The 57,671-nt window shown below is 38.4% G+C and carries 53 protein-coding genes (1 of these 53 running past the window's edge); 27 read left to right on the top strand and 26 right to left on the bottom strand.

Annotated features, from left to right (window positions below):
• Positions 1-1,275 carry the 5' portion of a signal recognition particle-docking protein FtsY gene (gene ftsY, locus ESZ36_RS15475; RefSeq protein ID WP_146789779.1) on the bottom strand. Its footprint begins 177 nt before the window's first position, so the window shows 1,275 of its 1,452 coding nt (coding positions 1-1,275); the start codon lies at positions 1,273-1,275; its stop codon lies beyond the left edge, outside the window.
• A 123-nt stretch (positions 1,276-1,398) separates the two neighbouring features.
• Between ftsY and rsmD the strand changes: the two genes are divergently transcribed.
• Both rsmD and ESZ36_RS15465 read left to right on the top strand, forming a co-directional pair.
• Positions 1,399-2,037, top strand: coding sequence for a 16S rRNA (guanine(966)-N(2))-methyltransferase RsmD (gene rsmD, locus ESZ36_RS15470; protein ID WP_146789545.1), 639 nt, complete (start codon positions 1,399-1,401; stop codon positions 2,035-2,037).
• Between the two features lie 32 nt (positions 2,038-2,069).
• Positions 2,070-2,618, top strand: a complete 549-nt coding sequence (locus ESZ36_RS15465; RefSeq protein ID WP_146789543.1) for a methylated-DNA--[protein]-cysteine S-methyltransferase — start codon at positions 2,070-2,072, stop codon at positions 2,616-2,618.
• Positions 2,619-2,706: 88 nt separating this feature from the next.
• Here ESZ36_RS15465 and ESZ36_RS15460 read toward each other — a convergent pair whose 3' ends face one another.
• The 4 genes from ESZ36_RS15460 to ESZ36_RS15445 form a co-directional block, all read right to left on the bottom strand.
• Positions 2,707-4,287, bottom strand: coding sequence for a serine hydrolase (locus ESZ36_RS15460; protein WP_146789541.1), 1,581 nt, complete (start codon positions 4,285-4,287; stop codon positions 2,707-2,709).
• 75 nt (positions 4,288-4,362) lie between these two features.
• Positions 4,363-4,998 carry a YjaG family protein gene (locus ESZ36_RS15455; RefSeq protein ID WP_146789539.1) on the bottom strand — a complete coding sequence of 212 codons (636 nt, stop codon included), beginning with the start codon at positions 4,996-4,998 and terminating at the stop codon, positions 4,363-4,365.
• A 107-nt stretch (positions 4,999-5,105) separates the two neighbouring features.
• Entirely contained in the window at positions 5,106-7,034 is a 1,929-nt protein-coding gene (locus tag ESZ36_RS15450) for a coiled-coil domain-containing protein (RefSeq protein WP_146789537.1), read from the bottom strand.
• Positions 7,035-7,196: 162 nt separating this feature from the next.
• Positions 7,197-7,976 carry a SapC family protein gene (locus tag ESZ36_RS15445; protein ID WP_146789535.1) on the bottom strand — a complete coding sequence of 260 codons (780 nt, stop codon included), beginning with the start codon at positions 7,974-7,976 and terminating at the stop codon, positions 7,197-7,199.
• Between the two features lie 166 nt (positions 7,977-8,142).
• Between ESZ36_RS15445 and ESZ36_RS15440 the strand changes: the two genes are divergently transcribed.
• The 3 genes from ESZ36_RS15440 (at position 8,143) to ESZ36_RS15430 (ending at position 10,472) form a co-directional block, all read left to right on the top strand.
• Entirely contained in the window at positions 8,143-8,445 is a 303-nt protein-coding gene (locus tag ESZ36_RS15440) for a hypothetical protein (protein ID WP_246129123.1), read from the top strand.
• 136 nt (positions 8,446-8,581) lie between these two features.
• Positions 8,582-9,832, top strand: coding sequence for a leucine-rich repeat-containing protein kinase family protein (locus ESZ36_RS15435; RefSeq protein WP_146789775.1), 1,251 nt, complete (start codon positions 8,582-8,584; stop codon positions 9,830-9,832).
• A gap of 34 nt (positions 9,833-9,866) precedes the next feature.
• Positions 9,867-10,472, top strand: coding sequence for a DUF1294 domain-containing protein (locus ESZ36_RS15430; RefSeq protein WP_146789533.1), 606 nt, complete (start codon positions 9,867-9,869; stop codon positions 10,470-10,472).
• A 43-nt stretch (positions 10,473-10,515) separates the two neighbouring features.
• Here ESZ36_RS15430 and ESZ36_RS15425 read toward each other — a convergent pair whose 3' ends face one another.
• Entirely contained in the window at positions 10,516-11,364 is an 849-nt protein-coding gene (locus ESZ36_RS15425; protein WP_146789531.1) for a hypothetical protein, read from the bottom strand.
• 116 nt (positions 11,365-11,480) lie between these two features.
• The gene (locus ESZ36_RS15420; protein WP_146789529.1) at positions 11,481-12,665 is read right to left on the bottom strand and encodes a BaiN/RdsA family NAD(P)/FAD-dependent oxidoreductase; all 1,185 of its coding nucleotides are present in this window, start codon (positions 12,663-12,665) and stop codon (positions 11,481-11,483) included.
• 290 nt (positions 12,666-12,955) lie between these two features.
• Between ESZ36_RS15420 and ESZ36_RS15415 the strand changes: the two genes are divergently transcribed.
• On the top strand, positions 12,956-14,476 hold the full coding sequence (locus ESZ36_RS15415) for a DUF4397 domain-containing protein (protein ID WP_146789527.1): 1,521 nt from the start codon (positions 12,956-12,958) through the stop codon (positions 14,474-14,476).
• 5 nt (positions 14,477-14,481) lie between these two features.
• Positions 14,482-14,835: a winged helix-turn-helix domain-containing protein gene (locus tag ESZ36_RS15410; RefSeq protein ID WP_146789525.1), complete on the top strand. Its 354-nt coding sequence runs from the start codon at positions 14,482-14,484 to the stop codon at positions 14,833-14,835.
• Positions 14,836-14,930: 95 nt separating this feature from the next.
• On the opposite strand, the gene ftnA is transcribed toward ESZ36_RS15410, so the two are convergent.
• The 4 genes from ftnA to ESZ36_RS15390 all read right to left on the bottom strand — a co-directional run bounded on the left by ftnA (position 14,931) and on the right by ESZ36_RS15390 (position 19,119).
• Positions 14,931-15,458 carry a non-heme ferritin gene (gene ftnA, locus ESZ36_RS15405; protein ID WP_011041017.1) on the bottom strand — a complete coding sequence of 176 codons (528 nt, stop codon included), beginning with the start codon at positions 15,456-15,458 and terminating at the stop codon, positions 14,931-14,933.
• Positions 15,459-15,672: 214 nt separating this feature from the next.
• Positions 15,673-16,146, bottom strand: a complete 474-nt coding sequence (locus ESZ36_RS15400; RefSeq protein ID WP_146789523.1) for a peroxiredoxin — start codon at positions 16,144-16,146, stop codon at positions 15,673-15,675.
• A 98-nt stretch (positions 16,147-16,244) separates the two neighbouring features.
• Entirely contained in the window at positions 16,245-18,197 is a 1,953-nt protein-coding gene (locus ESZ36_RS15395) for a methyl-accepting chemotaxis protein (RefSeq protein ID WP_146789521.1), read from the bottom strand.
• A gap of 103 nt (positions 18,198-18,300) precedes the next feature.
• The gene (locus ESZ36_RS15390) at positions 18,301-19,119 is read right to left on the bottom strand and encodes a class I SAM-dependent methyltransferase (RefSeq protein WP_146789519.1); all 819 of its coding nucleotides are present in this window, start codon (positions 19,117-19,119) and stop codon (positions 18,301-18,303) included.
• A gap of 264 nt (positions 19,120-19,383) precedes the next feature.
• Here ESZ36_RS15390 and ESZ36_RS15385 point away from each other — a divergent pair, with 264 nt between their 5' ends.
• From ESZ36_RS15385 to ESZ36_RS15375, 3 genes are all read left to right on the top strand, one after another.
• Positions 19,384-20,082 carry a single-stranded DNA-binding protein gene (locus ESZ36_RS15385; protein ID WP_146789517.1) on the top strand — a complete coding sequence of 233 codons (699 nt, stop codon included), beginning with the start codon at positions 19,384-19,386 and terminating at the stop codon, positions 20,080-20,082.
• A 54-nt stretch (positions 20,083-20,136) separates the two neighbouring features.
• The gene (locus tag ESZ36_RS15380) at positions 20,137-22,296 is read left to right on the top strand and encodes an SHOCT domain-containing protein (RefSeq protein ID WP_146789515.1); all 2,160 of its coding nucleotides are present in this window, start codon (positions 20,137-20,139) and stop codon (positions 22,294-22,296) included.
• A 385-nt stretch (positions 22,297-22,681) separates the two neighbouring features.
• Entirely contained in the window at positions 22,682-23,446 is a 765-nt protein-coding gene (locus ESZ36_RS15375) for a TVP38/TMEM64 family protein (protein WP_146789513.1), read from the top strand.
• Between the two features lie 22 nt (positions 23,447-23,468).
• On the opposite strand, the gene ESZ36_RS15370 is transcribed toward ESZ36_RS15375, so the two are convergent.
• Entirely contained in the window at positions 23,469-23,942 is a 474-nt protein-coding gene (locus tag ESZ36_RS15370) for an NYN domain-containing protein (protein WP_146789511.1), read from the bottom strand.
• Between the two features lie 240 nt (positions 23,943-24,182).
• On the opposite strand from ESZ36_RS15370, the gene plsB reads away from it, so the two are divergent.
• Together plsB and ESZ36_RS15360 are read left to right on the top strand one after the other, a co-directional pair.
• Entirely contained in the window at positions 24,183-26,618 is a 2,436-nt protein-coding gene (gene plsB, locus ESZ36_RS15365) for a glycerol-3-phosphate 1-O-acyltransferase PlsB (protein ID WP_146789509.1), read from the top strand.
• Between the two features lie 149 nt (positions 26,619-26,767).
• A complete protein-coding gene (locus ESZ36_RS15360; protein ID WP_146789507.1) occupies positions 26,768-27,532 on the top strand; it encodes a hypothetical protein in 765 nt (254 codons plus the stop codon).
• 66 nt (positions 27,533-27,598) lie between these two features.
• Here the strand turns inward: ESZ36_RS15360 and ESZ36_RS15355 are convergent, their stop codons facing one another.
• The 3 genes from ESZ36_RS15355 to ESZ36_RS15345 form a co-directional block, all read right to left on the bottom strand.
• Complete coding sequence (locus tag ESZ36_RS15355) at positions 27,599-28,879, bottom strand: TRAP transporter large permease (RefSeq protein ID WP_146789505.1); 1,281 nt, start codon at positions 28,877-28,879, stop codon at positions 27,599-27,601.
• A complete protein-coding gene (locus tag ESZ36_RS15350; protein WP_146789502.1) occupies positions 28,879-29,400 on the bottom strand; it encodes a TRAP transporter small permease subunit in 522 nt (173 codons plus the stop codon). Before ESZ36_RS15350 ends, ESZ36_RS15355 begins: the two co-directional genes overlap by 1 nt.
• Positions 29,401-29,531: 131 nt before the next feature.
• Positions 29,532-30,620, bottom strand: a complete 1,089-nt coding sequence (locus tag ESZ36_RS15345; protein WP_146789501.1) for a TRAP transporter substrate-binding protein — start codon at positions 30,618-30,620, stop codon at positions 29,532-29,534.
• A 272-nt stretch (positions 30,621-30,892) separates the two neighbouring features.
• On the opposite strand from ESZ36_RS15345, the gene ESZ36_RS15340 reads away from it, so the two are divergent.
• Both ESZ36_RS15340 and ESZ36_RS15335 read left to right on the top strand, forming a co-directional pair.
• The gene (locus tag ESZ36_RS15340; RefSeq protein WP_146789499.1) at positions 30,893-32,032 is read left to right on the top strand and encodes an FIST signal transduction protein; all 1,140 of its coding nucleotides are present in this window, start codon (positions 30,893-30,895) and stop codon (positions 32,030-32,032) included.
• A gap of 13 nt (positions 32,033-32,045) precedes the next feature.
• Positions 32,046-33,863, top strand: coding sequence for a putative bifunctional diguanylate cyclase/phosphodiesterase (locus ESZ36_RS15335; RefSeq protein ID WP_146789497.1), 1,818 nt, complete (start codon positions 32,046-32,048; stop codon positions 33,861-33,863).
• A 9-nt stretch (positions 33,864-33,872) separates the two neighbouring features.
• On the opposite strand, the gene ubiA is transcribed toward ESZ36_RS15335, so the two are convergent.
• Positions 33,873-34,736 (bottom strand): 4-hydroxybenzoate octaprenyltransferase, encoded by an 864-nt coding sequence (gene ubiA, locus ESZ36_RS15330; protein WP_146789495.1) that lies wholly within the window; start codon positions 34,734-34,736, stop codon positions 33,873-33,875.
• A 40-nt stretch (positions 34,737-34,776) separates the two neighbouring features.
• On the bottom strand, positions 34,777-35,397 hold the full coding sequence (locus tag ESZ36_RS15325) for a chorismate--pyruvate lyase family protein (protein ID WP_146789492.1): 621 nt from the start codon (positions 35,395-35,397) through the stop codon (positions 34,777-34,779).
• A gap of 185 nt (positions 35,398-35,582) precedes the next feature.
• Between ESZ36_RS15325 and ESZ36_RS15320 the strand changes: the two genes are divergently transcribed.
• Positions 35,583-35,972: a flagellar basal body-associated protein FliL gene (locus ESZ36_RS15320; RefSeq protein ID WP_146789491.1), complete on the top strand. Its 390-nt coding sequence runs from the start codon at positions 35,583-35,585 to the stop codon at positions 35,970-35,972.
• Positions 35,973-36,212: 240 nt separating this feature from the next.
• On the opposite strand, the gene glpG is transcribed toward ESZ36_RS15320, so the two are convergent.
• The 4 genes from glpG to ESZ36_RS15300 form a co-directional block, all read right to left on the bottom strand.
• Positions 36,213-37,103 carry a rhomboid family intramembrane serine protease GlpG gene (gene glpG / locus ESZ36_RS15315; protein WP_246129122.1) on the bottom strand — a complete coding sequence of 297 codons (891 nt, stop codon included), beginning with the start codon at positions 37,101-37,103 and terminating at the stop codon, positions 36,213-36,215.
• A gap of 6 nt (positions 37,104-37,109) precedes the next feature.
• Complete coding sequence (gene glpE, locus ESZ36_RS15310; protein WP_011040997.1) at positions 37,110-37,436, bottom strand: thiosulfate sulfurtransferase GlpE; 327 nt, start codon at positions 37,434-37,436, stop codon at positions 37,110-37,112.
• A gap of 124 nt (positions 37,437-37,560) precedes the next feature.
• A complete protein-coding gene (gene tdh, locus ESZ36_RS15305) occupies positions 37,561-38,586 on the bottom strand; it encodes an L-threonine 3-dehydrogenase (protein ID WP_146789489.1) in 1,026 nt (341 codons plus the stop codon).
• Between the two features lie 31 nt (positions 38,587-38,617).
• On the bottom strand, positions 38,618-39,826 hold the full coding sequence (locus tag ESZ36_RS15300; protein ID WP_146789487.1) for a glycine C-acetyltransferase: 1,209 nt from the start codon (positions 39,824-39,826) through the stop codon (positions 38,618-38,620).
• Positions 39,827-40,004: 178 nt separating this feature from the next.
• Here ESZ36_RS15300 and ESZ36_RS15295 point away from each other — a divergent pair, with 178 nt between their 5' ends.
• The 4 genes from ESZ36_RS15295 (at position 40,005) to ESZ36_RS15275 (ending at position 43,260) form a co-directional block, all read left to right on the top strand.
• Complete coding sequence (locus ESZ36_RS15295; protein WP_146789485.1) at positions 40,005-40,433, top strand: Lrp/AsnC family transcriptional regulator; 429 nt, start codon at positions 40,005-40,007, stop codon at positions 40,431-40,433.
• Positions 40,434-40,799: 366 nt separating this feature from the next.
• Complete coding sequence (gene waaA / locus ESZ36_RS15285; RefSeq protein ID WP_146789481.1) at positions 40,800-42,155, top strand: lipid IV(A) 3-deoxy-D-manno-octulosonic acid transferase; 1,356 nt, start codon at positions 40,800-40,802, stop codon at positions 42,153-42,155.
• Entirely contained in the window at positions 42,152-42,937 is a 786-nt protein-coding gene (locus ESZ36_RS15280) for a 3-deoxy-D-manno-octulosonic acid kinase (RefSeq protein WP_146789479.1), read from the top strand. The genes waaA and ESZ36_RS15280 overlap by 4 nt, the downstream gene beginning before the upstream one ends.
• A 2-nt stretch (positions 42,938-42,939) precedes the next feature.
• Positions 42,940-43,260 carry a hypothetical protein gene (locus ESZ36_RS15275; RefSeq protein WP_146789477.1) on the top strand — a complete coding sequence of 107 codons (321 nt, stop codon included), beginning with the start codon at positions 42,940-42,942 and terminating at the stop codon, positions 43,258-43,260.
• Here ESZ36_RS15275 and ESZ36_RS15270 read toward each other — a convergent pair.
• The 3 genes from ESZ36_RS15270 to rph all read right to left on the bottom strand — a co-directional run bounded on the left by ESZ36_RS15270 (position 43,257) and on the right by rph (position 46,370).
• On the bottom strand, positions 43,257-44,636 hold the full coding sequence (locus ESZ36_RS15270) for an alpha/beta hydrolase (RefSeq protein WP_246129121.1): 1,380 nt from the start codon (positions 44,634-44,636) through the stop codon (positions 43,257-43,259). The two genes, ESZ36_RS15275 and ESZ36_RS15270, sit on opposite strands and share 4 nt — an antisense overlap.
• Positions 44,637-44,957: 321 nt before the next feature.
• Positions 44,958-45,623 (bottom strand): orotate phosphoribosyltransferase, encoded by a 666-nt coding sequence (gene pyrE / locus ESZ36_RS15265; RefSeq protein WP_146789475.1) that lies wholly within the window; start codon positions 45,621-45,623, stop codon positions 44,958-44,960.
• A gap of 33 nt (positions 45,624-45,656) precedes the next feature.
• Positions 45,657-46,370: a ribonuclease PH gene (gene rph, locus ESZ36_RS15260; RefSeq protein WP_146789473.1), complete on the bottom strand. Its 714-nt coding sequence runs from the start codon at positions 46,368-46,370 to the stop codon at positions 45,657-45,659.
• 273 nt (positions 46,371-46,643) lie between these two features.
• On the opposite strand from rph, the gene ESZ36_RS15255 reads away from it, so the two are divergent.
• From ESZ36_RS15255 to ESZ36_RS15220, 8 genes are all read left to right on the top strand, one after another.
• Entirely contained in the window at positions 46,644-47,183 is a 540-nt protein-coding gene (locus ESZ36_RS15255) for a thioredoxin family protein (protein ID WP_146789471.1), read from the top strand.
• Positions 47,184-47,228: 45 nt separating this feature from the next.
• Positions 47,229-47,963 carry a gluconate 2-dehydrogenase subunit 3 family protein gene (locus tag ESZ36_RS15250; protein WP_146789469.1) on the top strand — a complete coding sequence of 245 codons (735 nt, stop codon included), beginning with the start codon at positions 47,229-47,231 and terminating at the stop codon, positions 47,961-47,963.
• Between the two features lie 96 nt (positions 47,964-48,059).
• Positions 48,060-49,781: a GMC family oxidoreductase gene (locus ESZ36_RS15245; RefSeq protein WP_146789467.1), complete on the top strand. Its 1,722-nt coding sequence runs from the start codon at positions 48,060-48,062 to the stop codon at positions 49,779-49,781.
• 86 nt (positions 49,782-49,867) lie between these two features.
• Positions 49,868-50,797: a DM13 domain-containing protein gene (locus tag ESZ36_RS15240; protein ID WP_146789465.1), complete on the top strand. Its 930-nt coding sequence runs from the start codon at positions 49,868-49,870 to the stop codon at positions 50,795-50,797.
• Positions 50,798-50,909: 112 nt separating this feature from the next.
• On the top strand, positions 50,910-51,773 hold the full coding sequence (locus tag ESZ36_RS15235; protein WP_011040982.1) for a YicC/YloC family endoribonuclease: 864 nt from the start codon (positions 50,910-50,912) through the stop codon (positions 51,771-51,773).
• Positions 51,774-51,921: 148 nt separating this feature from the next.
• Positions 51,922-52,587, top strand: a complete 666-nt coding sequence (locus ESZ36_RS15230; RefSeq protein ID WP_211357797.1) for a YceH family protein — start codon at positions 51,922-51,924, stop codon at positions 52,585-52,587.
• A 117-nt stretch (positions 52,588-52,704) separates the two neighbouring features.
• On the top strand, positions 52,705-53,874 hold the full coding sequence (locus ESZ36_RS15225) for a hypothetical protein (protein WP_146789461.1): 1,170 nt from the start codon (positions 52,705-52,707) through the stop codon (positions 53,872-53,874).
• Positions 53,875-53,922: 48 nt separating this feature from the next.
• Positions 53,923-54,852 (top strand): mechanosensitive ion channel family protein, encoded by a 930-nt coding sequence (locus ESZ36_RS15220; protein ID WP_146789459.1) that lies wholly within the window; start codon positions 53,923-53,925, stop codon positions 54,850-54,852.
• A gap of 181 nt (positions 54,853-55,033) precedes the next feature.
• On the opposite strand, the gene ESZ36_RS15215 is transcribed toward ESZ36_RS15220, so the two are convergent.
• Together ESZ36_RS15215 and ESZ36_RS15210 are read right to left on the bottom strand one after the other, a co-directional pair.
• Entirely contained in the window at positions 55,034-56,143 is a 1,110-nt protein-coding gene (locus ESZ36_RS15215; protein ID WP_146789457.1) for a polyamine ABC transporter substrate-binding protein, read from the bottom strand.
• A gap of 323 nt (positions 56,144-56,466) precedes the next feature.
• Positions 56,467-57,387 (bottom strand): LysR family transcriptional regulator, encoded by a 921-nt coding sequence (locus ESZ36_RS15210; protein WP_146789455.1) that lies wholly within the window; start codon positions 57,385-57,387, stop codon positions 56,467-56,469.
• Positions 57,388-57,671 lie beyond the last annotated feature (284 nt).

Below are 57,671 nucleotides of genomic sequence, written 5' to 3'. Positions count from 1 at the left end.
AGCTTCGTCGAACAGCTTAGTTTGACTTAAGGCATTTTGACCTGTGCCAGCATCAAGCGTTAACATCACCTCATGAGGTGCATTAACGTCTAGCTTTTTCATTACCCGCACAACTTTTTTCAATTCTTCCATCAAGTGGGCTTTATTCTGTAAACGTCCTGCTGTATCAGCAATGATGATATCAACTTTACGTGCTTTTGCAGCACTGATAGCATCAAAAATAACAGAAGCACTATCCGCACCCGTATGTTGAGCAATAACAGGGATATTATTACGGTCACCCCATACTTGTAATTGCTCGACCGCAGCCGCTCTAAAAGTATCGCCTGCTGCTAACATTACAGATTTTCCCTCTGCTTGAAATTGCTTAGCTAACTTACCAATGGTCGTGGTTTTACCCACACCATTAACGCCAACCATAAGCATAACAAAAGGCCCTTCCCCTTCAGGAATAACTAACGGCTGACTCACATCTTCAATAACTTTCTTTAATTCTACTTTCAGCAAGTCGTACAAAGCAGAGGCATCTTTTAGCTGCTTACGATTAGCACTTTTCGTTAAAGAATCGATAATTTTCATGGTGGTTTCAACACCAACATCCGCCAACAGCAAATGAGTTTCTAACTCTTCAAATAAGTCATCATCAATTTGTTTGCCGCGAAACAAGTCAATTAAGCCGCCACCTAAGTTTTGTCTTGTTTTACTTAAACCTTGTTTTAAGCGGGCAAAGAAACCAAGCTTACTCTCAGCTTTGGCTTCAACAATCTCTTCGACTTTCGGTTCAGCGTCTTTAGCTGTATCGGCTTGTTGTTGCGATACATCCTCTAATGCTTCTTCTACAACCTCAACATCATCAATTGATTCAACCTGTTGCTCAACAGCTTCCATTTCGGCTAATAATTTCGCCTCTGGTAGCTCTTCACTCATAGCATCACTGGTCAATTCAGCGTCAACAAGCTGAGAACTGTCTTCAGTTACAGAGGCTACAGTTACCGCTTCGATCGCTACTGCTTCTGTAGTTTCGGCTGCTGAATCCTCAAGCACATTAGCATCGTCGTTAACAACATCAACAGTAGTAGCTTCTTGCTCTACTGCATGTTCTGTTATTGATTCTTCTGCTTCATTGACAACTGACTCAACAATTTTCTCGTCAAGTTGTTCAACCGGTTCTGTTACCGTCGCTTGTTCAGCTTCAGTAGCAGAGAGAGTTTCATTGTTACTTTCTTCAGTGCTTGGTTGCTTTTCTTTTTTGCCAAAGCCTAACCAAGACAACATACCTTTTTTCTTCGACACTTTTAGCTACCTAAATATATTTCAGTATGAAATTGTTTGGTATAAGAACCAAACAAGGATAAAATTGGCGCTATATTAGCACTTAATAGCAAAATTGTCAGTGATATGAATCAAGCAAAAAAACAACTAAGTAAAAAAATCCTTTCTGGGAGAGGACAGGGTAAATCTGCCGGTAAAATCCGCATTATTGCAGGTAAATACAAAGGCAGAAAATTGCCTGTATTAATGGCTGAGGGATTACGCCCAACAACCGATAGAGTTAAAGAGACTGTCTTTAACTGGCTCATGCCCTATATCGCACAAGCCAACTGCTTAGACTGTTTTGCTGGTTCTGGTAGTTTAGGTTTTGAAGCGTTATCACGTGGCGCTGATAAAGTAACCTTGGTGGAATTAAATAGAGCAGCAGCGAACCAACTACTCGCGAATAAAGAATTACTCAAGGCTGATAACATTAACGTTATTAATGATAACGCTCTGGCTTTTCTAAAAAATGATTCTCTTAAATCAGAATTGACGGCAAGTACACACAAGCCTTTTGATTTGGTTTTTCTCGATCCGCCTTTTAGAAAGCAATTGGTCGAACAAGCCGCACAATTACTAAATCACTTTGGTTTGGCTGATCAGGCACTCATTTATGTAGAGATGGAAGCAGAGAGCACACAAGTTATCCCAGCTAACTGGCAATTAATTAAAGAAAAGATTTCTGGTCAGGTTGTTTATCAACTCTATCAATATCAGGTCTAATTTCATTACGTTCATTTAAGGAGACAATTAATATGTTTACTGATTATCTCGACACGCCATTGGGCTTGTTTGAATTTATGGCAACCGAGCAAGGTATTTGCCAAGCTATTTTTTGCGGTGATAAAGCTTGCGGTGATCAAAAAGGTGAAATCAAAGCTAATGACATCACTGAACTTTGTAAACAGCAATTAATAGAATACTTTGCCGGGCAGCGTCAAATTTTTACCGTACCATTAGACCCTCAAGGTACTGAATTTCAACAATCCGTATGGGGTTGTTTAGCAAAGATTCCATTTGGTACTGTAAAATCCTACGGCGAAATAGCCAAGATGCTCGATAAACCAAAGGCCTCACAGGCTGTTGGTGGCGCTAATGGTAGAAATCCCATTACGTTGATTGTACCTTGTCATCGCGTTATTGGTGGTGATGGTTCATTAACAGGTTATGCCGGTGGTATTGAGCGTAAATTATGGTTATTAAATCATGAAGGGGTTGAGGTAAAGCAAACCAATAACAATGCCAATTTAGATATCAAGAATGTTATTAATAAGCGCCAAGAAAAAACGCAATTCCTACGTTGATATATTGCTACTGATCTAAAAACGTCAATATTGAAAACAAAAAAGGAGTACCTATAAGTACTCCTTTTTTATCTATCTAAATTAGCAATTAATTTTTCGGCACTAATTTTAAGTCATGAAAATCAAAACTAAAGTCAGTCGCCCGTGATACTGCTTTCATAGTGACGTAATTAATTCCACCATCTTCATTTAAATTAAAGTTAACAAAAGCATCAGCCTTAAGCGTTTTATCATGCCAGCGAACAATAAAGGTATTATGTTGGTAGTGCTCTAAGGTGCCCTTTAATTCTGGGGTGTTACCAAACTGCATATGGAGCTTATTATTTTTAAATGTTATATGAATTTCGCCATACCAATCATCAACATAAGTCTGCGCATATTCACGTAATACTAAAGAATGTGCTGAGTTTTTATGAACTGAATCTGCCGCTTTCGCTAGGCGACTTTGTTCTTTAGCAGTCTTCGTTGTCTGTTTTGTATGATAATAAGCAATCCAATCTTTTTTAGGTAATTCAAGGTACTCATTTAAAATTTGATGATAAATTGCATCGACAGCGAAGCTCGACTGTTGATTAGTTAGAATCACCATAGCAAGATCTTCTTCTGGCACCAATACCACTTTAGAGACCATACCTAAAATACCACCACCGTGATGAAGTAGCTTCACCCCATGATAATCTTTCATAAACCAGCCCAAACCATAAGCTGAAAAATGCGTCTTATCTTGCTGAGTCTCTATTTCAGAAACAGATCGCAAAGTTTGCGCTTTCCACATGGTACGGCTTTGCTTAGCTGAAAATAATCGAGGAGATTTTTCATCTAGTTTAGCGCCGTATGCGCCTTGATTTAACTGAGCCTGCAACCACAATCCCATATCATTAACGCTAGAAGCAACTGAAGCCGCTGCGCCAAATCTTTCGATAAAATTACCACCCACAACATTTAATTTACCATTAAGTGGTACATGTGCTCTGGCTACATTGGTATTTTTCTTTTCAATCAATGAAAAGGCTGCACTGGTGTTATTCATACCAAGCGGCGTAAATATACGCTCTTGAATAACTTCATTCCAAGACTGGCCAGTAATACGTGCAATAACCTCACCAGCAACAATGTACAACAAATTGTCATAAGCAAATTCACTACGAAAACTAGATACCACAGGTAGGTGCTTAATCCCCTTAATAACATCATCATTTGTTGTCGTAGTATGCGGCCATATCATCAAATCGCCGGCACCGAGTCCTAAACCCGAGTTGTGAGCTAATAAGTCAGTAATAGTAAATTGACTGGTAACATAAGCATTTGGCATTTGAAATTCAGGAATGATATCAATGACTTTAGTTTTCCAAGTCAACTTACCTTCATCGACCAAATTAGCTAATAAAGCAACGGTCATCGCTTTAGTGTTTGAAGCAATACCAAATAAAGTATCAGAGGTGACTTTGGCTGACTTCCCGTGTTCAATAACACCAAAACCTTTGCTCATAACCACTTTATTATTTTTGATGATGGCTACGGCTACACCAGGCACTTGAAAGGTACTCATGGCTTGAGTGATAGCCTGTTCAATTTTAATATTTTTATCAACAACACTGCTTGCTTGCACTGGAATAACGAGAGACAAAATCAAGGTGAGTGAAATCAATGCACCACTAAGTAACTTCATATGGGTTTCCTGTATTAGATTCTTATTATTTGAGTCTATGACTTAGCATTGCTTTTACACGGCCACAGTTAACCATTAAACGATCTCAATGCCTAAATTAGATAAACCTTCAGATAAGCTCATCTGCTTAGCTAGTTTACACGTACGTTTATCGGCGGCGGCAAACTTTAGAAAATCGAACAGCTCATTTTGCGTGTCCTTTTCCCATTGCATGAGTGGATGTTCATCCATTTGCTCGGCAGTGATCGTAAGTTCTTCATCGGCGGACTCTTCAACTTCTTCAAGTAAAAGCAGCTCGACATAATAACTGACACTATTATGAGATAGACGACTGATGCTTTGGATATCGTCAATATCAATTTCTGCTGTTTTTTGTTTCTTCGATGGCTTAACTTGCATTAATTGCCACAAAGCCGAAAATGCCATACACGCATCAAGAGCAGGAAATACACCAAAAGAATCAAACGCTTCTGGGTCAGGGGTTTCAGCTTCTAATTTGAGTAATTGGGCATCGCTATTAATTTTTACCGTATTACTGTTATCAAGCCATTGCCAAATAATATCGAGTTGATTGCGTAATACTTTAGCATTACCAAAGTCAGCGGCTTCACTAAACATTTGATAATTAGGTAACATACGTTCAAGTAACGCTGCAGAGAAAGCAATTTGATGCCAATGACTTAACTTGGCAAAAGGGAGATGAATAGCCACTTAGATATATACTCAGTTGAGATAATTAACTGGATTATACCCAAGCCTATTCAAAATGCGAATAAGCTTGGTTTTATCATGGCTGTATTGTATAGATATCGAAACAACTAACTGGTTAATTGCTTCTGAGCATACTCGAATTTCAATCGATATTCGGTCAACTTATGCTCCAACTCACTTGTTTGATCGTCAAACTGAGTCTTTTGCTCACCGTGATCAGTGATTAACTGATGATTCTCATCGCGTAAGAATTTAATAGTTTCTCGCACTTTATTATTTTCTGTTTCTTGTTTATCTCGATTCTTATTAAAGCGTTGCAAGATATTTTCTTGCCCTTCTTGGGCAACCTTCACTTGCTCATTAAGCACTGTAACTTCTTGCTGATATAATTTTATATCATTTTGTTCAATTGCTAATTTACTGCTAAGTTGCTCGTTAGTTTTTTCTAATTCAATAATGTTTTGCTGCGCGGTTGCTTGCAATTGTTTCGTTTGTTCAGCATTCTCGTTAATTATTTTTATTTCATCAAGATGTAACTGTTTTACTTGTTCCACACCCTCATTAATTGCTTTGATCTCGTCAAGGTGTCGCTGTTTTACTTGTTCCGCACCCTCATTAATTGCTTTGATCTCATCAAGGTGTCGCTGTTTTACTTGTTCCGCACCCTCATTAATTGCTTTTTTCTCATCAAGGTGTTGTTGTTTAATTTGTTCCGCACCCTCATTAATTGCTTTTTTCTCATCAAGGTGTTGTTGTTTAATTTGTTCCGCACCCTCATTAATTGCTTTTTTCTCATCAAGGTGTTGTTGTTTAATTTGTTCTACACCTTCATTGATTGCTTTTTTCTCATCAAGGTGTTGTTGTTTAATTTGTTCCGCACCCTCATTAATTGACTTTATTTCATCAAGAAGTCGCTGTTTATCAATGAATGCCTGTTCAGTTAGCTTAATAATTTGTGCTTGAAAGTCTTGGCTTTTTTGTTCTGCTTGTTTGTTTTTATCTTGCTCAGTATCAATTGATTTTTGTTGTGCTGATAATTGCTGTTGTAACTCAGCTTTGCCGCTCTGTTCCTGTTGAGCTTGCTCTGCTAACTGAGATATTTTCTGTTCTAAGCCTTTGACTTTACTGTCACTACTTTGCAGCGCTTCAGCTTGAATACGAGCACTATCATTTTCGAGTTTCCGAAGTTTTTCTGTTAACACATCGATTTGTTGCTTGGCTGTCGCTTCAGTTTGGCTTTTAATCGTTATTACCGCTTCGCTTTGCTGCTTTTCATTTAGCTGTAATTTTTCAGTTAACACATCAATTTGTTGTTTGGCTGTCGCTTCAGTTTGGCTTTTAATAGCTATAACCGCTTCACTCTGCTGTTTTTCATTTAGTTGTAATTTTTTAGTTAACGCATCAATTTGTTGTTTGGCTGTCGCTTCAGCTTGGCTTTTAATAGCTGTTACCGCTTCGCTTTGTTGCTTTTCGTTTAGATGAATTTTTTCTTTAGCTACCGTAAGTTGTGTCGTTAAACTTTGCTCTTGTTCAGTTAACACCATAATCCGACCATTTAAGCCGTCAATCTCTTGATTTTTATCATTAAGATTTTGTTCTGTTTCCAGTAGCTTTTCGTCTAACTTATTATTACTGCTTTGCTTTTTATCTTGTTGTTGTGTTTCTTGCTGCTTTAAATTAACAATTTCTTTTTCCAAGCACTCTATGGTCTCACTGTAATTAATAGTGTTTTGAGTGAGTTCTACCTGGAAGTTTTGCTTATTTGTTGCTTCATCTGCCTGTTTCTCAGCTAACGCGTGTTTAAGCTGTGTAACTTCATTCAGTTGTGATTGTTGTTTTTCAGCAAAGTTTTTTTGTAATGATTGTTCTTTCTCTGATAGATATTGGCTTTGTTGATCAGTATTTTTACTCATTTCCGTCTTAACTGCAGAAGCTATCAAGTGAGTTAATTTATCTTCCACTTGAATGTAAATGTCACTAGCCAAACTTTGGATTTGTTCTTCAACATCCTTAGAAAATGTACTTTTATCGACCATATTATTCTCATTATTATAAATCGCTACTGCTTCTAAATTATCACAGGTACATCATCACAGGAATATGAAAAGTAATTTTTTTTAACAAAAAAGCAACAAAAAAGGGGCAAAAGCCCCTTTTATTATTATTTATAATTTTTTACGGTCAAAACGACAGGTAAATTAACTCTCTGCAACGCCTTCTTGTACTTCTTCTTTAGCTAATGGTGCGATTTGGATACTGGTAATTGGAGCGTTACTTGTTAGGTTACGCAATTGAACTAAACGGTTGATTTGACCTAAAGAACCTAACATCGCATAAATTGGGACAAATAAGCCACGTTTATGGAAATCTAGTACTTTATCATCGGCTAATGTTTTCACTTTGTCTTCGTTAACAGTGAAGATACCGGTAAGTTTTTTCTTTTCGCCATTACTCAAATCAATATTTAATTCAAGCTCTTGTAATAAATCATTTTCTTCAAGTTCTTTAATAAAATTTTCAGTCATTTTTTCATTTTCATATAAACGACCTAATGAATTTTGTACGTTAGCTAATAACTCTGATTCTTTGCCGTCTGCTTCAAATAATGCAAGCTCTTTATCTTCAGCAACTAAAGTACTATCTATATCAACACAGGCTGTTAGAGTATTTTCTTTGTCAGGATCTAGACCTAAAGCAAATGGTGCCATACCAACACTTTGTGGTAATGATAAAGCACTCCATTTATCATCTTTATAATATAAGTTCTCGCCTGCTTCTAAACCCAACATAGCAACACTACGGTAACGTGGTGAATCTGGGTTTTTAACCAACACTACAGGAAAACTTGCTGATGCTTGCGCATATTCAGCAGCGGTTAATGAAACAATGTGTTGACCAGCAACATGTGCAAGATCGCGCTTGCTAGCAAGTTTAAGATTTTGATGTTGTTCTTTTCTAACAGGGACGAAATTAGCCATTACTTTATCTCTTGTAAATGCTTTTATGGAGCATCTTTTTTAATATTGTTATTGAATTGCAATAACTAGAATGAAATTACTGCGTTGTTATAAGTTATGGAGACACTTAATTAGCTTTCAATGCTAAACTTCACATTATTTTCTAAATGATACAAAAAATACAACGATGGTTATAAAAGTATTCGCTTTAATCACTGCATTATTATTTTCTGTTAGTGCATTAGCTATGCCCAAAATAACAGTGAAACATCAACGTAACGCCAACGGTTTTACCCAAGTTCAAGTAAGCAACGACACAATGGAAAACTTAATTTGTCATGTTGCCATTGATGGTAATAAAGTATTGTTTCGTCTCCAAGCCATTGGATATTCAAGATGGTTTACCGCAACAGATATCCGTTACAACCATACTAATTTTAGTGTTTGGTGTGATTATTTGAGATTGCATCCTAAATACCAAAAGAAGTAAAATCCTTAATTTCATTGTCAAAAGAAGCTATTTCCACATGTAAATTGATTAAAAACATTGATCAATAGCCCAAGCTTTAACGAAAAATTTCTTGTACACTAGCGCCGTTTTTAATCATATCTACGGACGCTTTATGTTGCATACGCTTTCTCAACTTCGCTCTGGCGAACTCGCCGGCATTAGCCAATTAAAATTATCTGAAAATCTAAGCACATTCCCATTAGAAATTTTAACGCTAGCTGACAGCTTAGAGATCCTAGACTTATCTAATAATGCTTTATCATCACTACCTGATGAGTTGGCACAACTGACAAAACTAAAAATTATTTTCGCTTCACAGAATAAATTTGAACACTTGCCCGAAGTATTAGGACAGTTACCAAACCTTGAAATGGTCGGCTTTAAATCGAACCAAATAAAACAAGTAGCGGAACATTCATTACCTACTCAATTGCGTTGGTTGATTTTAACGGATAACTTAATTGAAACTTTACCAAATAGTTTAGGTGAGCGACCGAGATTACAAAAGTTAGCATTGGCGGGGAACCAGTTAACACATTTACCGCAAACATTAGCGCAAGCCCATAATTTGGAACTCGTACGTATTTCTGCTAATAAACTAACACAATGCCCTGAACAATTATTGAACCTGCCGAATTTGGCTTGGTTTGCCTTTGCTGGTAACCCATTTACAGCAGTTAACAGCGAAGCTAACGCCAAAGTTAAGTCCGTTCCTGAACTCTCATCAGCAAACTACACCTTAGAAAATGTATTAGGTCAGGGCGCTTCGGGTGTTATTTCAAAGGCACATTGGAATACACCACAATCACAATTTCCTGAAGATATTGCAGTAAAAGTATTTAAAGGTGAAATTACCAGTGATGGTTACCCGCAAGATGAATTACAAGCTTGCTTACAAGTAGGTTATCACTCAAATCTAGTAGAATCATTAGCGCAAGTGAATGAAGAAAACTACCTTGCGTTAATCATGACTCTGATCCCTGAAAATTACCAAAACCTTGGTTTACCTCCTTGCTTTAATAGCTGCACTCGAGATACCTTCCCGCAAGGTTTCAGTTTACCCATTACGCTTATTAGTAACATCATTAGCCAGATGCAAGATGTGTTCGCGCACTTACATAAAAATCAGGTATGTCACGGTGACTTATACGCTCATAACACCTTATTTGATGCTCAAGGTAATATCATTTTTGGCGATTTTGGTGCTGCGACTAGCTATCAAATGCTCACCCCCGCACAGCAGGAAAATGTTCAACAAATAGAGCACAGAGCGTTAAACCACTTTATCGACGACTTACTGAGTATTTGTGCTGAGCAAGATAGAACAAGTACAGTGTTTATCGCGCTGAAAGGTCTCATCTCATAAAATAAATACTGCACACTAAATCAAGGAAGATAATATGCGTTTGAAAGGAAAGTTCGTTAAATGGAATGTCGACAAAGCCTTTGGCTTTATTACGCCAAATGGCGGCGGTGATGCTATTTTCATACACAAAACGGCTTTAAAAAATCGAAATAGAATACCCAAAATCAATGATGTTATTACCTTCTCAGTAATACAAGACAACCAAGGTAGATATTGCGCAGATCAGGCTATTTTTTCTGGTGAAAAATCACATAGCAAGCAAACCAAAAACATAAGTACATTCTCGATTTATCTATCCCTGATATTTATTACTTTTGTAGCTGTTGCTTTTTTTCTTGGTTACCTGCCCCAGAAAATATTACTGATTTACATAGGCGTTAGTATTATTACTTTTCTCGCCTATGCCTTTGATAAGTCAAAAGCACAGCGAGGCGAATGGCGTACACAAGAAAGCACTTTACACCTGTTAGCCTTAATTGGAGGATGGCCTGGCGCAGCCATTGCGCAACAAATACTTAGGCATAAATCTAAAAAGAAGGAGTTTAGGATCGCATTTTGGTTCACTGTATTTGTTAATACCGCAACGCTAGGCTGGTTGATGACGACTCAAGGTAAGCCTTTTTTAAGTTTTTTTTCTTAGCCACATCAGTGGAGCTATCTTGCAACCTACACTATATGCGCTTTTAGTAGACTAGCGCTTTTTTCGTTTCAATATTTTTAAACCATGAATACATAGGTATTGCCCCTGCGTTATCTAGATTGGGAGCTTGGCGCTTGGTATTTAAATCTTCTACGCTTATAGTACGCATTTCTACACTAAAGCGTGTCGAACTAGACGTGTTTGGTACACTTGCATGTAACTGTGCACTAGCAAAATTTAATACATCTCCTGGCTGGATTATCAACTTTAATACCCCGTCCTCGTTAACTTTTTCTATCGGTGAAGGGGCACTGGGATAATTGAAACTACGCTCCCTTTGAGCTTCATTTCGTTTTTCTAACAAGGTATCAAAACACCACGTTGCAGTTGTATTAGCGAGTGGTTTTTCCCAGTAATCTGGGTAGATGGCAATAGTACGTTCTGTTGTTAAATCAAAAATAGGGGCCCACCAATTTTGTTGGCAATTAATATTGCTACCCCAAGTATCTCTATGATGACCAATCGCAGCACGGTCTGCCCCTTTGTGTTGTTCTGCAAATGGTACAACTCTCAACGGGAAATGGTCATAATAGCAAGTCTTTGGGTCTATACCGCATTCAATGAGTGCACGAAAAAATAACTGTCGTGCTTTATCACTGCAACGAAATTGGGTCTGAGCAGCACCGGTCGCTTTTAAAAAACATTCTTTACTCAGTTGATGCTGGGCAAGAGTTGGATCTAATTCGCCCAAGTGTTCCTTTAATAAAGCTTTTGTAAATTCAATCAGTTCAATCATGGATTCACGTTGGGTATAAACTAATAAATGGCCAGAAAATAGCAACTCTGATCTTTCTTGATCATCGATTGGATGATTTAGGTGTATAACTTTCATACTATTTCTCCTAAAAATTTGTTGACTAAATCTGCCTATTTACAATTTTTTATAAAATATCTTCAAACGTTAACTAACGAAAAAATATTCCAATAAATTCATCTACTAAAACCAAATTAAACCGCCTGGCCGCAAGCATATCCACTAGCCCAGCAAAATTGGAAATTGTAGCCGCCTAACCAACCTGTTACATCAATGACTTCCCCAATAAAGAACAGCCCTTGCTGTTTTTTACTCTCAAAAGTTTTTGAAGATAGCTCATCAGTATCAACACCACCTAAAGTAACTTCGGCTGTTCGGTAGCCTTCAGTACCATTTGGCTTAATCTGCCACGCATGTAAATAGTCACTTAGTGCAGTAATTTCAGGGTGATTAAGTTGTTTGATTGGTTTATCTGCAATAACACCATCTTTAACCAAAACTTCAACAAAGCGTTTCGGTAATAAGGTCGCTAGTAGATTTTTCACCGACTTTTGCCCTTGCTCACTTTGCCACTGACTTAAGGTTTCACTAAGATTATGTTCTGGCAATAAGTTAATAGTAACCGCCTGCCCTGCGCGCCAAAAAGAAGATATTTGTAAAATTGCTGGCCCTGATAAACCCCGATGGGTAAACAAAATATTTTCTTTAAAGCTTGTGCCATTTTCGCTAGTGACTTCGGTCAACAAACTGATGCCTGACAGACCATCAAAACGTTCTTTATCATGCTCGTGCAAGGTAAAAGGCACTAATGCAGCAATCGTTTCAAGTACCTTTAAATCAAATTGCTCAGCAATTTTATAACCTATAGGTGAAGCGCCTAGTTTCGGCATGGTTAAACCACCCGAAGCAACAACTAAGGATTTACATTGGTAGCTTGTCTCATTCGTTGTTACGCTATAACCATCGTCAATTTTGGTGACCGACAATACTTCACTGCGCAGGTTAACTTGAACACCTGCCCACTCACATTCGGTCATCAATATATCAACAAGATCTTGCGCACTGTCATCACAAAATAATTGCCCTAGTGATTTATGGTGATACTTCAAGCCATGACGGTCCACTAAATCAATGAAATCTTGCGCGCTATAACGACTTAATGCCGATTTGGCAAAGTGTGGATTCTGACAAAGATAATTTTCAGGGCTTGTATTTTCATTGGTGAAATTACAACGACCGCCACCACTGATTAATACTTTTCGAGCGGGTTTTTTCCCCATATCAACCACAACAACGCTTTTACCGCGGTAGCCTGCTTGAGCTGCACACATTAAGCCTGCCGCGCCGGCACCAATTATTAATACGTCTGTTGTGATCACTGCTACACCTTAAGAATAAAAGCCTTATAAGAACGCTTATTCTGCGCTCTCTACAAAGAGGACTTTGAAAATTTCGGCCCTATTATAATCTTTATGCAAATAGTGCGTATACAAAAAGGTTGCTGAAAAGGCTTTATTACCAATAAAGCGCGAGAATACCTCATATTGCTATTCCTAAAATAAAGAAAAGTAAAGATTGTGTAAAGGTAGGAACTCTTCCCTAAAGTGGCTATCTATTGCTGCATAACATTCGCCAACAAATTGTTGCAACTTTACATTATGGAAAACAAATGACGACACTTAAAACCCTACAAGCCTTAAAGAGCTGCTTTGCTGCCGGCATATTATTATTTATCTTACTGGGCTGTGATTCTAGTGACGATGGTAGCGGAGAGGGCTACGTTAAACTCTATAATTTATCGAAAGACTCACCCAGTATTTATTTGACCGTAGATGAAAACCTTACTGAGGATAACGATGATGATGACCATTTTGAACAAACCTTTTCGGCTATTATCTATGGTAATGCCCATAGTAATATCAGCTTAACAAGCCAAGATTATTACTATCAGTTAGCTTGGCAAGATGATGACAGCTCTGCGACCGATGATCTGTCAGTTATTTATGAGAGTAGCATCGTTTTAGCTGAAGATACTATCCATATGATAGTACTTAGCGATAGCATTTTATCTCCACAAGTTATGGTGCACAGTATCCCTGTTATTGATGATGACGATGACACTAGTAACGATCTTTTTAATCTTAGGGTGCTAAATATGCATTCAAACCAACAAGCTGTAGATTTTTATCTCTCTAAGGACAATGAAAGTTTTACTGAAGCCACTTTAGTTGGTCAATACAGTTATCAGCAATTATCCGATAATCAAAAACTTGACCAAGATGATTATATTTTTTATATCACAAAGGCAGGTAGCGATGAGGTGTTATTCACATCAAGTAGTATCCCTTTTGCTTATAGCTCTCAGAATATTATGATTGTAAGAGATAACAGCGGTGCGGGCACATCACCTTATGTGCTAGATATAATGTCAGACTCTACGGTCATTAACTATGTAGACGATAAAGCTGAAGCACAATTTAGCGCTTATAATGCCGTTGCTAATCATGAGTTACTAAGTAACTACCAACAAGCTTTTGCATTACATATTAACGGTGTAGATGATAACCCTGCGATTGCTTTTCTGCCCTATGGTGAAGTGAGTAATGCACTAATCTTAGCAAGTGGTGACTACAGCGTAGATCTCACCAATACTGAGAACAATATCCCGTTACTAAGTAATCATTTATTATCTTTAGTTGAAAACACCAATAAAACCCTGTTTTTCTATGCTGAGCAAGAATATATCGATACCGATAACGATGGTAACATCGATGAAAATGGTGATGGCATTATTGATGAAATTGAAGTTAACCTATTCTCTTTGATGGTTGAAAATAGTTCACTGACCAGTATTTACGAGCATGAAATTGAAATAGTTAACTTAATTCAATCTGATGATTTTTCCCAAGTAGCTGTTTATTTTGTTAGACAAGATGAAATCATAGACTCTGCCACTTATAACCGTGAAATAAATTACAAAAGCACCAATTCAATTTTCTTAAAAAACAACAGTTATCAAGTTTTTGTTGTTGCTGAGGACAATAGTAGTTCAATCATTTTAAGCTCATTTGAATTAATACTGAATGAGCAATCCAAAGAGCAATTTTTAATACTTGAAACAAGTGAAGATTCGCCCACGGGCTATAAAGCAACAATGTTTACGCAAACTCCTGATCAAGAATCAGAGTAAGCCGCATGTTAACAACAGAAAAACACGTAACCCCAGACAAAATGCTCATTGCCCAAGTTGAGTTAAATTTTTTAAATCGTTCTGTGCTGTTTTTAGGTAAGTCGGTTACGACGACTGGATTAGAGTTTAATCTACTGGCTGTACTTATGAACGATGCCGGTTCGTTGGTTTCAAGAGAGGTTATTGCTCAGCGCATTTTTCAGCGTAAGCTTGATAGCTGTGATAAAAGTATTAATAGTCACATGGCCAATTTAAGAAAGAAGCTATTGGTTATTTCTTCGCGCCCTGTTATTAAAACAGTTAAGGGACAGGGATATATATTCTTAACGTCTTCTTTTGCTACGCCTGTTAATGCTTAAACAAAAATGTCCCCCCAAAGGTGTTTCGCACTTTTGAGGGGACATTTAATTAGATAATATATTGTGCGGTATAGTTAAACAGAAAAGTTAAACGCTTATGCGCTTGCTTCTGTCATTATGCTGCTACTGCCAGTTTTGGCTAGTTCTGCTAAATCTTTATCAACGAAGAATAAAGCATGACCATCATTACCTACTAAATTGATTTTATCTAAAATACCTTTGAATAACGTTTCTTCTTCATGTTGCTCAGCAACATACCACTGTAGGAAGTTAAACGTAGAGTAATCTTGATTAGTAAATGCTTCATGAGCCAATGAGTTAATGCGCTCAGTGATTAAACACTCATGCTCGTAAGTTAGTTCGAATAATTGACCTAAGCTTTCAAATTCATGTGGTGGCGCATCTATAGCACCAATAATAGGTAAAGCACCCGTTTCACTCACGTAAGTAAATAAACGATTCATATGCTGAATTTCTTCATTAGCATGTTTACGTAAAAACTCTGCACCACCGGCAAAACCTTTTTCTTCACACCATGCACTCATTTGTAAGTACAAGTTTGAAGAGTAAAATTCTAAATTAAGTTGTTGATTTAACTTTTCTACCATTTCAGCTTTTAACATGATTTTGCCTTAAAGATTTTAATTGGGTGAATTCTGCCTTTTTATCACTATTGATTCAAGTAATAAATCGTATCGCTTCAATTTTACAAACATAAAAAAACCTTATTAACCAAGTGGTTAATAAGGTACATTATTCTTATTCGTGTTCTTAAACTGATTGCTTTAAGTATCAGCTTTCATGAACGTTCTTAATACGTTAACCGTTATTTAGGCATTAAAGCTGGTCGAGAATAACTTCAGCTTTACTGACTTCAAACGATTTAGGCTCCTCTACATGCAAGCTGATTACTTCACCATTATCTATAATCATGGCGTAACGCTGAGAGCGAACACCACCAAAAGTAGCCGTATCCATGCTTAAACCGAGTGCTTTAGTATAGCTACCATCACCATCGGCTAACATCATAATATTTTCAGCGTTTTGCGACTCACCCCAAGCATTCATAACAAAAGCATCGTTTACTGATAAACAAATTATCGCGTCTACGCCTTTAGCTTTTAACTCATCTGCTGAAACTACATATCCGGGTAGGTGTGCCGCAGAGCACGTTGGTGTGAAAGCACCAGGAACAGCAAATAACACCACCTTTTTAGTCGCAAAAAGTTCAGCGGTATTATGCGTGATCATCTCGCCATTTTTTAATTCTTGCAGTTCGCCTACTGGCATTAGTTGGTTTTGTTCGATCATGAAAACACCTTTATGAGTTTGTGAGAAATTTGCATAAATCACTGAGTGGTTTACGCAGGTATAAATTAATTATAGCTAGCTTAACAAACTTGAACTTATTAAGACGCTTTTTTAAGTGTCAGTCCAATATCATTCACCTGATTACTGACATCAACCGAAATCACATTCGATAATTGCTGTGAGTCGCTGACTTCTTTATCGACATTGGCCATGGCTTGCTCAAAGGCGATAAAGTGTGTGCGTTGCAGGGTGATTTGCTCAAGAGTATCTTGAGCAACCGTTGCAGAAACTTGCGCTTGTCCTGTTACCGCTAACGCGGTTTCTTGCAATTCATCAGCAATAATACGTTGATTATTTGATGCTTTTTCTATGTCGTTAATAATACCTTCAATTGAATTACTGGCACTTTGTAGTTGGTTTAAGCGTGCTGAAATTTGTTTGAGCGATTCCTGGGTTTTACCCGCAAGTTGGCGTACTTCATCGGCAACTACAGAAAAACCGCGGCCATGCTCACCTGCTCTTGCCGCTTCGATGGCGGCATTAAGCGCCAACAAGTTAGTTTGATCCGCAATAGCGCTAATCACATCAACAATAGAAGTAACCGACTCAACCGAATGAAATAGTGAAGTAATGGCGCCTTTACTTTCCTTTGCTGCCAAATTGGTAGATTCACTTGCCGCCAGTACTTGTGAAACATGATGCTGACTTACTTCCATTGCTTGTTTGGTTGCCTGGGCATTGTTAACGACTTGACCTGATAGGGTATTCACTGTTTCGGTTGCCCTACCTAAGGCTTCCATAATTTTTCTTGCTCCTTGGACATGCTCGCTGGTGGTATGCGATGACTGATAAATGCTTTTGACTTGGCTTTCCATTGTCGTTAATGCTTTAGCGACTAAGTCTAATTGCTGTGCTTTATCTTTATCATCTTGCGCTAGCTTATTAACCATATGATTAAAGCTAGTGGAGATCTCACCAAATTCCGTTCTTTTATCAATATTGATAATATTGTCTACTTTTCCCTGCCCGACTAATTGCACAAAACTATCACGTAAATTACGTAACGGTTGCAGAATAACACTACGCTGCAGCCAATAATTTACTAAGAGAAATATCACTAAAAAGATAAGCAGCCCGATGACAATAATATAAAGCTGTTCATTCATTTTCTCTTGCTGTTGTGAAATATTCGCTTCACCTTCCATGATCGCTTTTTCAATATTGCCCACTTGCTCAGCCAACAGTGCAAAGCCCATTTTTCGTTGTTGCTGTTGAGCTAGGGTATTTTGCAGTTCTCGTTGATAACGATTGAATAATGACTGTAATTCATTAATGGCTTCAAGACTCAGATCTTGTTTTTCTTCTTCATCACCGAGTAAATCTTCACTTTCATCAAGAATGTCTTCATCACCTTCTGCATAAATAGCTAACGCAGGTTGTGTTGATAAGAAACGGCCTAAGCTTTGAAGCTCTTTTAGAAGAGGGTTTATCGATTGGGTATTTGATAGTTGTTGGGTAAAAATAGCTTCTCTAGCACTCACTAAGTCTGCAATTAACTTTCCTACAGCCTGCGTTGTAATAAGGTAATTTAACTGCTGTTTTAACGATAGTATTTGAGTCTTTTGTACGTATTGCGATAAATCGTTATTAAGCGCGAGCATTTCTTGTTCGCCATTACGCAAGAGCACTAAGGGGTCACCACTGAGTTTACCCATAGCACGAAATTTGGTATCAATATTATTGGCGAGTGCCTGTGCTTGCGAGTCTATTTGCTTAGAGAGTTTATCGATATTTAAGCTATAAGTATTTTTCACAATACTAGTAAGTTGTTTTTGTGCCTTGTTTAACAAAGCCGCATCACCGGTTTGTAAATACTCAACAATAGTGCGATTAAACTTAACCGTTGTTAAAGAAATAAGTGCCTGATAGCCTTTATACTGCGCCCGACTTTCACTTAACGATTCACCTACGTGATACATAGTTGCCATAAAAATAGCGGTAAAAACACTGATTGCCGTCACAGACAAACGGGAAAAGCTAGAGACGCGCATAGCATGAATGCCTTTGAAGTAAATAAAGGCAATAGTCACTCATTTTTATGACAGTAAGGTTACATAATTGTGACGTATTTATGTAAAGTTTGAAATGACGGTACTAAGAAGTAGGTTTTGGGATTGCCTGTTTAACATAAACATCAAAGCGATTTTTTTTCATATTGATGCTCATCGATGGTTTTTTATTTGCCAGTGGCGGTGCATAACTTGGACGTTTTACCACAACGCGATATTTTGCTAACGCTAATGCTGGTTCAAGTAAATCATCTGCATCAAGGTCTTCACCAACAAGTGATTGGAAAATTCGCATTTCTTTTTTAACCGCTGCGGATTTTTCACGATGCGGATACATTGGATCTAAATACACGACATCAGGTTCAGTAGCTAAGTCGACTTCTTCTAGTGATGAACCGTGAATTAACTGCATGTTATTGGCAATATCGGCAACTTCATGATTTAGTTTTGCGCGCTCAATCCCATCATCTAGAAGTGCAGCCACAACAGGCATGCGCTCTAATAAAGTTAACTTACAACCAAGGCTAGCTAATACAAATGCGTCTCTGCCAAGTCCTGCTGTCGCATCTAAAACATGTGGCTTAAAGCCATGTTTTAAGCCAACGGCTTTGGCAATATCTTGGCCTCGACCGCCACCAAATTTACGTCGATGTGCGACTGCACCCTCAACAAAGTCTACCTTGATAGCGCCCAGCTTAGGTTCATCTAACTTACAAAGCTCTAAGGCGTGATGATGCATTTGCAACATAAATTCAAGTTTTGGCTGTTTACTGGCAGCGGCAACATGGCCTAGGTAGTTAAACTGCCATTTTTTGGCAAGACGTTTAGCGTATTCACTATCTACGCTATCTACGTAACCAAGGGCGATGTTGCTTAAATGTTCGCTGGCAATAATCGGGCTCATTAGTTTCCTATATGCTTGCCTAAGAAAGACAAGTTCTTTGGGTTTAATTTTATAATATTGTCTTCATTATAAAGCTTTGTCTTTCACTAACCACTCAAATGGCTAGTTAATTGTTAGTAAAGTGACTTTTAATGAAATTTTTCCTTGCTGCCTATTAACATTGCCACTGAATTTATATTAAAATAAAACAACTTGCTCTTTATTCACACAAATAGATAATAAGTGACTGAGTAATTGGTTTACTTTAATATCACAGGAAAGCTTTTGTCATTATCGGATGCTGTAAATAAACACCCAAAAAGCCCAAACCCACAGCTTTGTGCCGTGACCTTATTAGGTAATTTAGTAGCAACACCTGATATTCGTTATCGTGCTAATCCTGCGACCGCAGTGACTGAAATTGTATTAGCTACATCCAGTAAATGGCTAGATAAAAGCACTAATAAGTATAAAGAGTGGACTAGCTACCATCATGTAAAAGTAGAAGGTGAATTGGTCGAATTGGCATTACTAAATGCCAATAAGGGTGACATAATTTTACTGCATGGCTATTTAAGTAATATCAAACCAAAATCAACAGATAAAAGCACTAATCACCTAGGTATTGTACACGCAAATTTTGTACAAAAATTTGACAAGGGTTATACACAAGCAATCAATCAAATTCATTGTAGTGCCCAATTAACATCAAAACCAAAACTGATGTTAACCGAACAAAGTAAGAGTATTACCCAAGCAAATATTGTCATTAACCAGCATATCTATAATACCGATAAGCAAGTGTGGCAGACAATGTCAGTAGAACGAGCCATTCATGTTTGGGGAAAACAAGCGCAATATCTAGCAGAACATGGCGACATTGGTGATGAGCTGATGTTAGAAGGAAAATTAAGTTACACCAGTGGTGTTAACAAAGATCAGTTTATTGAAGTAAAAAATGTGCATTTATTTAAAGGCACATAAAGAAAAAGATAAAAATTCGTTAACAAAATACTGAACTATGGATGACTCAATTTAATGCTTATCGCAAAGAGCGCGACCTTTTTTATTTTTTCCTTATGTCTGTTTTTCGTCAGTGGTGCTAATGGTGCCAGTAAAGAAAAGCAATATTTATTACAAAAAATAGCGCAAGCCCCGCAATTAGAAACAGAAAACGATCAGTGGTTGTTACTGCTGGAACAGCCAGGAAATAGTCAGTTCTATTACCTGGCAAATAAGCGAGGTAAAATTTATCAGCTGGAACAAGATAGTCCTGATAACACTGCTTTATTATTAGATTTACAGCTTTTTTCTTCTAAAGAATCCATGCTTCAACTGACCGCTTTCACCTTACATCCTAACTTTTCATTACGTGATCAAGCAGGTTTTGGCACTTTCTACACTGCCCATGTTGAAAAAGTTATTAACAAAAGAAAAAGAAAACGCTTAAACGATTCTGCTGTCACCACGCCACTTTCTTATGATGCCATAGTGACCGAGTGGCGGTTAAATGTAACCAAGCAAGTCGATGAATCAAGTCAACGTGAAGTTTTAAGAATAGCCATTCCCACATTAGAAAGCGGAATCAGGCAATTGAACTTTAATCCTTACAGTAAATCATGGCATGAAGACTTTGCTCAGCTTTATATCTCACTGTCACAGAGCCTAGAACTAAAGCAACATCCACTTTATTCAGGTGCCATCTTACGTATTCACCCACAACGAAACGGTATCAAAAGTTATAGCGTACCTCACGACAATCCTTATTACGCGAATGAAAAATTTGAAAAGGCACTGTATTTATTCGGTGCAGGCAACATAAACCAATTTATTTGGCCCGATAGATATGCCACTAAGTTATTGATATCACATCAGTACAACTTTAATAACATAGTAAGGCATTGGCTATCTTATAGTGATGGTGGCGAGGACTGGCGCAAGCAAGCACCTATAAAGTTTTTGTATCAAAATAAAAATATATTAGCTGCCAATAGTTTATTAGTCTACCGAGGGCAAAATGCACCTTCATTACGTAACAAGTTATTATTATTAACAAAAAATGAAAAGCAATGGCAACTCAACTCACTATCACATGAAATTTCACCTGAGATAGCACTTGAGAACGATCAGTCCATTAAACAGCAAAAAGCACTTTCTGCTCCAACAATAGAATGGCTATTAAAGCAACAAGCATTGCAAGCAAATAACTTAACTCTCTACCGTGATAATCGAGGGGAACTACTGTTTTTCAATGAAGATTCTGGTGCTATATACCAACTATTTCAACAAGATATCAGTTTAGCCGCAAAAGAAAGCCAACAAAGTGGACCCAGCGGTCTGACTTTCTTCTTTATTCTAGTTCTATTTGTGCTTCTCGGCTATATTTTGTATCAGATGAAGGCACAACAGAAATCGGCTAAGGCCTTCGTTCGCCGTGAATTTTCTAATCTAGCATTAACTGAAGACAAATTATCAATAAAGCTATTTAAACGCCATGAAAAAGAAGCAGAAAAGGTCATTGCACTAGCTGATGTGAATCAGTGCCAAATATTGCTTGGTGATTTGGTTATTGCGACAATTAATACCACCTTAGGACACGGCTTTGACGAAGAATATGAACAGGCATTACGCGAAATATTTCATATTGAGCAAATTGCTAAAATGACCGACGGCAAAGTTCGTCGTATTAACTTAGCGCTTCATACCGAATCAAAAAAGAAACACATAATTTGTTTATATTTACGCAAAGGCAGCGATAGAATAACTAAAAAAGGTTACTTTACCGTGGTCGATGAGACCATTGATTGGTGTTGGATCATTGCCAAACATATCAATAGCGAGCAAACAGGAGTACGTTCTTTCAAACCTACATTGACTACTGATGCAGCGCATACTGAACATAAAACTCATGATGATACTCCGCTACACAAACAAGCATCGATTATTCGCCCAGCAACTCGGCTTCATTCAGTAATCGATGTGATAGCACCTGAAAAAATAGTAGAAGTGACTAAATCTCAAAGAAATGACGAGGTAATCACGTTATCTGACAGTCATGACACTGCAGCGATAGAATTAGCCAGAGTAGAAACTGATTTGGTAAACGCATTAGAAAAATTAGTTAAGCTACGACAACAAGGTTTTTTAACTGCTGATGAATTTGAGCAAGCGAAAACCAAGTTATACCATTTTAATTAAACTTATGATTTTAAAAGTGCGTAGAAAAAAATTAAAGCAGATAATCAAAGTAATATCATTCAATGCTTGGATTATTTCACAAGGTATATACCCGTAATCATTCAAAATGCTCGATTCAGAGTGCTTGAGAAAATCTAGTTTGAGGCGCGTTAATTAAATCATGGTCATTCCCTATTTATTTGACGCAACAATGAAATAGGTTTACTCATGCACTTCTACGATGGGGCTAAAAACGATTTATACTTCGTTATTGATTTTGTCAATGGAACAACCATTATCTGCAATCAATGCCTTGTCTAAATCGTTTTTTTCTCCCACTGAAACATGCATTTTGAATGGTCACGGGTATAAATAGCACTTAATCATTAATTCATTTGGTATAACTATGCTTTCCAAGTTTCTCTTATTTTCCGCCCGTTTATCGACCACTAAAATGCTGGCGAGCCTCATCATAATAATTATTATCGCGACAGGTTTATATCAATGGCTGATTCATACGCCAGTATTTTCGCCATCTCTAAGCGCAATACCGACCACAACAGAAAGTGGTTTCAGTTTAAGTAACTGGACAATCAACTTGGTTGAAAAACTAAACTGGCAGAAAGACGACAGTTCAATTTTTTTCAATGCAGGGTTACTGTTTGTTTTTTTATCCTTGGCAACCAGTGTAGGTTTACCCAGACAAATTGCCGCTTTAGTTGCGGGCATTAATTTAGGTGCATTCATAGGCATATTTGTTGCCACCTTGGCAGCCACGCTCGGCTGCTTCATCACTTTTAGTATCGCTCGTTATTTGTTGAGGGATTGCATTACCCGTAAATACCCTAGTAAGCTTGCACAGTTATCCGCGTTTCTTGGTGACCAAACCTTTTTGAAAGCGATTGTGATTCGAATATTACCTTTAGGAAGTAATTTTATAACCAATATTATTGCAGGCGTTAGCAAGGTCTCAATGCCCGCTTATGTTAGTGGTTCTTTTGTCGGTTTTATCCCACAAATGGTTATATTCTCGCTTGCCGGCAGTGGTATACGTTTAGGGGCACAAAATGAATTAATTGCTAGCGCAACATTATTTGTTATTGCCCTTATATTGACAGCCTACCTCGTGAAAAAGCATAAACTAAAAACTAGAAATAACACTCTGACATGATTTAGAGCTTCAACTACTTAGCTCACAATAAAAGGCTTTGCTCAATTTTATGATGAATATCCGCTGCTTCAACTAGAGATTTTGCGGTTAAGTTCTCCACGCTATAAACTTCAGTAGACACGCCATATTTTTCGCGTACTTTTCGTAGTAACAAATCAAAATCGCCATCCCCTGAAAGTAAGATCACGGTATCAACCTCGGCTGCAGCTTCCATAATATCGATAGTAATACCGACATCCCAATCGCCTTTAGCCGAACCGTCACGACGTTGAATATAAGGCTTTAACTTAACGTCAAAACCAATATGTTTAAGCGCTTTTTGAAATTTATGCTGTTGATCATCACTACGTTGTATAGCATAAGCATTGGCGATAGTGATCTCGCCTTGTGCCATCAATTCTTGCCATAATAAGCGGTAGTTAAATTGCTTAGCAAAGGTATCTCGGGTGGTGTAATAAATATTCTGTACATCGACAAATACGGCAATTTTCTTCAATGTGAACTCCTGAAATTAAAGGCATTTAATCCACTAATAATAGTGTGCTACCACTATATACCACTATATACCACTCTGTATGAAGAAGTGCACACTTAGAAAGGTGTGAGCAATATTAGAACAAGAAAAATCAGCACTTTCTTATACGGATTGGTATTCTCCACAAACCAAGACAATTTTGACTAATGATGTTAAAATTCAACTTTTATAGCTGTTAATGACTAAACCGAGCGATACAACATGTTGGCCTTACGTTCTTTTTTCTACTTATTATTAAAATTTCCTCTTAAGTTACTGGTTCGTTGTAAAATTATTACGGACAGTCAAAATATTACAGATCAGCCAAATCAGCCTATTTTTTACATTGTTCGTCATCAATCGGCATCTGACCTTTTAGCGTTGCAAAGTGCCTGTCTGAAACAAAATCTTCCAGATCCTCTTGGGAGAGTAACGATTAACGGCCAAAACTTTAATCGCACTTTATGCTTGGCAAAATCAACACCACTTTGTTCATGGCGTAAAAGCAGCAAAACAACGGCAACAGCACAAGGTTTAGCGCTATTAAATCAACATGTCATTGATGAAAATCTCGATGCGAAGTTAATCCCAGCCAATTTAATTTGGGGAAGAACGCCGACTAAAGAACGTAAGAACCTTAATATAGGTACTTTGCTAGCCGATCAAGAATCGCCTAATTGGTTACGAAAATTCTTCATCGTTCTATTTTTAGGTCGTGATACTTTAGTGCGATTTAGCGAAGCTTTTTCTTTACGTAATATCTCTGACAACCATGGTAGCGATGAAGCTGCTGCTCATAAATTTTTGCGCGTTGCTCGCTTCCATTTTCATCGTCAAACCATTGCGGCTAAAGGCCCTAGGTTAATGCATCGTAAGCAAATGTTTACCGCTTTATTTGCTAACCCATCAGTCAAACGTATTATTAGTGATGAAGCAAAAAACAAAAAAGTTTCTGAAGCTGAAATAAAGAAAAAAGCGTTAGTCATTATGAATGAAATCGCTGGTGACTACAGTGTTTCTTGGTTACGTTTTGGTGAAATAATTTTGCATTGGTTATGGAAACGCTTATACAGCGCTATTAAGGTAAGCAACGCCAAAGTATTACGTAAATTGGCTCAAGATGGCCATGAGATCATTTATGTCCCTTGTCATCGTAGCCACATGGATTATTTATTACTTTCTTATGTAATTTTACAAGAAGGTCTAGTGATGCCAAGGATTGCCGCGGGTATTAACTTAAATTTCTGGCCTGCAGGTACCGTATTTAGAAAAGGTGGTGCATTTTTCATTCGCCGTAGTTTTGGTGGTAACCGTTTATATTCCACTATTTTCCGTGAATATTTAGGCCTTTTATTTGAACGTGGTTATGGTGTTAAATATTATACCGAAGGTGGTCGTAGTCGCACTGGTAGAGTGCTAGCACCTAAAACCGGTATGTTAGCAATGACCATTCAAAGCTTACTACGTGGTATTGATAGACCACTGACCCTAGTACCTGTTTACTTAGGTTATGAGCATGTTATGGAAGTAGGCACTTACCATAAAGAATTAAGTGGTAGCGAGAAAAAGAATGAATCGATGTTTGGTGTATTAAAAGCCATTAAGAGTTTGCGTAACTATGGAAATGGTTATGTAAATTTTGGTGAACCGATGAACATTAACGAATTTTTAAATAAACAAGTACCTGATTGGAAAGACTCTATTGACCCTATTGACCCGCAGAAACCTACTTGGTTAACACCGACGGTCAATGTACTTGCTGACCGAGTAATGGAGAACATAAATAAGAGTGCTGCTTTAAATGGTGTTGCTTTAATTGCCTTGATCCTACACGCCAGCAAAAATAAAGCCCTATCTACATTGGAATTAGAAACACAGCTTGATTTTTTCTTAAATATACAGCGCCAAGCCCCCTTTAGTGAACAACTTACTATTCCTGAAGAGACAGGTGCAGAGTTACTAACTCACGTTATTTCTCTTAATAAAGTAACGATTACTGAAGATAGTTTTGGCAGCTTGGTTTCACTCTCTGAAACCGCTAATTTAGAGATGCGCTATTACCGTAATAATATTTTGCATACTTATGTGGTACCAGCCATGGTTTGCCGCTTACTTGATAAGCATAGTAAAATCAATCAAGACGACTTAGTGTTAAAAGTTCAAAACTTAACTGCATTACTCAAAGAAGATTTATACCTCTATCAAGATAACAAGCACGTTGAACAGCAAACCTTACGGGCCCTTACGGTACTAAAAGAGATGGAAATCGCTAAGCAAAGTAAAGCTGGTTTTTGGTCACTTACTGACGATCTAGGGCTACTCAGTCGAGTACACGCCATGGCTGAGTGTATCGACGAGAGTTTGCAACGCCTCGCGATTATTACCTCACTTGCAAGTCGTTTAGCGCCTTTAAGTAAGCGTGATTTAGAAACTAAGGTTGTGGCGATTGCTAAACGTTTATCGGTATTAAACAATATTAATGCGCCTGAATTTATCGACAAACGTGCTCAATCTACGTTAATTGCCACTATTCGTGAGCAAGGTTATATTGATCTCAATGACGACGGCTTGCTAGTCACCAGTGATAGCATGGCTGAATTAAAAGCCACTGTAATTAATTTAGTGGATATTGAAGTACTGCAAAGTATTGCTCGTTAAGCCTTTTACTGCTTTAAGACCAATCAGCATAAAGAAGTGACACTTTCTTATTCTGATTGGTATAACGAAAACACCACAGTGTATTGAACCAGTGGTGTTTTTTTTGGTCTATAGTATTATTCATTAACATTAAAAGAACTGAATACACTGTGTTAAAAGGACCTTACACTGCCATTGTTATATCTGTACTACTGCATTCATTACTTTTATTGGCATTAATCTACAGTGCAACAAAACAACCTAAGGTTATCAAGCTAGATAAACCTAAGAGCACACCAATCAAAAGCTTTTTATACTCAGCACCTAAAAAAATCGAAGTTAAACAAAACACTGTTATAAAAAGTACGAATGAAAAAAAACCGTCACAAAAGATTGAACAAAAGCAAGCCGCCCCTAAAAAAACTGTCCAAACTGAACGTTCAACAACAGAAGCTAAAAAACCAGTAACTAAGCCAGTAACTAAGACGCTTTCTACACAAGTTACTAATGCTGTTAAAAGTGAAACAGTGACAACTAAAAATAAGGTTTCAGGCGCAAGCAGAGGTAGCTTTTCTAGTTATGACCGTTTATCACGCTTAAGGCAAAAACTAGATAACCAACAACGCGAACAAGCTTTTTCTGAGCTAACTCAACCGCGATCTACTTCAGAGATGGATGGAGAGCCCTTTCCAGTGCCAAAAACCATAGTGCCACTCACGGTTGAGCAGCGGCAGAAACTTAATACCAGCAGCTCCCATGTCGGCTCTATCACCAAAAATGACAACGGCACTTGTACTATATATCGTGAACAAGTCTTAGGCAGCCCTGTGCATGCAACAACGGCTTCTTTTGCTTGTGGTGAAAGTAAGTTTGATAAAAGTTTTAGAGAGCATATGGAGAGGGTACAGGCTAAATTTAAAGTGCCTAATAAATAAATGTTTTATACCAGCACTATGCCGGTATAAAACATTATTGTATTACTGTAAGAGTAGATGTCTTAGTTAAGAAATAATTAAGTACTCAGGAAAAAACACCACTAATAGCAACACGGCTATTTGCATCAAAATAAAGGGGATCACTCCTTTATATATCGTGGTGGTTTTAAGATATTTCGGCGCTACACCTTTGAGATAAAATAAACTAAAACCAAAGGGTGGTGTTAAAAATGAAGTTTGTAAGTTCATAGAAATTAAAATAGCAAACCACACTAAGTTAATATCTAACGCTATTGCAACAGGCAGTAAAATTGGTACCACTAAGAAAGCGATTTCAATGAAATCGATAAAGAAGCCTAGAATCAAAATTGCGAACATCGCCAATGCAATAAATGTCCATTTACCACCGGGGAGCTCCATAAAAAACTCTTCAATGAGATACTCGCTGCCCGAATAACTAAACACCATAGAAAATGCCGTGGCGCCAATTAATACCGCAAAAACCATTGAAGTAACTTTTACTGTTTCTTTTGAAATTTCATGCATTTTGCCAATAGAAAAGCTGCCATATAATATCGATAAGATAACGGCACCAACTGCACCGATGGCGGCAGATTCTGTTGGTGTGGCGATACCAGCAAAAATAGAACCAAGTACGGTTAAAATAAGTACTAGAGGCGGTACAATATCTTTAAGTGCCTGTACTAGCAGTTCACGTTTGTTTTCAGTGACAACTAACGGTGGTACAAATTCAGGCTTAAATTTGCCTAAAATTAAGATGTATATGACATAAGTAACAACCAGTAGCATTCCTGGCAGAACGGCCGCTCGGAATAAGTCGCCAACGGGCACTCCCATAACATCGCCTAAAATAATTAAAATTATCGAAGGCGGAATAATTTGTCCTAAGGTACCAGACGCGCAAATTACACCCGTTGCCGTAGGTTGATGGTAGTTGTTTTTTAACATTACGGGTAAGGAAATAACCCCCATAGCGACAACACTCGCCCCCACTACACCCGTTGATGCCGCTAATAAAGCACCCACAATGATAGTAGAAATGGCAACACCTCCGGCAATACCGCCAAAGAGTTTAGCCGCAGACTCCAGTAACCGCTCCGCTAGTCCTGTTTTTTGTAACACTATCCCCATAAAAATAAACATGGGCACAGCCATTAAAATTGTGTTCTCCATAATGCTCATAATGCGATAAGGCATAAACGCGAATAAGTCTGCCCCTAATACAATAGTGCCAACAATGAGTGAAACACCCGCAAAGGTAAATGCGACCGAATAGCCGAGAAATAAACACACGAGGGCAATAGCAAAAAGTACAATACCTGTCATTATTGCTCCCCTGTTTCAGGCTGAGTTGGCGCAATGAAAGTTTTCAACTGAGTCACCACCACATGGAAAATAGCTAGAATCAAAAATAGTGAAGAAAGAGGAATAACGCTTCGTACTATCCAACGATGTGGTAAACCACCAGGATCTCCACTACCCTCACCCATTTGATAGGCTTCAAAGGTATAGTCCCAGCTGTAATAAAGCGTAAGTATAGTGATAGGTAATGCTAAAACCAACGAACCAAAAATATTGATTAAGGCTTGATTTTTCGCTGACATGGCCTCGTAAAAAATATCTACTCGCACATGACCATCTTCTTTTAGGGTATAAGCAATGCCAAACATAAACATGGCAGCAAATAGGTGCCATTCCAATTCTTGCATGCCAATACTGACATCATTAAAAAAGTAGCGCATGATCACGTCATAAAAAACATTTATGATCATTAAAATCATAAGCAAACTACAAAAATTACCTAGAACATCGATAATTTTTCCTGAAATTTTTAACACTTTATCCATTTAATTTCTCAGTTAGTAATACTACCTTACCAATGCAATGTAGGAATGCACCCATTAGTAATAAAAATCAGTGGGTTAAATATGCCCACTGATTTTATTTTTTAAACAATTTGTCATACTAATAACAAATATTACTTGCCATCAAAATTATCCAGATAGGCTCTATCTGATAAATTAGTCCAAGCCCGTACCTGATGCTTATAATCATTTAGCGATTTAAGAATTTCTGCTGTCATAGGATCTTTAGCAGCAAATTCCTCTAATAACTCATCATTTGCTTGCACAATGGCTTCCATTACCGGTTTAGGGAATGAGCGCATTTGCACATTCGGGTAATCTTTTTTCATTGAGGCTAAGTTCACACCACTAGCATGCATCGATTGCGAATACATATCATAAGCGGCAGCTTTCATAGCAACAGTTAATATTTTTTGTAAGTCTTTTGGTAGGGTGTTGTAGGCTTTTTGGTTGACCATAAATTGCAACTCAGTACCTGGCTCATGCCAACCTGTGTAGTAATAAGGTGCTATTTTATGAAAACCCATACGTAAATCTAAAGAAGGACCAACCCACTCTAATGCATCAATAGTGTTACGTTCCAAGGCAGTATAAAGCTCACCTGATGGAATGTTTGTTGGCTTGGCACCGAGTTTTGCTAATACTTCTCCAGCAAAACCTGGTATACGCATTTTCAAACCTTTCAGGTCTTCAACACTATTAATTTCTTTTTTGAACCAACCGCCCATTTGGTTACCCGTATTACCACCTGGGAATGACATGATGCCATATTGATCATACACCTTTTTCATTAACTCCATGCCGCCACCGTAGTAGAACCAAGCATGTTGTTCAGAAGCTATCATGCCAAAAGGTACGGTAGTAAAAAACATGGTATTAAAGTTTTTACCTTTCCAATAATAGGAAGCAGAATGGCCCATTTGGTATTGACCACTTTTTACAAAGTCAAAAATACCCAATGCAGATTTATGCTTATTCGAAGAATCAATGCGAATGGTCAGGCGACCATTTGACATTTCTTTTACCATTTTGGCCATATTTTTAGTGGCATCACCAAAAATAGGAAAATTAGGTCCCCAAGTTTCAGCTAAGCGCCAACGATATTTTTTATCATCGTCAGCATGGGCTAAAGCTGAAAGCCCCAGCGAGGATAATCCAAGCGACACTACCAGTGCAGCTTTTACGAAAATTGATTTTTTCATCTGTGCTTCCCTTTAACTTATTGTCATTAATTATTTTTATATGAGAACGTCTTTTTATATTAGAACTTAAGCTTATACCGTACTTTTATTAAACAGCGTAACTAAATATATAGTAGTTACATCATCCATTGTCTAGCCTAACGACTATTAGCGAATAAACAAGCGCGCTAGAAGCGATAACACTAATTAACACTAGTTTTCTATAAATAACTTAGGCATTATGCCAAGGGCAGTAAAACAATAATAATAAAAAAACCAAGAGATACAATAAGATGGCAACTGAGTTATTCATTTGGCATACACTAAGCGATGCTTTAAGTGATTTTAAAAGCGGTTTAAGTCTCGCCCAAAATAGTGGCGCTGAAAGCTTATTAGTACTTACGTGTAGCCAAAACAATTACCCTGAAGAAGAACTCAACGCTCTATTTCATGCGTGCCCACTAAAGCTCTTTGGTGGCATTTATCCTATGCTGACTCTAAAAGGCGACTTAATTAAACAAGGCGCATTGATAGTTGGCTTTAAAGAAACATTTGATGTAACCCTGTTCTCTCAACTTAATCAAGTAACACATGAAAGTTGCTTAGAAGAACTCATTACCTCGACACTTCAAGAAAAGAATAACTTCTGTGGGCAAGATGATTTTTTGATGTTTTATGATGCGCTAATAAGCAACATTGAAGGCTTTATTGATTGTCTTTTTGAACATTTAGACCACGGGATCAATATTGCTGGCGGTGGTGCCGGCAATTTAGACTTTATCCAACGCCATTGCATCTTTACCAACTCAGGTGTTCATAGCGATGCTATTCTATTAGTCGCTCTACCAACAACACTTAATACCAGCGTGGCGCATGGCTGGGAGACATTTGACGAGCCCTTTTTGGTGTCTGAAGCACAAGGGCAAACTGTTCAAAGCTTAAATTATCAACCTGCTTATGAGGTTTATTGCCAAACCATTGAAAATGCCACCGCATACAAGTTCAATAATACTGATTTTTTTGATATTGCTAAGAATTTTCCATTAGGTATTAAGGATATCAATAATAATATAATTGTTCGCGACCCTATTTTAGCTAAAAATAATCACTTACAATGTTTTGGTAATATCCCAATTAATTCAATGGTGTATTTACTTGAAGGTAATATAGATAGCTTAGTGGCCTCAACAGAAAAAGCAGCGGTCTCCTTACTTTCTAAACTGAACAAGACAACAATTGCAACAACTATGGTCTTCGATTGCATTAGCAGGGCCTTATTTATGGAAGATGAGTTTGAAAAGGAACTCAATGTCATCGCTGAACATTGCCATTCAGGTGCATTATTCGGGGTACTTTCGTTAGGGGAAATAGCCAATAGTCAAAGTGGCGCTATTCGTCTTCTCAATAAATCAATTGTAATTAGCTCTTGGTAGCAACTAGGCAGGTATGAATAAAGCACTGTTTCTTATTTCACTACAACATGAGCTAGCCATGGCTATTGGTAACAAGCTTGACTTAAAGGCCATGTTGAAAATTTTTTTAAAGGTCTGTTTTAATCGCCTCGATTTAACAAGTGCACATATCTATGTCTATTGTGATCAGTCTGGTATGCCTAGCAAATCACTTCCGCTTAAGGGTACAAGTTATCAACATTTTTTAAGTATTCCAAAAAATAAGCGGGGTCAATCCTGGTCGAAAAGCTCCATACTTACAAACTTTGCACGACAGCTCAATAACACCCAAAAAAGCATTTCTTTTCAATGTGACAATGGACAATATTTATTTGGTTTTATTATTCCAGAATATGGCTTACTCACTTTTGAAACTCACTATGCTCTAGCTGATGAAGTACAAAAAGCACTACAGCCAATTTTACAAAAGCTAGCAACTAGTTGTTATACCTCTATAGTACATGACTCCCTCGTTAAAGAAGTGCACTCTAGGCAACTGATCGAAGAAAAGGTTGCCTTCCAAGCACAACACGATGGATTAACGCGTTTGTTTAATCGCCAGCATATAAATCATCTACTGAGCAATGCTATAGAAGATGCTCACATTAACAACAAGATGGGTAGTGTTCTTTTTATCGATCTAAACCGTTTCAAACCGATAAATGATGCTATGGGTCATACTGTCGGCGATAAAATATTACTCACTTTAGCCCATAGGCTACATTCATTAAGCAGTGAAGATATAGATATTGGCCGCTTTGGCGGGGATCAATTTATTATTCTATTAAAGAATATCAAGGAGGATTACCAAGAAACAATTAACCTCCTCATAGCACAAATTAATCAATTACTTACCGCTCCTTTTGTTATCGACACTAATTCATACAAACTCACTTGCAGTATCGGCTATGCGCTTTTTCCGCTGCAAAGCAGTACCGTGAATAATCTTATTAAATTTGCCGATATTGCCATGTACGAAGCCAAACGGGCTAAAACCCAGCGAGGTAAGCAATATCAAAGAGTCATGTCTGAAAAAATAAAAAGACGCTTGGCTTATGTTGATGATATGAAGCAAGGGTTAGAACAAGGCGATTTTGAATTATACTATCAGGCGCAATATAATCATTATGGTGACATTATTGGTGCTGAAGCATTATTACGTTGGCAACACCCTGTTCATGGTAAGGAATCGCCTGCAGTCTATATCCCTATCGCAGAAGAAAGCGATCTCATTCTCGCCATTGGTCAATGGGTATTAGAGCAAGCCTGCCGTGACATTAAAAAACTGGAACAATTATCACTACCTGATAGTTTCAATAAAATAGCGATTAATATCAGCGCTAAGCAATTAATCCAGCATGATTTTCAAGAGATTGTCCTCAACGCTGTGAAGAAAAATGACATCCCTGCTAAACGGTTAGCGTTAGAGTTAACCGAAAATCTTCTGGTAGAAAATATTGAAGATTCAATCAAGTTAATTGCCTCGTTAAAAGAAAACTCTATTGATTGCGCTATTGATGATTTTGGTACCGGTTATTCTTCTCTAACCTACTTAAAACGCATTCCTGCAAGCGTATTAAAAATAGATCGATCCTTTGTGACTAACATAGCGAAAAGTAGCGAGAGTGCAGCCATTGCCAGCATGATTATTAGCTTAGGAAAAACCCTTAACATGGACATACTGGCAGAAGGTGTTGAAACAAAAGAAGAATTGAACTGTTTGAAAGAACTTGGTTGTTTTCACTTCCAAGGCTTCTATTTTAGCGGCCCGCTTCCCTTTGATGAGTTCGCCAAACTAATAACGAATAACTAAACTACAACGCTATAAATACTCAATTGCAATACCAACAAATACAACTAAGCCAACCCAGTGATTATGCAAAAAGGCTTGGAAGCAAGCATCTCGTTCTCTATTAACAATCAATAACTGTTGATAGCTAAACAAGCCTGCAGCCCCAATAAGGCATAGTTGATACGGCCAACCAAACGCTAAAATATCGCCGACTGTCCATAATAATGCCAAGGTCATTAACTGTAAAAAGCCAATAACGCGCTTATCATTTTCTGCAAATAAAATAGCAGTAGATTTCACCCCAATATTAAGGTCGTCATCTCTATCAACCATGGCATACATAGTATCGTAAGCAACCGTCCAGCATAGGTTAGCCGTAAACAGCAACCAAGCTACCAAAGGTATTTCCCCTTGCGCTTCTGAGAATGCCATTATCATGCCCCAACTAAAAGCTGCACCTAAAAATAGTTGAGGCAGTTGAGTATGACGCTTCATAAAAGGGTAAATTGCCGCTAGAAATACCGCAACAACAGAGAGGTAAATAGTTGGCCAGCTCAGCATTAGCACCAAACCAAATGCCATACCAATTAAGATACCAAATAAATTAATGGCTTCGTTAGGGGTCATCATGCCATTAACAAGTGGCCTATTTTTAGTGCGTTCAACCTCGCCATCTATTTTTCTATCCGCGTAGTCGTTTATTACACAACCAGCACTACGCATGATAAAAACACCTAAACTAAAAACCAACAATATATGCATGTTTGGCCAACCATCGCTAGCAATCCATAATGCCCAATAGGTTGGCCATAATAAAAGGTAAGTACCAATAGGCTTATCCATACGAGTAATTAACTTAATCGCTAACCATTTTTGTTGAATTCTTTTCAGCATTTATATGTTTCTTTTAAGTGTTTATTTATTGTGCGAGAGGTTATTCGTAAGCAAAAGCATCAGGTAAAAAAACCTCAGCCACCATCAAGGGTTTATTCTCCAACATGAATATTGAACGACGCCCCCAAAGTTCTTGTTTGGGTATTGTTGATGCCTTTACGAGCGAGCTATTGCTTGCGTGCTGAGCCGCCAATTTAGCAGCTAACGCTACCACACTAGAATTACTATCGAAAGAAGATAACTCTAGTCGTAAACGCTGCAATGACGGGTTATTAAACAATACCTGCCCAAGTGGCTGCTCTCCTAGATTAGCAAGAATTTGTTCTTCACCCGTTAAGCTAGCTAGAGGCAACAAGCTTCTGGCAAAGACTTGAGGCACATCATCACAATATAAAATGACCTCACGCACTAATACAGGCTCACCAACTTTAATCAAATCACAGGACTCTGCAGCTGAACAGGGTTGTTGTTGCTCTCCAATTATCTTAACTTGAAAGTTATCACAATGATTTTTTAAGCGGGCCGTGAGTGAGCCTTCATCGAGCAACCAATCTTTAAGTGGCGTAGATAATGATGAGAAACCCAATGTTCTAGGTGACTGCCATTGGCCCGTTAAGGTGATAGGAAAGGTTATAGGAAAGTTCACTATTTGCTGCTTCATAAAACTACTTCAAAGAATAATAGGGTGTAAAATCGTCGCTATAGTAGCAGACCTAAACAGTAAACTCATTTATCTCAATCAGGCGAATAGAAAAATTTTAATTTTATAAAAAATAATCAAGCAAATGGTTTAAATCGGGTTATGATAAGGATAAGTTTAATCATTCCCAATCGACTATTATTTTTATGTTTAAAAACCTATTTTTCTTTTCCCTTTTACTCACGTTAAGTGCAAGCGTTTCTCAAGCAAAAGCAAGTGATTATGCTTACTTTGGCTTTGAGCCTGATATTGTCACCAATTATGTCGCGGTAAAAAAGAAGATGGGTTATGTGCGTTTAACTGTTGAATTAATGGTTGAAGGCGATAACTTAACCATAGTTGAACATCACTCACCTTTATTACGTGACGCCATTATTAATATCATTGGCCAGCAATCTGAAGCCAAAGTAAAATCGATCAAAGGGCGTGCGGAAATTCAGTTAGAGTGTGAAGAACAAGTAAAAGAGTTATTAATCAAAGAAACTGGCGAACCACTCATCAAAAAGCTACTTTTTACTCAATGGTTAGATAACTAACAAACATTTATTAACAAGTAATACCATTTGTATTAAATGAGGTTACAGCTTTCACTTTAAAATAAGCTGTGAGGATAAATGTTCAAGACCAAGGCGCTTGATTGAGCAATAGCTGGCTATTGGGATTGAAAGTAACGCTGTTATTGGATATTTAAGCCATCTGAAAATGATCACTTCTTTAGTGCAATTGGTATAACAAGCTTCTGGTAATAAAAAGCTGTTACTGTGCCTTCATTTGCACTATTTTTTACCCTTTACTCCAATCACCTTTACAGTGAACACAGCAAGAAAACACCCTGAGAGTAAACCGAGTAAATGTGCGGTATTAGCTACATTAACCGGTAATAAATCAACAAATCCAAGGACTAACCAGAACAGTAAAAAACCAACCAATGGCTTAGCAAGGAACAAACCTCGGTCTGGGGCTAAGTAACCAAACCACCAAACAAAACCAACCAGCGCATATACCACGCCAGATAAACCACCAAAATTTGAACCTGACACTAAATATTGCCCTACGTTGGAAACAATAGCAGAGAGCAGCAGTAGATTAATGAGTGTTGATTTACCTAACGTTTTTTCAATACTGCCTCCCAATTGCCACCACCACATGGTGTTAAAAACAATATGCAGCCAAGAAAAGTGAAAAAATGCAGGGCCAATCAAGCGTATCGGATCCGCTAATAAAGCATCAATTGATAATTGAGGGTAGAACTGTAGGGTATTAAAAAGCGTTTGTGCCCAACCAAGTTCACTAAAGAGAAAGACTAACCAACAAAGGGCAAAAACCAGTAAAGTAACAATGCCTGCATGGGCTAAAAAGCTATCTTTAAAACTGTCCAATAAGCTGAAATCACCTGAATTTAAGGTGACTGTTTCGCCTCTATCCCATGCCGCTTGTTGATATTTGTCGTCATAGGGTTTTAAGATGAAAGCATCAAACTCTACTTTTGCTTGTGCTATTTTATCTTCAGGGCAGTAAATTACATGGCCATCTTCTTGGCTTGATTTGAGCTGTGCTTGAATACCTAAAGATTGTAAATAATTACTAAATAACAAAGCAATATTATGATCTTTAAGTTGAACCAGTGGCTGTAGCGTATCCATATTCTCAGCAGACTCACTTGTCATCAGTAATTATCGCTCTATATTGTCAGGAAACTGTGTTTGCCATTGAGTAAAACCACCGTCAAGAGAGTAGACTTCGGTAAAATCTTGGCTGATCAAAAATTCTGCCGCTTGTTGACTAGAAATTCCGTGATAACAACAAACAACGACAGGCGCATCTAAATCGGCTTCACGTAAAAAATCAGGTAGTGACTCATTGGTTAAATGAATTGATTCTGCAATTCGACCATTTGCGAAAGAATTAGCGTCTCGAATATCGACAACAACGTGTGATTTATTTGCCATCACTTCTTGTAAGTCACTCACTGACATATGCTTAAAACTATTCTCTGACACTATGTATTCCTCATTTTATTACTGCCTTGTTGGCAGTACATTCGTTATATTTTAGGCTTTAATGACACGTAATCTATTAACAACTACCAATAGATTACGTTTCTCAACAGCTAGTATAACGAATTTAGGTCCAATCTAAAATGACCTTGCCTGATTGACCTGAACGCATCATATCAAAACCTTGCTGAAAGTCGTCGATATTGAAGTGATGAGTAATTATCGGGGTAAGATCTAAGCCAGATTGAATCAAACTTGCCATTTTATACCAAGTTTCAAACATTTCACGACCATAAATACCTTTAATGGTAAGTCCTTTAAAAATAACTTGGCTCCAATCAATCGCCATATCGCTACCAGGAATACCCAGCATGGCAATTTTACCACCATTATTCATGTTTTCTAACATGCTAGTGAACGCCATAGGAACACCTGACATTTCCATACCAACATCAAAACCCTCGGTCATCCCCAAATCGGTCATGACATCTTTTAAGCTTTCTTTACTCACATCAACAGCACGAGTAGCACCCATTTTTCTCGCTAGATCAAGACGGTATTCGTTAATGTCGGTAATAACAACATGACGCGCACCTACATGTTTTGCAACGGCTGCAGCCATAATACCAATAGGACCTGCACCGGTGATTAGTACATCTTCGCCAACTAAATCAAATGATAATGCGGTATGCACTGCGTTACCAAAAGGGTCAAAAATGGCCGCTAAATCATCAGAAATTTCGTCAGGTAATTTAAAGGCATTGTATGCAGGTATCACTAGATACTCTGCAAATGAACCCGCACGATTTACACCAACACCAACGGTATTACGACATAAATGAGTTCTGCCACCACGACAATTACGGCAATGGCCACAAGTAATATGGCCTTCACCAGAAACCCGGTCACCTAAACTAAAACCTTTAACTTCTTGACCGATACCAACGACTTCACCCGCGTATTCATGCCCAACAACCATAGGCGTAGGCACTGTTTTTTGTGCCCATTCATCCCAATTATAAATGTGGATATCTGTACCACAAATGGCCGTTTTTTTAATTTTTATCAGCAGATCATTATGACCTAGTTTTGGTTTTTCAGTACGGGTTAACCAAATGCCCGGTTCTGCTTTTAATTTAGCTAAAGATTTCATTGTCGCTCTCTGTCTTATTAATTTTCAACGGTTAGATCACAGCCATTTCTTTACCAATACGGATAAAGGCTTCAATTGCATGGTCTAACTGCGCTTTAGTATGAGCAGCAGAAATTTGTGTACGGATACGTGCTTGCCCTTTAGGTACTACAGGGAAAGAAAAGCCGATAACATAAATGCCTTCAGCTAATAAACGGTCAGCCATGGCACTAGCAACTTTAGCGTCACCTAGCATTACCGGCACAATCGCATGGTCCGCACCCGCACAAGTAAAACCTGCAGCTTCCATACTGTTACGGAAATAAGCGGCATTATCTTTTAAGGTTTTACGTAAAGCATCGCCTTGGGCTAGTAACTCAAGTACTTTCAATGATGCATTTACGATTGCTGGTGCAAGTGAATTAGAAAATAAGTAAGGACGTGAACGTTGACGTAACCATTCAACCACTTCTTTTTTCGCTGAAGTAAAACCACCTGAAGCGCCGCCCATTGCTTTACCTAAAGTGCCCGTGATGATGTCTACACGGCCCATAACTTCACAGTATTCATGACTACCACGGCCTTGTTCACCAACAAAACCTACTGCATGTGAATCATCAACCATTACCATAGCATCGTATTTATCAGCTAAATCACAAACACCTTTTAAATTGGCGATAACACCGTCCATTGAGAAAACGCCATCGGTAGCAATTAACTTAAAACGTGCGCCAGCAGCATCAGCTTCAATCAAGCTTTGCTCTAACGCAGCCATGTCATTATTGGCATAACGGAAACGTTTAGCTTTACATAAACGTACGCCATCAATAATAGACGCATGATTTAGTGCATCACTAATAATAGCGTCATCTGGTCCTAATAAGGTTTCAAATAAACCGGCATTGGCATCAAAACAAGAAGAGTACAAAATAGTATCTTCCATGCCTAAAAACTCGCTGATGCCCTGCTCTAACGTCTTATGGATATCTTGTGTACCACAGATAAAGCGTACCGATGCCATACCAAAACCATGCTCATCTAAGCCAGTTTTTGCCGCAGCAATTAATTCAGGATGATTGGCTAAACCTAAGTAATTATTGGCACAAAAATTTACCACCTCTTCACCGGTATTAACGGCTATTTGAGGCTGTTGAGCAGTAGTAATAATACGCTCAGCTTTATACAAGCCATCTTCTTTTACTTGCTCTATTTGTGAAGTTAAGTGCGTGTAAAAACCTTTTGTAGATACAGAACCAGTCATGTGAATTCCTTAAAGAATTATTAATGTTCAATAGTTATATTATCTGCTCAGACCTAACTACAATAAAGTGACACTACTTGGTGATATGACCTTTTTTATAGTTAAATTGACATATTAAGATGTCAAAATGTAAGTTAGTAGCTATAATTTGAATATATGCAGTAATGTGGAGTGTAGTTTGTTAACCGAAAAAGATGAAGAATTGCTGTCAATTTTACGACTCAATGCTAGAGCAAGTGTTTCAGATATTGCCAGAGCAACAGGGGTTTCTAGAACAGCAATACAAAACCGACTTAATAAGCTTGAAAATAATAATGTCATTAAGGCATACAGCGTTGTGCTCGACAGCGCCTATACCAGTGGCTTAATTTCTTCTAATGTTTCGTTAAAAGTAAAACCCAATTTACGACAAACTATTTGTATTGCTTTGAGAAAAGTTCACCAAATTAGTCATATTCATTCGATAAGTGGTGAATATGATTTACTGGTTACCATTCAAGCCAGCACTTTAGAAAAGCTGAGCGAAGTGCTCAATATGGTCTGTTCAACTGATGGCGTAGAAAGAACCAACTCGGCTATTATTCTTGATACCATCTTTGAGCGTTAGTTATATACCCGTTCCACATGAAGAAGCTCGTTTCAGGAACCCTGAGCGAATCAGAATCAAGGCACATTTTTTTGTTAAGGGTTATTCAGGAGAATATGCTTTGCTCAGGCTTCCCCAAAGGGCTGGTTTAGAAACGCTTTATGCTGTGTTATTGATTTCGACAATAGAATAACTATTTTCTTCAATCAATGCCTTGCCTAAAGGCGTTTCTAATTCCAGCTGAATCCTGCATCTTCAAGTGGAACGGGTATAGGTAAGTACACTCCCTAATTAATTTAGAGCAACTTGATTAGCAAGAATTAATTCGTTTGGTATAATCTTTAGGTATACTAGCCAGCTTAAACAGTTGATATGGAGTCGATTTTAGTGCGATATGTTTTAGCTTTATTTATTTACCGGGTAATCTTTTTATTGCTAACCCCAATATTTTTACTTGTGCTATTAATTCGCTCACTAAATCACCCTGAATACCGCCATCGTTTAGTTGAACGTTTGGGCTTTTTTCCTAAATCTTATAAACAGGGCGGCATTGTCGTGCATGCGGCCAGTGTTGGTGAGGTTATTGCGCTAAAAAGCTTTATCGAAAAGTTATTAATAAACTATCCAGACTTACCCATCACCATCACTTCATTTACGCCGACTGGCTCTGCGCAAATAACCAAACTCTTTGATGGACGCGTTCAACATGGTTATTTACCGTTAGATATATTTCCTTGTACAACCCTATTTCTCCATCGACTTAAACCTAAAATGATAATTTTCATGGAAACCGAGTTATGGCCTAACTTAATTGCTCAATGCGCCCAACAACAGATTGAATTATTGCTAATTAACGGCCGCTTATCGAAAAAATCCTTAACCAGTTATCAAAAGCTTAGTGCGCTTATGGCGCCCTGCTTGAATCGCTTTGATAAGATTCTCACGCAAAGCGAAGAAAATTTAACTCACTTCTTGCAGCTCGGTGCACATGAAAGCCGCTGTGAAAATAGTGGTAACTTAAAATTTGATATCAGTGTCAATGAACAAGTTATTAACAAAAAGGCCGAGTTAGCCAAGTTACTTGTTGCTGATGATAACCAACCCAAAAGAACCGTATGGTTGGTAGCCAGTACTCATGAGGGTGATGAAGCTATTGCATTAGCCGCCTTTAAAGCACTACTACCTCAACATCCTTCATTATTATTAGTCCTTGTACCGCGCCATCCAGAACGCTTTGAGCACGTTGCTAACCTTTGTCTTGAACAACAATTAACACTGGCCAAACGCAGTAACAATACCATAATTAATGATGAGCAAGTTTGGTTACTCGACAGCCTGGGCGAGTTAATGGCTGCCTTTGCTTTAAGTGATATTGTTACTATGGGTGGAAGTTTCAGTGAAATTGGCGGTCACAACCCGCTAGAGCCGGCATTATTTAATAAGCCTGTGATCGTTGGTCACAACATGAGTAACTTCAACGAAATAATGCAGCAGCTGAGACAAGAAAATGCCATCATTGAACTCACTAACAATACACCGACTAATGAATCTAGCACACAACTTGTCAATGAAATTAGCGCTTTATTAGAACAACCAAAGCGTCAGCAAATGCTAGGCGAAAATGCACTCAAAGTGGTATTACAAAATCAAGGAGCCAGCGAAAAAACATTGGCTCAAGTAATAAAACTACTGCCTATAATTACTAGTAATAGTGACACTATGCCTTTAGGAGATAACTCGTGAGTCAACCGATAACCAACCCACAATTTTCTAAACTTGAACAAGGTAACGTTACTTGTTTTTTCAATCAAACCCTCATTACTGATTTCAGTGCACAAATGCTCAACCCAAGCTATTGGCAACAACAAAATGCGGTAACGGGTTCTGCGCAGGGACGTGGCACTACATGGTTTGTCGAATACAATGATATAGGCAATATTAAGCATCATTGGGTATTACGCCATTATTATCGCGGTGGTTTAATCGGTAAAGTTATTAAAGACTCTTATTGGTTTAGTAGTTTAGAAAAAACCCGTGCAGCTAATGAATTTGCGCTATTACGTCATATGAACACTCTACAACTTCCTGCACCTGAGCCTATTGCTTACCGTGTTATTCAACGCGGTTTTCGCTATCAGGCAGATTTGCTTTCCAGTCGCATTCACCATGCACAAGACTTAGTGGCAATATTAAGCGAAAAGGCGTTAACGGATGATGTTTGGCACAACGTAGGTGCCACGATTAAACGCTTTCACCATCATGGTATTTATCACCATGATCTAAATAGTCATAATATTTTGCTAAATGATAAAAATCAGGTGTTTTTGATCGACTTTGACCGTGGTGAGCTGCGAACCAATCCCGTGAACACTACATGGAAGCAAGCCAACATGGCTCGTTTACAGCGCTCATTTTTAAAGGAGTTAAATAAACTAGAACAGTTTAATTTTACTGAAGAAAACTGGCAATCTTTGATGGATGGTTATCAGGATACGAACATCTCCGATGTTGAAAAGAAGAACTAATAATGAATTATATCATCACGATATTAACTATTACCCTCGCATTTTTTTCATGGTGCTCGAACGCAAAAAATCCAGCATTGGGAGATATCAGTCATTTAATTTCTAAAGAAGTCTTTGTCAGCTATACCGACGTGGCAGACTTTATTGAGCAATCCCCAAAAGTAACCATTACCGTTTTGCCTTCAAAAGCAGATATTGATGAGTATGGTCAACAAGTGGCTAAATCATTGACCGGCTCTGATTGTGATAGAGATGGTGTTATGGATGATAATAAAACCTGCAATGCAGTTTTTTATAAACTTTGGTTAAAATACGCGCGTTAATCTATTATGGAACGCTGAGTAGTTTTTAAAAACGTTGTCATCGCTTCCAGCATTTCTTGATAATACGGATTGTAAGTCAATCGCTGCATTGGCAAATCACGAGTAAGATTCATTGCGGTGACTTCTCCCTTAATAACCTGTTTATTATGTTTGCATGCTTTATAACGTGGGGCATCTGTAACATAGTGACCACAGTTTCTATATTGCCCATTAACGCCATAATGTGGATTATTGGGAGAATTGGTTGTCGCAATGTGGGCAACATCAAAAATTTCATTACATAAGCTTTCAGCTGAACATTCAGGCACAATCACTTCCATCACATCAACTAGTTTTGTCGGCAGCTTGTTGTTATCTCCATAATAAATCAACACACTTTTCTTCATCTGCTCTTGCGGTGATGCTAACTGCCACTGCTGAACTAGCTGCAAGGTATGTGCAGTATCTATGGTTTGATCATGTTCACTCGCCACAACAAATAACGGAATATCATGCATTTGTCGACTCGCGTTTGCCCCTTCCCCCACCACAAGATTCATTAAGGCGTGTACCTGTGCTCCCGCGTTATACGGAAATGACTCATATTTAGCAAAATCAATATCGGCATCTAAATCAATCCAGTCAACAAAAGGGATTCCATCAATATATTGAGCTAACCAAGCCAAGTCACTTTTTGCCTTTGAGGCTGGCGACCACATAAAGAGTCCTTTAATTTTTTCATCGACCTGTTGTTGCTGCATCAAGTAATTAAAAATAAGTGCACCGCCAGTAGATAAGCCGCCAAGGTACACTTGCTGATAATCATTTAACGTTTGATCAATGGCAAATTTTGCCGCTTGCTGCCACTCTTCGTAGTCAGTGTTAAGTAACTCTGAAGGCGCTATGCCATGGCCTGGCAATAACAATGTGCGTACCGTAAAACCCTGTTGATAGAAAAATTGGCTAAGATCATGAAAAGAGAATGGTGAATCAGTTAAGCCATGAATAAGCAAAATAGCTTTGTCGTTATTCTTTTGAGTTAATTCAAACGGAGCAACCAGTTGGCTTACCTTTGGGATTTTTGACCATTTGTTTTTTTTCGCTAATTGTTGATAGGTCTCAGTAACAATAGGACAAGGCATATTTGCTCTAGGATTTTTATTCACCACAACTTGGTAAGCACTCGCAAGGTACTCTTGGTAGCTAGATAGCTTTTTATATTCAATACTTACTAAAGGCTCACCTTCCGCTTCATTTGCAAAGCGATACTTGCCCGATTCAATGAGAGAAACATAATCATCTTGAATACTCAGGCAATCTTCCTGTCCTTGAGAAAATGACAAGGTACTTACCAACCACAGTAGTAATATCGTGTACTTATTGGCAATTTTCATCATGATTTCCTGTTTATGGTTTCTGTTTACGTATCTATTTATTATGAGTACTTTGAAATAATACCAATGAGATTAATTAAGACTACAGAATTCAATGAGAATAAATTTTCAAAAACAAGGCGCTTGATTGAGCAATAGCGGGCTATTTCGATTGAAAGCAACGATGTTATTGGATATTTAGGCCATTTGAAAATGAAAACTTAGTTAGTCTTATTGGTATAATATACTACGTAAAAAAATAACGCCTTTGAAACATTATGCTTCAAAGGCGTTATTGCTTAAAGATAAGTAACTAAACTTTATTCACTAACGGTTGTTAGCGTATTAGATACCGTAATTTAAACGATATTTTTTAATGCTTGCTAAGTTTTCTGCTAATTCAGGTTGGTTTGCTACTTTTTCTTCTAGCTTTTCTTCTAGGTAGGTCACTACATCCCCCAAGGTAACAATCGCCGCAACTTGTGTACCAAAATCACGTTCAACTTCTTGAATTGCTGAAAGTTCACCTTGGCCTTTTTCTTGACGGTCTAGGGCAATTAATACACCCGAAAGCTGTGCACCATGTGTTTTAATGATTTCCATCGATTCACGAATAGCAGTACCTGCAGTAATTACATCATCAACTAGCATGATTTTACCTTCAAGCTCAGCGCCCACTAATGAACCACCTTCGCCATGAGTTTTTGCTTCTTTGCGGTTGAAGCAATAAGGCACATCTATATTGTGGTGGTCGAACAGCGCAACGGTTGTTGTAGTCGCAATTGGAATACCTTTATAAGCAGGTCCAAAAACTAAATCAAAATCAATGTTTGCATCCATTAGCGTAGCCGCATAAAAACGACCTAAACGCGCTAAGTCACCACCTGTTTTGAACATACCCGCATTAAAAAAGTAAGGGCTCACTCGGCCAGACTTTAATGTGAACTCACCAAAACGTAATACCTGTTTCTCTATCGCAAATTCAATAAACTCGCGTTGATAATCTTTCATGGTTATTTTCCTGTTTACTTAACTGAACGTAGCTTAGCTTAATGCTGCTTTTTGTAGATCGAATAATTCGTTAATACCATTTTTAGCTAGTTCAAGCATCGCTTGCAATTCTTCAAAGCTAAATGGTTCTTCTTCGGCTGTACCTTGTACTTCAATCAGCTTACCTGTGTCTGTCATAACAACATTCAGATCGGTATCAGCAGCTGAATCTTCTGGATAATCCAAATCGGCTACGGCTTCGCCTTTATAAATACCAACTGATACTGCAGCAATCATATGCTTAAGTGGGTTAGTTTTAATGATATCTTTAGCGCGCATATAGTTAAGTGCATCGACTAAAGCAACACAAGCACCCGTAATAGAAGCAGTACGTGTACCGCCATCGGCTTGAATAACATCACAATCAACTGAAATGGTATTTTCGCCTAAGGCTTTTAAATCAACGGCTGCACGTAAAGCACGCGCAATTAAGCGAGAAATTTCTAACGTACGACCACTTTGCTTACCAGATGCGGCTTCACGGCGCATACGTGTATGTGTAGATCGAGGTAACATACCGTATTCAGCAGTAACCCAACCTTTACCTTGGCCTTTTAAAAAACGTGGTACACCTACTTCTACGGTCGCAGTACAAATTACTTTCGTATCGCCAAACTCAATAAGTACTGAGCCTTCTGCATGAGTAGTAAATTGACGGGTAATCGTAACCGGGCGAATTTGCCCCAATGTTCTGCCGCTTGGACGCATAGTGTGTTCCTTTATAGTAAATATAAGTTAAGACTGATAAATAAATTCCGGCTATTATAATGCTTATACCCAATCCACTTCAAGATGCGAGTTTCAGGACGCCTGAATGAACCATGATCAAGATGCAGGTTTAAAATAGCTTGAGCAATTTCAACTCAAGGCGTCATGATGAAATTATGAATAGTAACGGGTATAAAACACATTTTTGAAATATAGTTCAACAAAGCAAGGTCATGTTAATTGTCCGAACAATAAATATTATCAGAGAGCTCCATGAGAATTATCACCACATTGGTTATCAGTTTAAGTCTACTATTAAGTAGTATTGCTACAGCAAATACTTCATCCCCTGTTGTAGCGCCAAGCTTACCTACTTACAGCAAAATATACGATGACCAACGTGACCCCTTTAAAGATGCAGCCGCAGCACTTACTTTAGCAAAAGAAACAGATCGCCAAGTACTGATTGAAATAGGCGGTAACTGGTGTAGCTGGTGCCATAAAATGGACGCCTTTCTTGCTCAAAATCCTGACGTCTATGAAGCATTACATAGCCAATATGTTTTATTAAAAATCAGTGTCAGTGACAGTAACGAAAACAGTGACTTTATGAAATCACTGCCCCCAGTACTGGGTTACCCACATATGTACGTATCAACGGCGCAAGGAAAAATGATTTTATCTAAAGATACCGCAGAATTGCTCGCTGGTAATAACTATTCAAAATCACATTGGTTAAGCTTTTTAAGTGACTGGTCTGTTAGTGCGACTAAACCACAAACACAGTTAACAACAACGGCTTCAGTAGAATAATTAATATCCAAGTATCAAACCTACCCAGGTTATAGGAGCACATCAGTGATTAATGAAGATAAATGTACGTCTTTTTTTGATAAAAATTACCAGACACCTGAGTTCATCAAAAACAAAAAGAGACAAGCGCAACAAAATCGACGTCACTTTCTTAAATCGGCCGCAGGCATGGGCGCATTAGCCAGCTTACCCGCGTTTAGTGTCAGCGCTAAAGCGCAAACATCGCTGAATGAGTTACTTAACACCTTAGTTAAAACAGACCCTTGGTTAACACTTGATGCAACCTTGAATCAATTATTACCAAGCTCGCCAACCGGTCCTAGCGCTAGTGAAATCAGAGCAACGGCTTATTTGTACCAAGTAATGACGGTGCAACCGACAGAACAAGACGAAAAAGATTTCATTCTAAAAGGTGTTGGTTGGTTAAATGGTTATGCCAACAGCGAAAAATCAGCCAATTTTGCACAGTTAAGTTTTGCCGACAAAGAGCAGTTACTTCGAGGGATTAGCCAATCTACAGCGGGACAAAATTGGTTAAACACCTTACTCGGCTATATTTTTCAAGCCATGCTTTCGCCTGCGAGTTACGGCGGTAACCCTGATGGTATTGGTTGGGCATGGTTAGAACATCAAGCGGGCTTCCCACTGCCTGAAAAAGGTCAACGTTATTTTGAATTGCCTAGCAGAGCCCGTATTGATCTGATCAGCCGAGTAAACTACGACGCTAAACGCCTAGCATCGAGCCGTAATAAATCGCACCAAGGAACTAAAAAATCATGAGTTATGACATATGCCTTACTTATATTGCTGGTAGCGGCTGCCAGTACGTTTTTAATCATAAAAATATTTTAACTTCTCCTGCATTTGGGGTAATCAATGACTTATGATATTTGCATAATTGGCAGAGGTGCTGGTGCCTCCCCTATTGCCCATCAGTTATCGACCGCGGGCGCTAAAGTATTAGTGCTTGAAAAAGGCCCTTGGTTAACTGAAAAAGAATTTTTCAAAGATGAACTGACCATCAGTATTCATGACGCTTACAACCCAAAACTAAGTGATGAACAACATGTCATTGAAGAAGAGTACTTCGATGAGAATGATAAACCGTTCTGGCAAGGTGAAAAAACCAGTGATTCTGGGTGGAGTTGGTGGAATGGCAACGTAGTCGGTGGCTCTTCAAATTTCATGAGTGGTTATTTTCATCGCTTAAAACCTATTGATTTTCGCCTAAAATCTGAGTTTGGTGCTATAAGTGGCGCTAACGTCGAAGATTGGCCCATTAGTTACGACGAACTTGAGCCTTACTATGCCAAAGTCGAGCGTGAAGTGGGCGTATCTGGTCGTGTAGTGGAACATCCACATCAAGAGCCACGCTCAACAGACTTCCCCTACCCGCCTATTGCGGAGTTGCCTATGTCGTCATGGATAGATAAAGCGGCTAAAGAAATTGGCTATCATGCCATTCCTGTACCTAGAGCCATTTTATCAAAACCCGCCATGGGCAGACGCAGTTGTGAATATTCCGGGTACTGCAGCAGCTACGGCTGTGCTTCAGGCGCTAAAGGTAGTGGTCGAGCTGCGTTACTAAATAACGCTGTGGCGTCAGGTAATTGCACTATTCAAGCCAATGCCAAAGTTTATAAAATTGCCTCTGATGAACAGGGAAAAATCACCGGTGTACACTATTACGATAAAATAGGCCGTAAAAAATCAGTTACCGCCAAAATATATGTGGTGGCTTGCCAAGCAGTTGAGACTTCTCGTTTATTACTGGCCTCAACAGGAGAGAAATTTCAACAAGGTCTTGCCAACAACAGTGGTCAAGTCGGTAAAAACTTACTCTTTAGTGGCGGAGGTACCGGACAAGGTGACTTTAACTATGCTGATTTATCAGATAAACAAGTCAGTGAATTAAAGCAAGTAGGTCCTTTTATCAATCGCGCCCTGCAGGATTGGTATCAAATTGCTGATAAAATCTTTACTGGCGCCAATGCTAAAGGCCAAGCAAAAGGCGGCACCATAGACTTTTTGTTCCATCAAAATCCCATTGCGAGAGCACGTGGAACGCAATGGGGGTCTGATCAAAATGGTGATGATAAACTACTGTGGGGTGAGGATTTAAAACAAAGTTTGAAAACAGAATTTACTAGTTATAAAACACTACGCTTTGAAGTGTTTAACGATTGGCTACCAACTGACGATTGTTTTGTCAGCTTAGATAACGAAGTAACAGATCAATGGGGCGATCCAGTGGCCAAAGTCCGTATTGGCTATCATGATCACGATCTTGAAGTGGGCGAGTACCTATCGAAAAAAGCAGAAAAGCTACTTGAAGCCTTAGGCGCAAAAAATGTATCTTCTTCCGTGAGTGGTTACCCTTCAACAAATTTAATGGCTGGTGGTTGTCGCTTTGGTAATGATCCTAAAACTTCAGTGCTCAATAAAAATTGCCAAGCCCATGAAGTTGATAACTTATACGTTACTGATGGCTCATTTATGCCGACCGGTGGTAGCGTACCTTACACCTTTACGATTTATGCTAACGCCTTTCGGGTTGCTGATAAAATAAAAGCACATTGGTTAACCCTGAAAAGTTAATAAAAAACATGGCTGTGATACTTCTGTGAACATATGTTGTCACTATAAGATCATCATAAATAAAACATTATTACTGGTGACCTTATATGGCTTATAAATTACTGATATCTAGCGCAATAGTTCTGTGTTTAACCGCTTGTGGTTCTGATAGTAGCAGCAATGAAGCACCAATAAATCCAGAGCCTGCGCTTCCTGAAGTATCAATCTATACGGGTCAATTTTTTGATTCAGTAGTTGCTGGACTCAAGTATAAAACCACTAGTCAAAGCGGAAAAACCAACCAACTTGGTGAGTTTCAGTTTCAAGCTAAAGAAAGTATCATCTTCTCTATTGGGGGGATTGAGCTTCCCAGTACTGTTGCTAACCTCTATTTAACACCGTTAGATATATATCAAACTCAAGATACCAATCAAATTGAAGTGGTTAACTTATTACGACTTTTACAAAGCCTTGATGCTGATGGCGATGCCAGTAATGGCATCGAAATAGAAGAATCGGTTCACCAATTAGCCGCCAATCTGACTATTGATTTTTCTGCCAGTGATTTTGAACAACAGGTCGCTGAACTGGTTAGTAAAAGTGGCGCTGTTAACCAAGAACTCATTTCCGCAACAATGGCTATAGAGCACTTTAAGTTAACACTCAATGAGTTGGGTCAAAATAACCTTTCTAGCTGCACTAAAGAACACGAAAAAATTGGTCACACGGGTTTCTTCAGTACTTTTGCCCATAATGTCTCTGGTAAGGCAACAATTATTGATGACTGCACCATAGAGATTAGCCAATTCAGCTATGATGGTGGCGGACCAGATGTCTATTTTTATGGCGCTATAGACCATGAATATACCAGTGTTGATGCTTTCCCAATTGGTCAAAAACTTAATGGTAAAATCTACGATAACGCCAGAATATTTATTAAGTTGCCACAAAATAAAAGTTTGGATGATCTTAATGGGCTAAGTGTTTGGTGTACAGAATTTGAAGCTAACTTTGGCCAAGTGGAATTTACTCCATAACGATAACTTAACGACACCATAAGGGTGCCCATTTAACGCTGAATTTCTGGATAGATGTTTCAAGCTCAGGCATAATTCAAGTAATTAAGTGACATTATTATTAGGATTTAACATGATCTACAGCATGACCGCATTCTCTCGCATTGAAATTAAAGGCGATTGGGGCAACGCCGTTTGGGAAATTCGCTCAGTAAATCAAAGATTTCTCGAAACCTACTTTCGTTTGCCAGAGCAATTTCGTGGCATAGAGCCTGTTTTACGTGAACGTTTCCGTAAGCAGCTTAATCGCGGAAAAGTAGAATGTAACTTACGTTTTAATGCCAACCCTGCAAATAAAAGCGAATTAGCACTTAATGAAAATTTAGCACTGCAACTTATTCAGCATGCTAACTGGATTAATGAACAAACACTAAACAGCAAAGTAAATCCTTTAGAAGTAATGCGTTGGCCTGGTGTGATGGAAGCACCAGAAAGCGATATGTCAGCTATTCAAGCTGAATTACTCGCTGCTTTTGACCAAGCGCTAAAAGACTTTATTGCCGCTCGTGCCAGTGAAGGTGAAAACCTTAAAGCAATGATTGAACAACGCCTTGATGCAATAGCTAGCGAAGCCGATAAAGTAGCTGCGCATATGCCAGACGTTATTGCATGGCAGCGTAATCGCATCATCGAAAAATTCACCGATGCTAAAATTGATTTAGACTCAGGCCGTGTTGAGCAAGAATTAGTGTTATTAGCGCAAAAAATGGATGTTGCCGAAGAACTTGACCGTTTAAACAGCCATGTCACTGAAACGAAGAAAATATTAAAAAAAGGTGGCGCACAAGGTCGTCGTTTAGATTTCATGATGCAAGAGTTTAACCGCGAAGCAAATACCTTAGGCTCAAAATCAATTAATACCGATATCACGGCAAGCGCCGTTGAGTTAAAAGTATTAATTGAACAGATGCGTGAGCAGATCGCGAATATAGAATAATTTCTAAGCGAATTTGAATCATTAAAAAGCCATAGCTAAGTAATTCCTTAACTATGGCTTTTTTGTGAGCAATCAAACGCACCAACATAGTAATGAGGCATATAGCTTGCTATAACATTAGTAGCTATTTCATAAAGGTACCTTCATCATGATTACACTTTCCCCAGAACAATGCCGCATTATTGGCGTAATGCTTGAAAAAGAAACCACCACACCTGAGCAATATCCCCTTTCGCCAAACGGTATTCTCATCGGCTGTAATCAAAAAAGTAGTCGTGAGCCAGTCATGTCTCTTTCTGAAGGGGATGTTCAAAACGTTATAGATGAACTAGTTAGAATGAACCAGCTGATGGTTGATCACAAAGCATCAAGTAGAGTGAATAAGTACTTTCATCGTTTTTGTAATACCGAATTTGGCAGCTTACAATTCACACCTCAACAACGAGCGATTATTTGTGTATTACTATTGCGAGGTCCTCAAACGCCCGGTGAATTAAGAACACGTACCAACCGCTTAGCCGATTTTAATGATGTTAACGAAGTAGAAACAACCTTAGACGAACTGCAAGAATTAAACGGCCAAATATTGGTAAGAAAACTTGCCCGAGAACCGGGAAAGCGTGATTGCCGCTATATACATTTACTATCAGATGTTGATGAAACAAGCTTTTCTCAAGCAAGCAATATTCAGACTGAAGTAGCGCCTTCAGCAGAGCAAACATTACTCACACAAAGAGTCACCGAGTTAGAGCAACAAGTTGCTTCATTAACAGAACAAGTTACCTGCTTAACTGAGTTGTTAAATGATGATTAAAGATTAATTCACCCCCTATTCAGCTCACTAATTTGGCCGATATATTAGACCTGTGATGAGAAGACAGAACAGTATAAAATAAACAAGTAACCACACATATTATGGAAAATATCCTTTATGGGTAACTATTTACTGTTAATCAGTTTTTTATTTTGCTCTTTGCTTACCTTATCCGCACAAGGTAATGAGCAGACTCCTGCAACTGAACACACTGAACCTGCAAACAAAAGTAGCACAGAGCTACAGTCAAACAACGAATCAGCCATCATACTCTCTGAGCAACAGCAAAATCAGTGCGCGCAATACTGCAGTGAAGCCAAGGCTAATGAGAGTTATAAACAGCAAGTAAATGATAGACAAAACCCTGTCTCAAGTGTTGGTTACGAATTAGTAATACCTATAGCTTTGCCCCCAAGAAATCGCTGGTCTGATTTTCTCCCCTTTTTAGGTAAAGAAGCTCGTGAGGCTGGATATTTATTACCATTACCTTTTGGCATTTCACTCGTTGGTTTAACGCAACAACAACCTTTCACGGTGTCTGAAATTGGCTTAGAAATTGATGGGAAGCAAAGCGAGATAATTAATGACTTTATTGATAATTCAATTACCGCTAAAAATTTAAAAGTCTCTGACACGACTTATAATTTACGTTTTGACGCGTGGATACTGCCCTTTTGGAATGTTTACGGCTTAGTAGGTAAAACAAAGGGCAAAGCAGAACTTGAACTAGATGTAGACCTCGAACTCCCAACATTATTGTTAGCGGCCGCAGGTATTGGTAGTGGCCTTAATGATAAACGTTGCACCAGTATTAACTTACCTTTTCAAGGGCCTGCACCAGGTCATTGCTTAGTGAGTGCAGAAGGCATTCCAACAACCTTAAATTTCCATGGCACTGTATTGGGCTACGGTACAACTATTGCTGGTGGCTACGGTGATTTTTTTGGAATGTTTGATGTAAACTACACCGAAGCCGACATTAATATCGCCATCGAAAAATCTAAACAAACGGTTTATTCCACCCGTTTAGGTTGGAATGGTAGTATTGCCGCCTTCCAAGGACAAATTTGGCTTGGTGCCATGAAACAAGATATCAAACAACAACTAGCGGTATCTACGCCGGGTAATAAAGTCGCGGTACTGATTGACCAGCATGCCAGTTCACCGTGGAATTACCTTATTGGCGCACAATGGAACATTACCGAAGAATGGGCAGTTATTGCCGAAACCAACTTAGCCTTTAGTGACAGACAGCAGTTTATGATGCAGCTAGGTTATCGTTTCTAACGACTCCAGCGCTGATTTAAACACCTCGATATTTCAATGGATATTATTATGACAGACCCAAAAACCGACAATACTGAAAACCTAAGCAACACCATTACCGATACAGCACAGCAAGCTGTCGATCTCCCTGCTGAGTTATTACGTCATGAAATTGAACAAGCGTCAGCAATTTATAAAATAGTTATCGACTTCTTTACCAACTATAGTTTTCAATTGGTTGGCGCCTTACTGATATTTTTATTGGGATTCTATGTTGCGGGTAAAATAGCTAAAACAGTATTACGTCTGTGTGAAAAACATAAACTCGATGTAACTTTAAGCCGCTTTATCGCAAGCACCACCAGAATGGTAGTGATGGTGATGATAAGTATCATGGCGCTGAGTAAAATAGGGATTAGTGTTACGCCATTTATTGCCGCGCTTGGTGCCATTTCATTAGGTGCAGGTTTAGCATTACAAGGTTTATTAGCCAATTACGCCGCAGGCTTTAATATCATCATTATCCGCCCTTTTGTTGTCGGTGATACCATTGAAGTGCAAGGGGTTACGGGCATAGTTAAAGAAGTACAATTAGCTTATACCATCATCCAAAATGAAGATTCCGCAGAGATCACTATCCCTAACAAGCATATTGTCGGTGAAGTGGTACTTAACTCAAGAAAAGATACGCTATTGAAACTCTCTGTCGGTATTTCTTATCAAGACAACCCTATCGAGATTATAGCGCTTGTTGAACGAACTTTAGCCAAGCTTGATATATATACAGATGAAGTCCGTATGCAAGTCGGTATTGATGCTTTTGCTGACAGCGCCATTAACATTGGTATTAGACTTTGGATACCTACTACCAACTTGTACGCTGCTAAATATAGCGCCTATAAAGCGATTTACTTAGCATTTGAACAAGAGAAAATCACTATCCCATTCCCACAACAAGATATTCATCTTATTGAGCCAAAAGGCCTTAAACAAGCTTAATGTAAAAGCTGTTTCAAAAAGTTGAGTTGAAGTAAAAATAGACCTAATGTTCGACAATACAGCAGTCAATAGGGAAACTCGGAGCGGTAGCTAGATAACTGCTCCATCGTCCTTTTCCTATTAACACACAGAGACCTTTTATAATAAATAAGGGCAAGCCATTACTTGCCCTTTGAGATGATTAGCGACCAGTTTTCACTGACGTCCAAACGCGGGTCATAGCACGTTGCGCTTTCAATGGACGAACCTCTTGAATATACAAATTATTAATGACATCGTCAGAAGGATAAATGGCAGGATTTTCACGAACCTCTTTGTCGATTAATTTCATCGATGCCACGTTACCATTTGCATAGGCAACATAGTTAGTTATACCAGCAATGACGTCCGGTCTTAGTAGGTAATTAACAAACTTATGAGCATTTTCTTTGTTGGGCGCATCTTTAGGGATAGCTAACATATCAAACCAAAGATTCGCTCCTTCTTTAGGAATTTTATATTCAATGATGTGGCCATTTCCAGCTTCTTCTGCACGGGCTTTAGCCTGAAATACATCTCCAGAGAATCCATAAGCAACACAGATATCGCCATTGGCTAAATCAGTGATGTAACGTGAAGAGTGGAAGTAAGTGATATAAGGACGTATTGAAGCTAACAATTTACCCGCGGCTTTATAGTCGCTTGCCTTGTGGCTATTTGGATTGAGCCCTAAGTACAGCAACGCCTGTGGAATCATTTCATCTGGTGAATCAAGTACTGCAAGACCACACTTCCCCAATTTTTCAGCATATTTAGGATTAAAAATAAGTTCTAGTGAGTCAGTCGGTGCGTCATCACCCAGTGCAGCTTTTACTTGAGCAACATTATAACCAATACCATTAGTGCCCCATAAGTAAGGAACCGAATGTTCATTACCTGGATCGGCAGTTTGCAATTTACTCATTAAATCAGGGTCTAGATTACTATGGTTAGTTAACTTATCACGTCTTAATTTACTATAGACACCCGCTTTAATTTGTTTGGTCAAGAAGCTGTTTGACGGCACCACAATATCATAACCAGAGCGTCCTGAGAGTAGTTTAGCCTCTAGCACCTCATTACTATCAAATACATCGTAAATGACCCGAATTCCGGTTTCTTTTCTAAAATTTTCCAATGTATCTTCGGCAACATAATCGGACCAGTTATACATTTTGACTACTTGTTCCTCACTAGCACTAACGCTACTCACAAATATTCCGGCACTTAACAATGCCATTGCTGTTACTGTTGCTTTTTTAAAAAGTCTCATTATTTATCCTTTCGTTGCATCACAGATTAACTAAACAAGCGAAACAAAAATCAAACGTTTAGATATTCCACGTTTGTTTTTTATTCGCTACATCAAGAGGGCATCGAGTCGTGTTTTGTCTATGCCTAGTTTACTTGGTTATTTACAGTTGACTCTATACTTACCCCCTTTGATAGAGTATTGACCCCCTCTCCTTTTTAATAAATACCACTTTTTTTAACGTTAGTTACACGATTAGTTACTTATAAGGTAATATTGAATAAAATAAAAAACACCTCACCTCGCAACTCGATGGTTGTTAAAACTATAGAGATTAACGTTGATTAGGCTGTTTTGTGTAATTCTTCTAAATAAGCTTCAGTAATTAAATTGGGACGAGCGCCCTTTCGAGTGATGGCCGAAAAATTAGTGTAGAAGTTACGCTTGTGAGGTTCAATGGCACGTAACAAATCTTGTACCACCCAGCGTTCAGCAAAGTGAGTTGGTAAGAAACCGATAAAACGTCCTGTAAGAATGAGAAAGGCAATACCTTCACGATCGGTAGATGTTGCCGAGGCCTTAAATCTTTTCTGTTGTTGTTTAATTTCGGCAGGCTGTGGATAACAAGGCAATACCGCGTCATATTTTTCAAGGGCGTAATCACTAATCGTATTAAGATCTTGTTTGAATAATGGATGCTGAGCACTGCAATACAATAAGGACTTTTCTTTGTATAAGGGAAGGTAATTTAACCCTGATAAAGCACGTAAATCAGGGACTACACCGATATGAAGCTGACCTTCTAATACGGCGTTTTCAATGTCGTAGGGCGGCATCATCTGAATATTAAAGATGACTTCAGGTGCACGGTGCTTGAAAGTACTAAGCGATCTGGTAATACGCATTTGTGGATTGGTGACCAAGTTATCAGTAATACCGATGTTTAGATCTCCAACCAGCTTGGTGTTGATGGCGTTAATTTGCGACTTAAAAGTATCTAAGCTGCCCAATAGCTGCAAGGTTGCATTATAAACATGTTCGCCTTGCTCGGTAATAGAAAATCCCGTTCTACCGCGATGACACAGCCGCATGTTCAATAGCGATTCTAATTCAGACATGGCGTTACTAATTGCAGGACGACTGATATTAAGTTCGGCCTCTGCAGCAGCAAACCCTCCAGATTCAATAACCGCTTTAAAAATTCTTAAGATCCGAATATGAGAGTCACCAAGTCGGTGAGGCAATATGTTTTTTATTTTATTCATTAGACCCTAATAAGTAACCAATCATATAACTATTGTTAAAAAAAGATGTATTTAAGAATCTAACAGGATGGTGATAATAGAGTCAACTTAATTCTAATCTTAGCTATGTTGAGGTCAACAATGAACAACAACCAAACAAAACATGGTATCACTCAGGCACAACTTGATGCGCACTGGATGGCATTTACCGGCAACCGTGAGTTTAAAAAAGACCCGCGCATCATCGTTTCTGCCGAGGGAAATTACTACACCGATGCCGACGGTCGAAGAATCTTTGATGGTTT

The organism is Colwellia demingiae (assembly GCF_007954275.1).
Lineage (GTDB): Bacteria > Pseudomonadota > Gammaproteobacteria > Enterobacterales > Alteromonadaceae > Colwellia > Colwellia demingiae.
This window is presented reverse-complemented; position numbering and strand designations above follow the sequence as displayed.

Excerpts from the sequence above, each read along its gene's own strand:
- plsB (WP_146789509.1), top strand. The coding sequence starts at position 24,183 with ATGTTGGCCTTACGTTCTTTTTTCTACTTATTATTAAAATTTCCTCTT.
- ESZ36_RS15335 (WP_146789497.1), top strand. The coding sequence starts at position 32,046 with ATGAATAAAGCACTGTTTCTTATTTCACTACAACATGAGCTAGCCATG.
- ESZ36_RS15240 (WP_146789465.1), top strand. The coding sequence starts at position 49,868 with ATGGCTTATAAATTACTGATATCTAGCGCAATAGTTCTGTGTTTAACC.
- ESZ36_RS15275 (WP_146789477.1), top strand. The coding sequence starts at position 42,940 with ATGAATTATATCATCACGATATTAACTATTACCCTCGCATTTTTTTCA.
- ftnA (WP_011041017.1), bottom strand. The coding sequence starts at position 15,458 with ATGTTAAAAGCTGAAATGGTAGAAAAGTTAAATCAACAACTTAATTTA.
- ubiA (WP_146789495.1), bottom strand. The coding sequence starts at position 34,736 with ATGCTGAAAAGAATTCAACAAAAATGGTTAGCGATTAAGTTAATTACT.
- ESZ36_RS15460 (WP_146789541.1), bottom strand. The coding sequence starts at position 4,287 with ATGAAGTTACTTAGTGGTGCATTGATTTCACTCACCTTGATTTTGTCT.
- ESZ36_RS15400 (WP_146789523.1), bottom strand. The coding sequence starts at position 16,146 with ATGATCGAACAAAACCAACTAATGCCAGTAGGCGAACTGCAAGAATTA.
- ESZ36_RS15450 (WP_146789537.1), bottom strand. The coding sequence starts at position 7,034 with ATGGTCGATAAAAGTACATTTTCTAAGGATGTTGAAGAACAAATCCAA.
- ESZ36_RS15425 (WP_146789531.1), bottom strand. The coding sequence starts at position 11,364 with ATGAAAGTTATACACCTAAATCATCCAATCGATGATCAAGAAAGATCA.
- ESZ36_RS15245 (WP_146789467.1), top strand. The coding sequence starts at position 48,060 with ATGACTTATGATATTTGCATAATTGGCAGAGGTGCTGGTGCCTCCCCT.
- ESZ36_RS15270 (WP_246129121.1), bottom strand. The coding sequence starts at position 44,636 with ATGATGAAAATTGCCAATAAGTACACGATATTACTACTGTGGTTGGTA.
- ESZ36_RS15465 (WP_146789543.1), top strand. The coding sequence starts at position 2,070 with ATGTTTACTGATTATCTCGACACGCCATTGGGCTTGTTTGAATTTATG.
- pyrE (WP_146789475.1), bottom strand. The coding sequence starts at position 45,623 with ATGAAAGATTATCAACGCGAGTTTATTGAATTTGCGATAGAGAAACAG.
- ESZ36_RS15355 (WP_146789505.1), bottom strand. The coding sequence starts at position 28,879 with ATGACAGGTATTGTACTTTTTGCTATTGCCCTCGTGTGTTTATTTCTC.
- ESZ36_RS15340 (WP_146789499.1), top strand. The coding sequence starts at position 30,893 with ATGGCAACTGAGTTATTCATTTGGCATACACTAAGCGATGCTTTAAGT.
- ESZ36_RS15225 (WP_146789461.1), top strand. The coding sequence starts at position 52,705 with ATGGGTAACTATTTACTGTTAATCAGTTTTTTATTTTGCTCTTTGCTT.
- ESZ36_RS15380 (WP_146789515.1), top strand. The coding sequence starts at position 20,137 with ATGCTTATCGCAAAGAGCGCGACCTTTTTTATTTTTTCCTTATGTCTG.
- ESZ36_RS15345 (WP_146789501.1), bottom strand. The coding sequence starts at position 30,620 with ATGAAAAAATCAATTTTCGTAAAAGCTGCACTGGTAGTGTCGCTTGGA.
- ESZ36_RS15350 (WP_146789502.1), bottom strand. The coding sequence starts at position 29,400 with ATGGATAAAGTGTTAAAAATTTCAGGAAAAATTATCGATGTTCTAGGT.
- ESZ36_RS15300 (WP_146789487.1), bottom strand. The coding sequence starts at position 39,826 with ATGACTGGTTCTGTATCTACAAAAGGTTTTTACACGCACTTAACTTCA.
- ESZ36_RS15255 (WP_146789471.1), top strand. The coding sequence starts at position 46,644 with ATGAGAATTATCACCACATTGGTTATCAGTTTAAGTCTACTATTAAGT.
- ESZ36_RS15215 (WP_146789457.1), bottom strand. The coding sequence starts at position 56,143 with ATGAGACTTTTTAAAAAAGCAACAGTAACAGCAATGGCATTGTTAAGT.
- ESZ36_RS15210 (WP_146789455.1), bottom strand. The coding sequence starts at position 57,387 with ATGAATAAAATAAAAAACATATTGCCTCACCGACTTGGTGACTCTCAT.
- rph (WP_146789473.1), bottom strand. The coding sequence starts at position 46,370 with ATGCGTCCAAGCGGCAGAACATTGGGGCAAATTCGCCCGGTTACGATT.
- ESZ36_RS15415 (WP_146789527.1), top strand. The coding sequence starts at position 12,956 with ATGACGACACTTAAAACCCTACAAGCCTTAAAGAGCTGCTTTGCTGCC.
- ESZ36_RS15325 (WP_146789492.1), bottom strand. The coding sequence starts at position 35,397 with ATGAAGCAGCAAATAGTGAACTTTCCTATAACCTTTCCTATCACCTTA.
- ESZ36_RS15410 (WP_146789525.1), top strand. The coding sequence starts at position 14,482 with ATGTTAACAACAGAAAAACACGTAACCCCAGACAAAATGCTCATTGCC.
- ESZ36_RS15230 (WP_211357797.1), top strand. The coding sequence starts at position 51,922 with ATGATTACACTTTCCCCAGAACAATGCCGCATTATTGGCGTAATGCTT.
- ESZ36_RS15430 (WP_146789533.1), top strand. The coding sequence starts at position 9,867 with ATGCGTTTGAAAGGAAAGTTCGTTAAATGGAATGTCGACAAAGCCTTT.
- ESZ36_RS15235 (WP_011040982.1), top strand. The coding sequence starts at position 50,910 with ATGATCTACAGCATGACCGCATTCTCTCGCATTGAAATTAAAGGCGAT.
- ESZ36_RS15445 (WP_146789535.1), bottom strand. The coding sequence starts at position 7,976 with ATGGCTAATTTCGTCCCTGTTAGAAAAGAACAACATCAAAATCTTAAA.
- ESZ36_RS15440 (WP_246129123.1), top strand. The coding sequence starts at position 8,143 with ATGGTTATAAAAGTATTCGCTTTAATCACTGCATTATTATTTTCTGTT.
- ESZ36_RS15375 (WP_146789513.1), top strand. The coding sequence starts at position 22,682 with ATGCTTTCCAAGTTTCTCTTATTTTCCGCCCGTTTATCGACCACTAAA.
- ESZ36_RS15320 (WP_146789491.1), top strand. The coding sequence starts at position 35,583 with ATGTTTAAAAACCTATTTTTCTTTTCCCTTTTACTCACGTTAAGTGCA.
- ESZ36_RS15220 (WP_146789459.1), top strand. The coding sequence starts at position 53,923 with ATGACAGACCCAAAAACCGACAATACTGAAAACCTAAGCAACACCATT.
- glpG (WP_246129122.1), bottom strand. The coding sequence starts at position 37,103 with ATGACAAGTGAGTCTGCTGAGAATATGGATACGCTACAGCCACTGGTT.
- rsmD (WP_146789545.1), top strand. The coding sequence starts at position 1,399 with ATGAATCAAGCAAAAAAACAACTAAGTAAAAAAATCCTTTCTGGGAGA.
- ESZ36_RS15390 (WP_146789519.1), bottom strand. The coding sequence starts at position 19,119 with ATGAGCCCGATTATTGCCAGCGAACATTTAAGCAACATCGCCCTTGGT.
- ESZ36_RS15395 (WP_146789521.1), bottom strand. The coding sequence starts at position 18,197 with ATGCGCGTCTCTAGCTTTTCCCGTTTGTCTGTGACGGCAATCAGTGTT.
- tdh (WP_146789489.1), bottom strand. The coding sequence starts at position 38,586 with ATGAAATCTTTAGCTAAATTAAAAGCAGAACCGGGCATTTGGTTAACC.